We start from the raw sequence: 43,733 nt of genomic DNA, 5'->3' as shown, positions 1-43,733 counted from the left end.
CGAGGACCATGTGAACCGAAGTCCGTCGGCGGGCCCCCTTCGTCATGTCCGGGTCACTCCTTGGGCGGAGCGCTCATGCCCTCCTTGATGAGGTTCATGACCGAGGAGTCGGCCAGCGTCGTCACGTCACCGATCTCGCGGTTTTCGGCGACGTCCTTGAGCAGGCGCCGCATGATCTTGCCCGAGCGCGTCTTGGGCAGCTCGTCGACGACCATGATCGAGCGGGGCTTGGCGATCGGGCCGATCTGCTGGCCGACGTGGTTGCGCAGCTCCTGGACGAGCTCGTCACCCTGGCTGCCCTCGGCGCCGTCCTGGCGCAGGATGACGAAGGCGACGACGGCCTGACCGGTCGTCTCGTCGCTGGCACCGACGACGGCGGCCTCGGCCACCCTCGGGTGGGAGACGAGTGCCGACTCGATCTCGGCGGTCGACAGACGGTGGCCCGAGACGTTCATGACGTCGTCGACTCGACCGAGGATCCAGATGTTGCCCTTGTCGTCGTACTTCGCCCCGTCACCGGCGAAGTAGTACTTCGGGCCGAAGCGGCTCCAGTAGGTGTCCTTGTACCGCTCCGGGTCGCCCCAGATGCCGCGCAACATCGACGGCCACGGCTTGGTGAGGACGAGGTAACCGACCTGCTCGGGCTCGGTGAGGGGCTGCCCCTCGTCGTCGAGGATCTCTGCCGCGATGCCGGGGATCGGGCGCTGCGAGCTGCCGGGCTCGAGGTCGGTGACTCCGGGGAGTGGGGAGTTCATGATCGCTCCCGTCTCGGTCTGCCACCACGTGTCGACGATCGGGGCGGTGCCGCCGCCGATCGTGTCGCGGTACCAGCGCCAGGCCTCGGGGTTGATGGGCTCACCCACAGACCCGAGCAGGCGGATCGAGGAGAGGTCGTACTTCTCCGGGATCTCCTTGCCCCACTTCATGAAGGTGCGGATCGCCGTCGGGGCCGTGTAGAGGATCGTGACCTTGTACTTCGCGACGATCTCCCAGAAGATCCCTCGGTGCGGGCTGTCCGGGGTGCCCTCGAAGAGGACCTGGGTGGCCCCCTTCGCCAGCGGTCCGTAGACGATGTAGCTGTGCCCGGTCACCCAGCCGATGTCGGCGGTGCACCAGTAGACGTCCGTCTCGGGGTGCAGGTCGTGGACCACCGAGCTCGTGTAGGCGCACTGGGTGAGGTAGCCGCCGGTCGTGTGGAGGATGCCCTTGGGCTTACCCGTCGTCCCGGACGTGTAGAGGATGAAGAGCGGGTGCTCACTGTCGTGCGGCTGCGCTTCGTGCTGGTCGGAGGCGGAGTCGACGACGTCGTGCCACCAGACGTCGCGCTCGTCGTCCCACTCGACGTCGATGCCGGTGCGCTGCACGACGAGGACCTTGCCCGCCGTCGTGCCCGGCACGGCCTGGTCGACGGCTGCCTTGAGCGGCATCGCCTTGCCCTTGCGGAACTGCCCGTCGCTCGTCACGACGACCTTTGCCTCGCCGTCCTCGATGCGTGCTCGCAGGGCGTCGGCGGAGAAGCCGCCGAAGACCACGGAGTGCGGGGCACCGATCCGGGCGCAGGCGAGCATGGCGATGACGGCCTCGGGGATCATCGGCATGTAGATGGCGACGCGGTCGCCCTTCGCCACCCCGAGGGACTCGAGGGCATTGGCCGCCTTGGACACCTCGCGCTGGAGGTCGGCGTACGTGATCGTGCGTTCGCTACCGTCGGCGGCGACCGCGTGGAGGGCCACCCGGTCGCCGTTGCCGGCCTCGACGTGGCGGTCGACGCAGTTGTAGGCGGCGTTGAGCTCACCGCCGACGAACCACTTCGCGAAGGGAGCCTCGCTCCAGTCGAGCGTCGTGTCGAAGTCCGTGCTCCAGGTGAGCTGCTCACGGGCGCGCGCGGCCCAGAAGCCCTCGTGGTCGGCGGATGCCTCGTCGTACAGGGCTGCGGTGCCGTTGGCCTGGGCAGCGAACTCCGGGCTCGGGGCGTAGTCCGTCACATGTCCTCCTCATCGAGTGCCAGCGCGACGTCGCGCTGGTGTGCGTTCACCCCCAGCCTCCACCCCGGCGTCACGGAGCACAACGCGGGTTCGCCGACGAGTCGGCGGACGCGGGGGAGCGGGCGACGAACGGTCCGTCGTGGGCACAGTGCACAGCAGCGGACGAAGGGGGCCGGCTCGGGGCTGTGCAGTCTGCTCAGTGGTCTGGCGGTCCGTGGTGCAGATCGACCCGCTCTGCCACGGTGGTGGGACCACAAGGAGGTGGTTGACGTGTTTACCGAGGGACAGTTGTACTCACCCGTGACCGAGCACGAGGACGGCACCGTCGAGGTGCACCTCGCCGACACCCATCCCGGGCGTGGCGACCAGGAGTACCTGCGCCGACGCGGCGAGATCGCCGGCGCGGCGCTCACCTGGGACCGCGGGGCGGAGCCGGTGCCCACGATCGAGTACACCGAGCAGGAGCACGGGGTGTGGAGCCGGGTGAGCCGGGAGCTGGCGCCGCTGCACGAGCGGCTGGCCCACCCCGAGTACCTCGCTGCCAAGAGTGCCCTCGGCCTGCCGACCGACCACGTCCCCCAGCTCGCCGAGGTGACCACACGGCTCGAGCCGATCACCGGGTGGAGCTACGTGTGCGCGCCGGGCCTGGTGCCGTTGCGCGACTTCTACGCCGACCTCGGCAGCCGCACCTTCAACTCCACGCAGTACCTGCGGCACGCCTCCGAGCCGCTCTACACGCCCGAGCCGGACATCATCCACGAGGTCATCGGGCACGCCAACCAGCTCGCCAGCCCGCGCCTGGCGGCCATCACCGAGGCGGCGGGGGCGGCCTCCCTCCGTCTGGAGACGGACGAGGCCATGCAACTCGTGGCCGACGTCTTCTGGTTTTCGATGGAGTTCGGCGTCATGTACGACGGGCCGGACCTCAAGGCCTACGGTGCCGGCATCCTGTCGAGCTTCGGCGAGATCCAGGAGTTCGAGCACATGGAGATCCGTGACCTCGACCTGGCCGACATGGGCACGCTCAACTACGACATCACCGTCTACCAGCCGGTGATCTTCGCAGCGCGATCGGTCGAGCACCTCGAGGACGTCGTCGGCACCTTCTTCGCCCGGGTCGACGACGACGCGGCCGACGCGCTCCGGCGGGAGGCCGCCCAGCGGGGACTGCTCCCCATGGCTGCCGGCTGACGGCAACCTCTACTCTCGTCGCAGACAGGGGACGCTGCGTCCCCGACCACGACGACAAGGGGGAAGACCATGATGACCAGTCGACGTGCCGGCGCCGCCGGCCTCCTCGCCGTCGCCGCCCTCGCGCTCTCGGCGTGCGGTGGCGAGAGCGGTGACGACGTCACCGACTCGGGGAGCCCCTCGAGCTCGGCGAGCACGAGCGAGGCGACCGAGTCGGAGACCTCGACCGATGAGTCGAGCACCGACGCCGAGGACAGCGAGTCGGAGGAGTCCGACGACAGCGAGTCCGACGACGCTGCCGCCTCCGGTGACGTGACCGAGCCCGGCACGGAACTCGCGCTCGGTGACACCGCCACCATCCCCCAGGGGGACGACGGCGCGATGATCACCGTGACGGTCACCGAGATCACCGAGGGCTCCTCGGCAGACCTGGCCGACCTCAAGGACGCCGACAAGTACAAGGGCTACACGCCCATCTACGTCCAGTACACGATGACCGGTACCGACAGCTCGACGGAGCTCGGCGGCGACATCCTCGACGACGTCGACCCGATCCTCGCCGACGGCCGCAAGGCCTCCACCCTCGTGATCATCGGCACCTCTCCCTTCAAGAAGTGCGACAGCAACTCGATCCCCAAGGACTTCGGCCCGGGCGACACCGAGACCACCTGCCAGGTGGCGATGGTCTCCTCCGGCCAGGAGGTCAGCGGTGCGCAGTACTCGCCCTACGAGGGCGACTACGCCGACGACGGGGCGGTCGTCTGGAAGAAGTGAGCCCCGCGCTCACCGCACGACGAGAGACTCGACACCGGTCAGGATGATGTCCAGGCCGGTGTCGAAGTCGCTCTCGGGCCGAGCGTCGGAGGCGATGCCCGACCGTGCCGCCTGCGCGTGGGACTGCTCGTCGTAGGCGTGCCCGTAGACGAAGTGCAGCAGGGTGCGCGCCGCCGTCTTCGCCCCGCGCGCGTCGAGGCCGGTCGCGCCGAGGATCTCGCGCAGCTCGTCGAAGGGCGCCCGGCCGCCCATGCCGAAGGCCCACATGCTCATGACGATGTCAGCGCCGTCCGGGTAGGCGGTGACGGCCGCGTGCAGGTCCCGGCAGCACTGACGCACGACCTCCTGCCAGGGGAGCTCGAGGTCGGTGGTGTCGCGGGTGGGGCGGCGCGCGAGGATGGCGTCGGCCACGGCCCCGAGCAGGGTCTGCTTGTTGGCGACGTGGTGGTAGAGCGCGCTCTGCTGCACGCCGAGCTCGGCGCCGAGCGCGCGCATCGTCAGGTCGGGCAGGCCGACCCGGGAGAGCAGGCCGAGGGCGGTGGTCACGATCCGCTCGTGGGAGAGCGGCCGCTGGTGGGTCCGTCGCGTCGGCGGCACGGGCGCTCCCTTCGAGCGGGTCGAGATCGGGGGTCCAGTTGACCACACGTGATCGAGGGCCCTAACCTGAACGCCGTTCACTTGGATGAACGGCGTTCATGCACATGAGGGGAATCGGCAGCATGACCACAGCACCGGCCGCCCGGGCCGCCACGGCGAGCACCGACCTGGCCCTCGTCTCCTCCCTCGCCGCACTGATCGCGGTCTGCTCCGTCCTACCCGCGGTCAACCTCTCGGTCTTCGCACCGATCACGCTGCAGACCTTCGGGGTCCTCCTCGCCGGCGCGATCCTCGGGGCCCGACGCGGTGCGCTCGCCGTCCTCCTGTGGATCCTCGTCGGGACGATCGGGCTGCCCGTCTTCGCCAACGGCAAGGCCGGGCTGCCGGTCCTCGTCGGCCCGACCGGGGGATACATCCTCGGGTTCGTCGTCGGGGCGGCGATCATCGGGGCCGTCGCCACCGTCGCGGTCCGGCGCGCCGGTCGCGGCATGGTGTGGGTGCTCACCGCAGGAGGGCTGCTCGCGCTCCTGGTCGTCCACGCCGCCGGCATCGTCGGCCTGCACCTGCGGGCGGGGCTCGGGTGGCAGGCCGCAGCCACCGTCGACGGCGCCTTCTGGATCGGTGACTTGGTCAAGCTCGCGGCCACCGTGCTCGTCGCGGCCGCGGTGCACCGCGCCTTCCCCGACCTGCTGCGTCGCCGCGCCTGATGGCCCGCATCCAGCTCGACCACGTCACCGTCCGCCGGCCCACGGCGACCGGCGACCTGCTCGTGCTCGACGAGACGAGCCTGCTCGTCAGCGAGTCCCGCGTGGCGTTCATCGGCCCCAACGGTGCCGGCAAGTCGACCCTGGCCCGTCTCGTCAACGGGCTGGTCACCGCCTCGACAGGGGCCGTGCACGTCGACGGCGTCGACGTGGCACGTCGCGGCCGCGAGGTGCGGCGCCGGGTGGCCTTCACCTTCACCGACCCGCACGCACAGCTCGTCATGCCGACGGTCGCCGAGGACGTGGCCCTGTCGCTGCGCGCCACGCGACCCGACCGACGCGCACGCGACGCCGCCGTGGGTGAGGTGCTCGAGCAGCACGGCCTGGCGGGTCTGGCCGACCGCAGTGTCCACGCCCTCTCCGGTGGGCAGGCCCAGCTGCTCGCCCTGGCGAGCGTCCTGGCCACCGGCCCGGACGTCCTCGTCGCCGACGAGCCGACGACGCTGCTCGACCTGGCGGCCTCCCGGCGCGTCGGGGACCTGCTCATGGGGCTGCCGCAGCAGGTCCTGCTCGTCACCCACGACCTCGAGCTCGCCGGTCGGTGCGACCGGGCACTCCTCGTCGACGGCGGCCGGGTCGTGGCCGACGGACCCGCGGCCGACGTCGTCCACCACTACCGCGCCCGGGTGGCCGCATGCTCCTGATGGTGCACCGTCCCGGCACCTCGCTCGTCCACCGGGCCCCGGCGGGTGCCAAGCTCACCCTGCTCGCCGCCGTGGGTTTCGGGCTGGCCATCGCTGGCGGCTGGCTGTGGGCAGCACTCGCGCTGGGTGCTGCGCTCACCCTCCTCGTCGTTGCTGGCACCACCGTGAGGGTGCTTGCGACCACCCTGCGCGGACTCGTCCTCGTGACGCTCGCCCTCGGTGCCTGGCTCACCTGGCAGGCGGGCTGGCCCCGCGCCGCCGAGACCGTCGGTGACCTCGTGGCACTCGTCCTGCTCGCACACCTCGTCACGGCGACGACCCGGGTCGACGACATGCTCGACACCGTCGAGCGCGCCCTGCGCCCGCTCCGCCGATTCGGCGTGCGCCCCGACCGCGTCGCCCTGGCGATCTCGCTCGTGCTGAGGGCCGTGCCGGCCACCGCCGAGGCGGCCGGGCAGACGCGGGACGCGGCGCGGGCACGCGGGCTGGAGCGCGACCCCAGGGCGACCTTGACCCCCTTCGTCGTGCGGGTCGTGCGTGACGCGCGGTTGCGGGGGGAGGCGCTCCACGCCCGAGGTGTGGGCGATGACCAGACCGGAAGACACGGATGAAGGGAAGACCATGACCACCTACGACGAGATCGTCGCGCGGGTCCTCGCCGGCTCCGAGGCGACGCCGCAGGAGGCACTGACGGTGCTGCGCGCTCCGGACGAGGACGTGCTCGACGCCGTCGCCGCAGTGGCCCGGCTGCGGCGGGCCCACTACGGGATGACCGTCAAGGTCAACTACCTCGTCAACCTCAAGTCCGGGCTGTGCCCTGAGGACTGCGGCTACTGCTCCCAGGCGCTCGGGTCGACCAGCGAGATCCTGCGCTACACCTGGCTCAAGGAGGACCAGGCGCTCGACCAGGCCCGGGCCGGGGTGCGGGGAGGCGCGTCGCGTGTGTGCATGGTCGCCAGCGGTCGCGGCCCCACCGACCGTGACGTGGAGCGGGTCGTGGGGATGGTCGGCGCGATCAAGGAGGAGCACCCCGAGGTCGAGGTCTGTGCCTGCCTCGGGCTGTTGCGCGACGGTCAGGCCGAGCGCCTGCGCGAGGCCGGTGTCGATGCCTACAACCACAACATCAACACCGCGCAGTCGCACCACGACTCCATCGTCACGACGCACACCTACGAGGACCGGGTGCGTACCGTCGCCATGGCCCAAGGAGCCGGGCTGTCGGCGTGCAGCGGCCTCATCGCCGGCCTCGGGGAGAGCGACGAACAGCTCGTCGAGGCACTGGTCGCCCTGCGGGAGATGGGGTCCGACTCCATCCCGGTCAACTTCCTCATCCCCTTCGACGGGACGCCCAAGCAGCAGACGTGGGAGCTGACCCCGCTGCGCTGCCTGCGCATCCTCGCCGCCGCGCGACTGCTCGCGCCGGCCGCCGAGCTGCGGATCGCGGCGGGCCGCGAGATGCACCTGCGCGGCGTGCAGGGGCTGGCGCTGCAGGTGGCCAACTCGATCTTCCTCGGCGACTACCTCACCGCCGAGGGACAGGCGGCGGAGGAGGACCTCGCGCTCATCGCGGACCACGGGTTCACGGTCCTGGGTGCCGACGAGCCGACCGGCGACGGGGCGACCGCGACCGTGCCGGCCATCCGGCGCCGCGGGGCCGGCACGAACGTCCCGGCCAACGCCTGAGGACATGACGAAGGGGGGAGAGCCGTGGCTCTCCCCCCTTCGCCCGTGGGGTGGTGCTGGTGGTCGGTCAGTGGTCGATGACCTCGGCGACGCCGTGACCGGTGAGGCTGCGCACCTCCATCTCGGCGTACTTCGCGCGGTTGAACTCCTTGCTCGTCACCGAGCCGAGCCACCCGAGGAAGAAGCCAAGCGGGATGGAGACCAGACCGGGGTTGGCCAGCGGGAAGATGTCGAAGTCGGCGCTCTTGAGCATGGCGGTCTCCGAGCCCGACACGACCGGCGACAGGGCGATGAGGATCAGCGCCGAGCCGAGGCCGCCGTACATCGACCACAGCGCACCCCGCGTGTTGAAGCGCTTCCAGAAGAGGCTGTAGAGGATGGTCGGCAGGTTGGCGCTCGCCGCGACGGCGAAGGCCAGCGCCACGAGGAAGGCGATGTTCTGGTCCTTGGCGAGCATGCCACCGAGGATCGCCACGACGCCCGTGCCGATCGCCGCGTACCGCGAGACCCTGACCTCTTCCTCCTGCGAGGCCTTGCCCTGCTTGAAGACCTGGTTGTAGAGGTCGTGGGCGAAGCTCGCGCTGGCCGTGATCGTCAGACCCGCCACCACCGCGAGGATCGTCGCGAAGGCGATGCCCGAGACGATGCCGAGCAGCCACGACCCACCGAGCTCGAAGGCGAGCAGCGGGGCCGCCGCGTTGGCCTTGCCCGGTGCGGCGTTGATCGTCTCCGGGCCGACGAGGGCGCCGGCGCCGTAGCCGATGACGAGGGTCAGCAGGTAGAAGCCACCGATGAGCCAGATGGCCCACTCGACGGACTTGCGGGCCTGCTTGCTCGTCGGGACGGTGTAGAAGCGCTGCAGCACGTGGGGCAGGCCGGCGGTGCCGAGCACGAGGGCGAGCGAGAGCGAGATGAAGTCGATCTTCGACGTGAGGTTGACGCCGTACTTCAGCCCCGGCTCGAGCAGCTTTTCACCCGCCGCGGGGTTCTTGTCGACGGCCTCCTGCATGAGCGCCGAGAAGTTCATGCCGAACATCCCGAGGACCCACACGGTCATGATCGCGGTCGCGGCGATGAGGAGCACCGCCTTGATCATCTGCACCCAGGTGGTGCCCTTCATGCCGCCGATCATCACGTAGGCGACCATGACGATGCCGACGATCGCGATGACGACGTTTTGCGCGAAGGCGCCGTCGACGCCCAGGAGCAGCGAGACGAGGCCACCGGCGCCGGCCATCTGCGCCAGCAGGTAGAAGAAGGAGACCGCGAGGACCGAGGTCGCCGTCGCGATGCGCATCGGCCGCTGCTGCAGTCGGTAGGAGAGCACGTCGGCGAGCGTGAAGCGGCCGGTGTTGCGGAAGAGCTCGGCGACGAGCAGCAGCGCGACGAGCCAGGCGACGAGGAAGCCGATCGAGTAGAGGAAGCCGTCGTAGCCCTGGAGGGCGATGGCGCCGGCGATGCCGAGGAAGCTCGCCGCGGACAGGTAGTCACCGGCGATGGCCAGCCCGTTTTGCCGCCCGGAGAAGGCCGCGCCACCGGTGTACATCTGGCTCGCCGTCTTGTTGCCGGCGGCGACCTTGACGACGATCGCCAGCGTCACGACGACGAAGACGACGAAGATCGAGATGTTGAGCGTCGGCGACCCCGTCTGGGTCGCTGCGGGGACGAGGGTGATCATCCGTCCACCTCCGGGGTTTCGTCGGCGCCGACCTGTGCGGCGAGGGCCTCGGCGGCGGGGTCGAAGACCCGCCCGGCCCAGCGGATGTAGATGATCGTGATGGCGAAGGTCGTGACGAACTGCCCGAGCCCGAGGAGCAGGCCGATGTTGATGTTGCCGAGCACCTTGGTCCCCATGAACCCGGGGGCGAACATCGAGAGCAGGACGTAGAGGAAGTACCACGCCAGGAAGAAGGCGGTGACGGGGAAGACGAACCCGCGGAAGGTGCGGCGTAGGTCGCCGAACTCCGTGGACTCCTGGACGGCGATGTAGCGCTCGCCGAGCGGTTGAGCGTCGTTGCTCATGGCTCACCTCCGGTAGTGGGGGCCCGGACGTCGACGGCCGGACCGCACCAGAGTGACGCGGGCCACCTCGCGGCGGGGGCGGTGACGCGGGGTGGCTCGACCGGCGGGAGCAGCCGTCGCCGTGCGGGCCGTTCCGGTGCGACGAGCGGGCGGGAGCGCGCGACGAGCGGTCAGCGGGCCTCGGCGAGGACGTCCTCCGGGGTGTGCAGGCGGGTCATCGTGCGGGCCCAGCGTCGCGGGCGGGAGCCCGGCGTGAGCAGCGAGACGACGATCGCGACGACGACGGCGAGCGGCGTCGCCCAGGCCGTCGGTGCGGCGACGAGCGCACCCGGCCATCCCTCGGGCGCGAGGGCGAGGACGGAGACGATCGCCGCGAGGCTCGTCGTGGTGCCGCCGACGAGGACGCCCGCGGCCGCCCCCTTCGCGGTGAGGCGGGTCCACCAGACGCCGAGGATCAGCAGGGGCGCAAAGGTGGCGGCGGCGATGGCGAAGGCGTGCCCCACCGCGGAGGAGATGCCGATCGGCTCGGCCGTGACGGCCGTGACGAAGGGGGCGAGCACCCCGACCATGGCGGCGAGCCGGAAGGAGGAGGACGGGGTGGCGTCACCCTGGGTGAGGCGGGCGGTGAGCGGCCGCAGCACGTCCTGGTCGATGGCGCCGGCGACGGACATCGCGACACCCGAAGCGGTGGCGAGGAAGGCGGCGAAGGCCCCGGCGGCCACGAGTGCCGTGAGGAGCTGACCGTCGAGCCCGGAGAGCATGGCGCCGGGCAGGGCGAGGACGACGGTGCGGCTGGGGTCGCCGGCGGTGTCGACGGGGTCGAGGTAGGCCCGGCCGAGGTACCCGTAGACCGGCGGGAAGACGTAGAAGATGCTCAGCAGGGCGAGGACGGAGACGGTCGTACGGCGCGCCGCGACCCCGTCCGGGTTGGTGTAGAAGCGCACGGCGATGTGCGGCAGGCCCATCGTGCCGAGGCAGAGCGCGGCGAGGGTGCTGTAGGTCGTGAAGAGGGTGCGGGGCGTGGGTTCGTCGGAGGTGAGCGGTTCCCACCAGGACGCGGGGGCCTGCGGTGTGGGTGAGCCGGAGCGGTGCCAGACGAGCAGCAGGACGAAGGCGGGGACGGCGATCGCCGTGAGCTTGATCCAGTACTGCACGGACTGCACGAGCGTCACCGAGCGCATGCCGCCGGCTGCGACGTTGAGCACGACGATGACGGTGAGGACCGTCGCGCCGACCCAGGTGGGCAGCCCGCTCACGTGGCGCAGCGCCAGGCCGGCACCCTGCATCTGGGGGAGCAGGTAGAGCCAGCCGATGCCGACGACGAGGAGGGCGCACCCGCGGCGCAGGGCCCGGGACTCCAGACGGGCCTCGGCGAAGTCGGGGAGGGTGTAGGCGCCGGATCGCCGCAGGGGTGCGGCGACGAGGATGAGCAGCACGAGGTAGCCGATGGTGTAGCCGATCGGCATCCACAGCATGTCGATGCCCTGGTCGTAGACGAGCCCGGCGACGCCAAGGTAGCTGGCCGCCGAGAGGTACTCGCCGCCGATGGCACTCGCATTGCGCCAGGGGGTGACGGTGCGGCCGGCGACGTAGAAGTCGCTCGTGCCCTTGGCCAGTCGCAGCCCGAGCGCACCGAGCGTCAGCGTCGTCAGGCAGACGATCGCGATCGCCAGGACGCTCAGGGGCTCGGTCACCGGCGCCCCACGACGTCGCCGAAGTCGGCCTCGAGCCGCTCGCTGGCGCGGGTGTACCACCGAGCGGTGAGGACGACGCCCGGGTAGACGAGCACGCCGAGCACCACCCACGGCAGGGGCAGCCCTAAGGCGGTCCAGCGTCGGGCCGCTGGGATGAGGGCGAAGACGAGGGGCAGCGCTCCGAGCGTCACCGCACCGAAGGCGATGGTCGAGAGGGAGAGCTGGAGCTGGGCGCGCATGAGCGAGGTGACGTAGGCCGCCCCGAGCGAGGAGTTGCCGGCGATCTCGTCGCGGACCGTCCGGGGACGTTCGCGGCGGCTGGGGCGGCGGGTCCGCGTGACCCGGACCCGCTGGGGAGGGGTGCTCACCCCTCGTCCGAGCCCTGGCGGGGCCGGAGGAGGGTGCCGCGCAGGTGTCGGGTGTGCCGGCGGCTGACCTGCAGCTCGGTGCCGTCGACGACGACGCTGCAGCGCCCACCGTCCTGGTGGATCTCGCTGATGTGTCGCGTCGAGACGAGGGTCGAGCGGTGGATGCGGACAAATCCTGCCGCGGCCCATTGCTCCTCGAGGGTGGCGAGCGGGATGCGCACGAGGTGAGAGCCGGTGGGGGTGTGCAGCCGCGCGTAGTCACCCTGGGCCTGGACCCAGCGGATGTCGCTGCGGGGGATGAAGCGGGTGACCCCGCCGAGCTCGACCGGGATGGTCTCCGCGTCCTCGGGCGGTGACGGGTGGGCCTCGCGCTTGGCGGCGGTGAGGCAGCGACGCACGGCCTCGCCGATGCGCTCGGGGCGCACGGGCTTCATGAGGTAGTCGACGGCGTCGAGGTCGAAGGCGTCGACCGCGTGCTCGTCGTGGGCGGTGACGAAGACGACCTGTGGGCGCTCGGTGAAGCGCCGGATGACGCGGGCCAGCTGCATGCCGTCGAGCCCGGGCATCGAGATGTCGCTGAAGACGACGTCGACGTGCTCACGCTCGAGGGCGGCCAGGGCAGCGGTCCCGCTCGCGGCCGTGAGCACGCGGGCGACCCGCTCGTCCCGGTCGAGGAGCCAGGCGACCTCGTTGCGTGCCGGTGCCTCGTCGTCGACCACGAGCACGACGAGCCCGTCGGGCTGGGGCGGAGGTGGCATGGCCACCAGACTAGGCCGGTTCTTCGAGTGCAGGGGAGTACTTGGGTACCCGGAAGGAAACCCTCATCCCGGCGCCCGGCGCCGTGTCGACGACGAGGCCGAACTCATCGCCGTAGACCTGACGGAGCCGGGCGTCCACGTTGCCGAGGCCCACGGAGTCGGCGCGCGACTGGCCGTCGAGCACCTTGCGGATCGACTCCGGCTCGGCGCCGACGCCGTCGTCGTCGATGGTGATCTCGGCCTCGGTGCCGTGGTCGGTCGCGCTGAGGGTGACGTGCCCCGGACCCTCCTTGGGTGCCAGGCCGTGGCGCACCGCGTTTTCGACGAGGGGTTGGATCGCGAGGTAGGGGACGCGGACCGGCAGCACCTCCGGGGCGATCTTCAGGGTGATGCCGAGCCGGTCGCCGAAGCGGGCCTGCTCGAGCACGAGGTAGCGCTCGACATTGCGCAGCTCCTCCCGCACCGTCGTGAAGGCGCCGCCGCGCCGCAGTGCGTAACGGGTGAAGTCGGCGAACTCGAGCAGCAGCTCGCGGGCCCGTGCCGGGTCGGTGCGCACGAAGGAGGCGATCGCGGCGAGGGAGTTGTAGATGAAGTGCGGGGAGATCTGGGCGCGCAGGGCGCGCAGCTCGGCCTCCATCGCGCGGGTGCGCTCGAAGGAGAGGTCGGCGAGCTCGACCTGCGTGGCGACCCAGGCGGCGACCTCCTCCGCAGCGCGGGCCAGACCCGCGGAGACGGCCGGGCCGTAGCCGGCGACGGCCCCGATGACCCGACCATCCGCGGTCACCGGAGCGATGACCGCCGCCCGCACGGGGCAGTCGGTCTGCGTGCACGTGACGACGTCGGGGCCGAGGACCACGGTCTGGCCGGACGAGAGGACCGGTGCGGCCTGGTCGACCACGCTCGGCAGGTGGTGCCTCCCTTCGCCCTCCCACACGAGGACGCTCGAGGTGTCGCACACCGCCAGCCCCGGGGTGGCGAGCATGGCGCGCAGGTAGGGCGCCGCGCGCTCGCAGCCATCGTCGGTGAAGCCGTCGGCGAGGTGGCGAGCGGCTTCGGAGGCGGTGTGCAGGGTCTCGTAGGTGGCCTGGTCGGTGACCGAGATGAAGCCCGGGCGGGCGCGTCGCCAGCGGGCGAGGCCGATGACGAGCCACACCGCGAGGAAGGCGCCGGTGACCACCGCCACGGTGGGCAGGTGCAGGCCGGCTTCCATGGCCGCACCCTAGTGCGGCCTACGCTGTGCGGGTGCCTGACTCCAGCCCCCTCGTCACCGCCCTGACCCAGCTCGCCGAGATCCCCGAGGTCGCGCAGGCCTCGGACCGGGCCCGCGAGGTGTGCACCAACCTCCGGTGGCACGAGGCGCTGCGGCGACGGATCCCCGAGGCATCGGCGGAGTCGCGCGTGCGGGGCGCGTGGGCGAGCGCCGAGCTCGACGGGGCGCGCTCGACGGCGTCGATCGTGCGCGAGCTGATGATGGGGGCGCGGGAGCGCACCCCGGACCCGGACCCTGCCGAGCGCGTCATCCACGGCGCCATCGCGGCGACGGCCGAGAGCGAGCACCTGCGTGACCTCGTGACCCGTGCCCCGGGCCAGGCGCTCGCCCGGCTGCACACGGCCGCCGCGGCCGAGCTCGTGGAGGACCGTGACCAGCTGGGGCGTCCGCGGGTCGAGGGGGAGGGGTGCGAGGAGTTCGCCGACCTCGGGCCGGCCCCGACGGGTGCCGAGCTGCGGCAGCGTCTCGACGGGATCATCGAGCTCATGCGGTCGGCGAGCGCCGCGCCGGCGCTCGTCGTCGCCTCGATCGTCCACGCGGAGATCGCGGCGACCCGGCCCTTCGTCGTCGGCAACGGCCTCGTGGCACGCGCGGTGGAGCGCGCGCTCATCGCGGCGACCGGGCTGGACCCCACCGGTGTGGCCGTCCCCGAGGCGGGTCACGGGCACGAAGGGGGGCCCGCCTACCTCGGGTCGCTCAACGGGTACGTCCACGGTGGCGCGCCGGGGGTCAGCCTGTGGCTCACGCACTGCGGGGACTCGCTCGTCGCGGGCGCCGAGGAGGGCTGGCGGGTGGCCGACTCGGTGCGCTCGGGACGACTCGGCTGAGGGCGCCGGAGGTTATCCACCGGTCCGAATTGCATTCGAGCCGATGCGTATTAGAGTTGCTCATCAGCCGCTCCCTTCGGGTTGAGCGGCCAGCGCACGGCTCCCTCCCCCCCGGAGTCCGCGCGTTGACGGCCCCGGCGCTCCCCCGCCGGGGCCGTCCCCTTTTCCCGGGGCGCGTCCCCAGCCCTGCCGAGGCCCTGCCGGGCCCGTGCCGTCTCGTCGTCCACAGGCCAGCGCCGGGGCCGGTGCTCGTCCATAGGTGCGCCGCGATCGTCCCGTGAGCTGCGGGTAGCGGGCACGGTCGAGGCATGCACCCCGTCGTCGTCATCACCGCAGCCTCGGGTGGTCTGGGCGTCTCGACCTTCGCCGCGACCGCCGCCACCGTCCTCGCCCGGGAGGCCTCACCCACGCTGGTGGACGGCGCCTTCGGCGGCGGGGGAGTGGACGCGACGGTGGCGGCCGAGCACCTCGAGGGGCTGCGGTGGGGTGACCTCGCCGACCACGACGGGCGGGTCGACGCGGCTCGGCTGCGCGAGGCACTGCCGCGGGGGCCGGTCCCCGTGCTGGCGGCCCGCGGGCAGCGGCCGTCGGCCGAGGTCGTGCGTGATGTCGTCACGGGGCTGGCGGCGATCGGTCCCGTCGTCGTCGACCTGCCGTGCTCGGGGCGGCTCCCACGGGTGTGGTCGGAGATGGCAGACGTCGCGGTGGTGCTGGTGGGGCTGCGCCCGCGGTGGCTGCGTGACGGTGAGGCGCTCGCCGGGCAGGGCAGTCTGCCGGAGCAGACCCTGCTCGTCACCCGGGGGCCACGCCGCGCCGGCCGGGTCGCCGAGCGTGCGGCCGACCACCTGGGGCTGACCCTGCTCGACCACCTCTGCGACGACCCGGGCGTGGTGCGCGACGAGGCCCATGGGCGGGCGCCACGGCCCAAGGGCCCGGTGGGCGAGGTCGCGCGCGCCCTGGCGGCAGCGCTGCCGGAGGCTCGGCAGCCGCTGTCGGAGCAGGTCCTGGGGCTGGCGTCATGACGTGGTCGAGCGCGATCGACGCGCAGGTGCGGGCCGGTCGCGCGCCGGACGACGCCGTGATCGAGGAGGTGGCCCGCACCGAGGCGGTCCGCCTGGGCAGCGCAGGGGCGCTGCGACGCTCGGGTCAGCTGCGGGCCGACCTCATGGGGCTCGGGACGCTCGAGCCCCTCGTCGAGGACGAGGCCGTGACGGACGTGCTTGTCAACGGCGATGGGTCGGTGTGGGTCGACCGCGGTGCCGGGGTGGTGGCCGCCGGGGTGGAGCTCGACGGGCCCGAGGCGGTGCGTCGGCTCGCGACGCGCCTCTCCGCGGTGGCAGGTCGTCGCCTGGACGATGCCCAACCCTGGGTCGACGGGTTGCTCCCGCGGGGGATCCGGCTGCACGCCGTGCTGCCCCCGCTCGTGGCCGGTGGCGCCCACCTGAGCCTGCGGATCCCGCGTCACCGAGGCGGAGGACTCGATGCGCTCGTCACGCTCGGCATGGCCAGCGCCGGCCAGGCCGCACGGTTGCGCGAGATCGTCCACGACCGGCAGGCCTATGTCGTCACGGGCGGCACGGGCACGGGCAAGACGACCCTGCTCGCGGCCCTGCTCGCCGAGGTGCCGGCGGCCGAGCGGCTCGTCGTCGTCGAGGACGTCGGCGAGATCGACGTCGGCCACCCACACGTCGTGCGCCTGCAGGCCCGGTCGGCCAACACCGAGGGGGCCGGCGAGGTGACGATGGTCGACCTCGTGCGGCAGGCCCTGCGGATGCGCCCGGACCGCCTCGTCGTGGGAGAGGTCCGCGGGGCAGAGGTGAGGGACCTCCTGCTCGCCCTCAACACGGGCCACGAAGGGGGCTGCGGCACCCTCCACGCCAATCGCGCCGAGGACGTGCCGAGCCGGCTCGAGGCGCTGGGAGCGCTCGCCGGGATGAGTCGTGATGCGGTGCGCGCGCAGGTGGCCAGCGCGCTCGAGGTCGTCGTCCACCTCCGTCGTGTCGGCGGCCGACGGGTCGTCGACTCCATCGGTCCATTGCCGGTGCGGTCATGACGCTCGCAGTCGTGGGCCTCGTCCTCGCAGCGGCCCTCGTCTGGCCCGGCCGAGCCGCCGGCGTCGACATGGGCCCTGGCAGCGCCCTCGCCACACCGCGCAGGTGGTGGCGGGGTCGTCACGTGTCGACCGGTCGGGTCGAGGACCTCGAGTCGCTCGCCGGGGTGGCCGATCTGCTCGCGATGGCCCTGCGCTCGGGCGCGGCGCCGGTGTCGGCCCTGCGGGTCGTCGCCGCCCAGGCGCCCCGACCGTGGCGCCGGGTGCTCGAGGAGGTGCGCGACGAGCTGGCAACTGGTGGCGTCGCGGGGGCGGTGTGGCGTCGGCACGCGAGCGAGCGCGAGGAGTTGGCGCCGCTCGCCGGTGCGTGGTCGCTCAGCGAGGACCTGGGTGTCGCGCTCGCCCCGTCGATGGCGACGAGTGCGCAGGTGCTGCGGGCCAGGGTGCAGGCCCGGCGACGTCTGGAGGCCTCGACGGCGGGTGCCCGAGCGACGATGCGGATGCTCACGCTGCTGCCACTGGTGGGGCTGCTGGCGGGGTTCGCCTTCGGCCTGACGCCGTGGGAGGTGTACGGGCACAGCGCGGTGACGATGGCCTGCGCTGTGCTCGGCCTCGTGCTCACGGCGCTCGGCTGGCTCGTCTGCCGGCGGGTGCTCGCCCGTGCTGTCGCGCCCCGGGAGCACACGTGAGCCCGACCGTCGCCTTCCTCGTCGTCGTGGCGGTCCTTGCCTGGCCCGGCCGCAGCGCTCATCTGCGGTGGTGGCGCCGTGACGCGGAGCCCGTGGGGGAGGCGCCGGCCTCCTCGGTCACGGTGGACGAGGTTGCGGACGCGAGCGTCCTGCTCGCACTCGCCCTGCAGTCCGGTCGTGGGCTCGTGCAGTCCCTCGACGAGGTGGCCGGGGTGTCCGCGGCCGGCGCGGCGGAGGACCTGCGCCGGGTGGCCGCCGCCCTGCGCTGGGGGCGATCCATGAGCCAGGCGTGGACCTACGCCCGTGGGGTGTGGGGGCCGACGGCGACGGCCTTCGTCGTCGCGGACGCCGTCGGAGCTCCGTCGGCGACCGTGCTCCTCGACGCCGCGAGCAACCTGCGTGAGACCGAGGCGAGACGTCTCGAGGAAGCGGGAGGTCGGGCGGCGGTCATGCTCGTGCTGCCCCTCGGCCTGTGCTTCCTGCCGGCCTTCATCGCGACGGCCGTGGTGCCCACGGTCGCCGTGCTCGTGGGGACCCAGCTGTCCTGAGGAGTGGGTGACCCATGAGCGGGGTCCTGACGATCACCGCAGCCAGACGGCCGGCGGTGCCTCGCTGATCGCCGTGCACCACGCTGGCTGCCTCCTTCCGATATCGACCGGTCGACGGTTGCGCGAGGACCGTCGGGGATCCACAGGTGCTGGGTGCGGGGTGGGGTCGTGCACAGATGGCCCGGGCCGCGGTCAGGAGAACCGCTCAGGGCGAAGGGTGGACCTCACCGCGGCACATCGGGTGCCGCCGAAGGGAGGAGCGTCCCATGAAGAAGTCCATCGTCCGGTGGAGCCACCGGGCCCGGTTGGCCTGCGAGGCCGGCATGACGACCGCCGAGTACGCCGTCGGCACCTTGGCCGCCTGCACGTTCGCGATCGTCCTGCTGGCGGTCGTGAAGTCGGGGACCATCAAGTCGGGCCTGTCCGATGTCATCCTCGAGGCGCTCGGCATCCGCTAGGGCGGGCGACGAGTCGGGGATGGTGACGGCGGAGCTCGCCCTCACCCTCCCCGCCGTCGTCCTCGTCCTGACGATCTGTCTCGGCGCCCTTGCCTGGGGCGTCGACCGGGTCCGTTGCGTCGATGCCGCGCGCGTGGCCGTTCGCGAGATCGCCCGCGGTGAGGACCCGGGGCGCGCCCTCGACGACGCCCGAGCCCTCGCCCCCGAGGGTGCGAGTCTCGAGGTCGCCCGAGGCGGTCGCGACGTCACGGTGACGGTGACGAGCTCACCGCCGGAGGTCCTCGCCTTCGCGACGGGGGAGACCTCGTGCTTCTCAACGGCGCGCGTGGAGCCGACTCATGACCCGGCGTGACCTGCACGCCGAAGCAGGGTCCTCGACGATCATGTCGCTCGCCCTCATCGCCGTGCTGCTCACTGTCACGGTCGCGGCGCTCGCGGTGCTCTCGGCTGTCCGTGCCGCGCACATCGCGCGGTCGGCTGCCGACCTGTCGGCACTCGCGGGGGCGATCGAGTACCAAGCCTCTCTCGACGCCTCCGCGGCGTGCGCGGAGTCCTACCGTCTGGCGCAGCGGCACGACGTCCGGCTCCTCGACTGCCGGGTCACCGGCGACGGGGACGTGACGGTCACGGTCGCGGCGAGGATCCCCCTTCGTCTCGGCGGTGTCGGGCCGGAGCAGGCCGAAGGGAGGGCCCGCGCGGGGCCGCAGCCCGACCAGACGGCCGTGGGCGGCCTCCTCGACGGACCCTGACCGGCGGCGTCAGAGGGCAAGTCCGGCGACGAGCAGCGCGATCGCCAGCGCGGGCAGGACCCCTTGGTTGACGGCGGCGCGGGCCTTGTCCGGGCTGGAGAGGAGCAGGACGAGGCTCGCGGCGAGCATCGAGCCGACACCGGTGAGCACGAGCGTCAGGCCGACCGCCTCGTGCCCGACCGCGTGCACGACGATGCCCAGCGCGACGGCGATGGCGAGGAAGAGGTTGTAGAACCCCTGGTTGAAGGCGAGCTCGCGGGTGACCTGGGCCTCTTCCACCGAGGTGCCGAAGACGCCCCGGGCGCGGGTCGTCCACGCGAAGGACTCGAGGTAGAAGATGAAGACGTGCAAGGCGGCCGCGCACCCGGCGACGGCCAGACCGACCCAGATCACGGCCGGCCCGTCAGGCGCGCGGGTCGCGGCGGATCGGGCGGGTGGCGTCGTCGGCCGGCGCGGCCCCGCGCGTGTCGATCCGCTGGGTGGCCGCGCTGGTCGTGGGGTCGTGGCTCTCGGCGACCTCGGCCCGCTCGCGAGCGATCTGCGTCGAGACCCGCTGCTCCTCCAGGTCGCGCTCGCGCTGTGCGAGCTCTTCCTGGTGGGCCGCCTCCTGCTCGGCCAGCCGGCGGCGCGACTCCGCCTCCTGCTCCTTGCGCAGGCGACGTGCCTTCGCCTTGCGGGTCAGCGCCCACTTGATCGTGACCAGGCCCAGCCACAGCAGCAGCATCGTCAGCATGCCCGCGATGACGAGGGTCAGCGGGTTGAGGTTGATCGTCACCGCGTCGAGGAGACGGATGTCGACCTCCTGGCCCGACACCTCCGGCGCCTGGGTCCCGAGGATCAGCGCCGCCCCGATGAGGAGGGCGACGAGCACGAGGATGATGCCGAGGATGACCATGAGGGGTTCCTTTCGGTGGCGTCAGCCCGCCGTCTGCGGCAACGGGTCCTCGCTCACTGTAGGACCGAGCGTGCCCAGGAGCAGGTCAAGCAGGGCCACCGCGCCGCGCGCGTCGAGCGGCTCGTTGCCGTTGCCGCACTTCGGCGAGACGACGCACGCCGGGCAGCCGTCCCCGGCGCACGCACACCCGGCGATCGTCTCGCGGGTCATCGTCAGCCACTCGGTGATCCGCTCGTGCGCCCGCGCCGCGAATCCGGCCCCGCCCGGGTGCCCGTCGTAGACCATGATCGTCGGTAACCCCGTGCCCGGGTGCAGGTCGGTCGAGACCCCACCGATGTCCCACCGGTCGCAGGTCGCGAGCAGCGGGAGCATCCCGATCGCCGCGTGCTCGGCGGCGTGCGCGGCACCCGGCACGTCGGCCTCGGCGACTCCGGCGGCGGCGAGTGCCTCCGGCGTCATCGTCCACCACACGGCTCGCGTCGACAGGGTGCGCTCGGGCAGGTCGAGGTCGTGGCGCCCGATGACCTCGCCGCTCGGCAGCCGCCGGAGGAACCCGGTCACCTGGCGCCGCACGTCGACCCGCCCGAAGGAGACCCGCACCGGCCCGTGGTCGACCCCCGCCTCCTCGGCGACGATGTCGAAGGAGGAGACCGACTGGGCGTGCGTCGTCCACCCCGGGTCGCCGGCGACGACCGTGGCCGTCGCCTGATCGAGATCGAGCTCGGTGACGACGAAGGTGCGCCCCTGGTGCACGTGCACCGCACCCGTGTGCGCCTGGGCGTGCGCCGATGACTCGTCGATCGTGCCGACGACGCGGCCGGACCTCCCTTCGACGATGCTCACCACCTCACCGATGCCGCGCAGGGAGACGTGCTCACCCGGCCGGTCCGGCCGGGTCCAGTACCAGCCACCCGGCCGACGGCGCAGGATGCCGCGGTCGACGAGGACCTCGAGCACCCCTGCCAGGCCGTCGCCGAACCACCCCTCGTCGTCGAGCGTCACCGGGATCTCGGCGGCCGCGCACGCGACGTGCGGTACGAGCACGTGGACATTGGCCGGGTCGAGCACGCTCGCCTCGACCGGCGCGTCGAAGATCGCCTCCGGGTGGTCGACGACCCACGTGTCGAGCGGGTCGTCGGCCGCGAGCAGCACGGCGAGGGCGTCCTGCCCGTCACGGCCGGCGCGGCCTGCCTGCTGCCACGCCGACGCCAGCCGCCCCGGCCAGCCGGCCATGAGCACGACGTCGAGCCCGGCGATGTCGATGCCGAGCTCGAGGGCATTGGTCGCGGCGAGCCCGAGCAGGTCACGCTCGCGCAGCCGACGCTCGATGACGCGGCGCTCCTCGGGCAGGTAGCCGCCGCGGTAGGCGGCGATCCGCCCCTCGTCGGCGGCGCTCACCTGCCGCGCCGCGGAGGTGGCCAGGGCCTCGACCCCGGCGCGGGAGCGCGCGAAGGCCAGCGTCTGCACGTCGCGACCCACGAGGTGGGCCATGAGGTCGGCGGCCTCCGTCGTGGGGGAGCGGCGGCTCCCTTCGTCGTCCTCGGGCGGCTGCCACAGCGCGAAGGTCATCGCGCCGCGCGGCGACCCGTCGTGGGTGACGGCGAGGACGTCGTCGCCGACGAGGCGGGTGGCGTGCCCGCCGGGGTCGCCGACGGTCGCGGAGGCCAGGACGAAGACCGGGTCGGCGCCGTACCGACGCGCCACCCGCCGCAGGCGACGGATGAGCAGCGCGACGTGCGAGCCGAAGACCCCGCGGTAGACGTGGCACTCGTCGATGACGACATAGCGCAGTCGTCGCAGGACGTGCGCCCAGTGCTCGTGGCCGGGCAGGAGGGAGTGGTGGACGAGGTCGGGGTTGGTGAGGATGACGTCGGCGTGGTCACGGATCCACCGGCGCTCGTCGGTCGGGGTGTCGCCGTCGTAGGTGGCGGCGCGGATCCCCGGGATCGCCCACGACTGGATGCGGGCGAGCTGGTCGGCGGCCAGCGCCTTGGTGGGGGAGAGGTAGAGGGCGGTGGCACCGCGACCGTTGGCCGCGGCCCTCCCTTCGAGCACTGCTGTGAGCGAAGGGAGGAGATAGCCCAGTGACTTGCCCGAGGCCGTCCCCGTGGCGAGCACGACGTGCCGCCCTTCGCGGGCGGCCTGCGCGGCGGTCGCCTGGTGCGACCACAGTCGCGCGATGCCTGCCCCGGCCAGAGCCTGCCGCAGGGGAGGGGCGACCCACGTGGGGACGTCGGCGTGCTCCGGCTCGCGGGCGGGGAGCGACTCGACGTGCCGGACGAGCTCCTCGCGCCCGCGCGCCAGGTCGGCGAGCAGGTCGCGGGCCTGCGGGCGGGTGTGGGACATGTGTTCTACGGTAGGCGGATGCCGATCTCCGTCACGACCAGCGCAGCCGGAGAGGTCAATATCGTCCACGTCACCGGGGAGATCGATGTGGCCTCCGCCGCGGTGCTGCGCGATGCCCTCGAGGCCCTCATCGCCGACGGGCGACGCCGCCTGACGCTCGACCTCGGAGGGGTCACCTTCCTCGACTCGACCGGTCTCGGGATCGTCGTCGGCCGCCTCAAGAAGCTCGCCCGCCACGGCGGGACGCTCACCGTCGCGGCCTCGCACGAGAGGGTGCTGCGCGTCTTCGCCATCACCGGCCTCGACCAGCTCCTCGACATCCACCCCGATCTCGAGGGCGCGGTCCGGGCAGCGGGGGCGCCCCGGCAGTAGGGTGACAGCGCGGCTGACCCGCCTGATGACGGACCGGCCGTGACCCGCGCCCATCAAGGAGGATGGCATGGCTGTCACGCTCGCGACCCTGTCCACCGCATCGTCGATCGACCTCGACGGCACCAACCTGGGTCTGGTCGGGGGTGTCGCCGTCATCGGCCTGCTGGCCCTCGTGCTCGGCGTCGTCCTCAGAGGCCAGGTGCTCACCGCCGGCGCGGGCACGCCCCGCATGCAGGAGATCGCCGGGGCGGTCGAGGAGGGCGCGCACGCCTACCTGCGCCGCCAGTTCAGGACCCTGCTCGTCTTCGTCGCGCTCGTCTTCGTCCTCCTGCTCTTCCTGCCCGCGGACTCCTCGGGCGTGCGGTGGGGTCGCTCGGGGTTCTTCGTCCTCGGCGCCGGCTTCTCCGCCGCCATCGGGTATCTCGGGATGTCGCTCGCGGTCAAGGCCAACGTCCGCGTCGCCGAGGCGGCCCGCTCCACCGGCCGCGACGACGGCATGCGCATCGCCTTCCGCACCGGCGGCACCGTCGGCATGTTCACCGTGGGCCTCGGTCTGCTCGGCGCGGCCGTCGTCGTCCTCGTCTACCGGGGTGATGCGCCCAAGGTGCTCGAGGGCTTCGGCTTCGGCGCCGCGCTCCTCGCGATGTTCATGCGGGTCGGCGGCGGCATCTTCACCAAGGCCGCTGACGTCGGCGCCGACCTCGTCGGCAAGGTCGAGGCGGGCATCCCCGAGGACGACCCCCGCAATGCGGCGACGATCGCGGACAACGTGGGCGACAACGTCGGCGACTGCGCGGGCATGGCCGCCGACCTCTTCGAGTCCTACGCCGTGATGCTCGTCGCCGCGCTCATCCTCGGCTCGGCGGCCTTCGGCGCCCACGGGCTCGTCTTCCCCCTGCTCATCCCGGCCATCGGTGCGGTCACGGCGATGATCGGCATCTTCATCACCCGGGCGCGCTCGGGCGAGTCGGCGCTCGATGCCATCAACCGGGGCTTCTTCATCTCCGCGGCGATCTCGGCCGTGCTGTGCGCCGCCGCGGCCTACCTCTACCTGCCCGGCACCTACGCCGAGCTCGGCTCCTCCGACGAGACGGTCGCCCAGCTGGTCGGTGACCCGCGGCGCGCCGCCCTGCTCGCGGTCGTCCTCGGCATCGTCCTCGCCGCGGTGATCCTGCGGATGACCGGCTACTACACCGGCACCGACAAGCGCCCGACGATGGACGTCGCCCGCACGACCGAGACCGGCGCCGCCACCGTGATCCTGTCGGGGATCAGCCTGGGCCTCGAGTCGGCGGTCTACAAGGTCGTGACCATCGCCGTGTGCATCTACCTCGCCTTCCTGCTCGGCGGCTCCTCCGTCGTCCTCGGCCTCTTCTTCATCGCGCTCGCCGGCTGCGGACTGCTGACGACCGTCGGGGTCATCGTCGCCATGGACACCTTCGGCCCGGTCTCGGACAACGCGCAGGGCATCGCCGAGATGTCCGGTGACGTCTATGGTGAGGCGGCTCAGGTGCTCACCGAGCTCGACGCGGTCGGCAACACGACCAAGGCGATCACCAAGGGCATCGCCATCGCGACCGCCGTGCTCGCCGCGACCGCCCTCTTCGGCAGCTACACCGATGCCTGGCGCGGTGCCCTGTCGACCGTCGACGAAGGGAGCGTCACGGCCCAGCAGGTCGCCGACCTCGAGCTCATGGTCAACACCCAGATCGTCACGCCGAGCGTGCTCGTCGGGCTCCTGCTCGGGGCTGCGGTCGTCTTCCTGTTTTCGGGCCTGGCGGTCAACGCGGTCACCGTGGCCGCGGGCTCGATCGTCCACGAGGTGCGTCGTCAGTTCCGCGAGCACCCCGGGATCATGGAGGGCACCGAAAAGCCCGAGTACGCGCGGGTCGTCGACATCTGCACGCGCGACTCGCTCGCCAAGCTCGCCACCCCGGGCCTGCTCGCCGCCCTGACCCCGATCGTCGTCGGATTCGGCCTGGGCATCGGGGCGCTCGCGGGTTTCCTCGCCGGGGCGATCGCCTGCGGTGCCCTCATGGCCGTCTTCCTCGCCAACTCCGGTGGCGCGTGGGACAACGCGAAGAAGATCGTCGAGGACGGGCACCACGGCGGCAAGGGGTCGCCGGCTCACGAGGCGGCGGTCATCGGCGACACCGTCGGTGACCCCTTCAAGGACACCGCCGGGCCCGCGATCAACCCGCTCATCAAGGTGATGAACCTCGTCGCCGTGCTCATCGCGCCCGCCGTCATCACCCTCTACCTCGGTGACGGCGCCGACCAGCTCGTCCGGTGGGCCATCGCCCTGGTCGCCCTGCTCGTCGTCGCCGCCGCGCTCGTGATCACCAAGCGCGACGACGTCGCCGTCGGCGACGGCGACGGCGAGGGGGTGCCGGCGGTCGACCGGACGTAGGTGGCCGCCCCACTAGGCTCGGCCGGGTGACCGCCAGCACCACGCCCCGCACCCACCCCGAGCTGATCGCCGCGCTGCGCGCCGACCTGGGGGAGGCCCCCTTCGCCGTCGACGCCGTCAGGGAGCGGCTCGGCGACCTCGCCGCCAACGCGCTGGGGCGCGAGCAGTCTCTGCCCGCCCGCCGCGCGGTGGCCGGGGCCAGCGACCCGCTCGGCATCCTCATCGGCTGCTTCGGCCTCGGGCTGCCCACCGCCGCCGACGACCTCGCCCGGGCGCTGCCCCGCACCGGCGTCACCGGCGCGGTCACCCTCGGGATCGTCGAGCCGCAGGGCGCACACGTCGTCGCCACGTGCGACCTGCGGCCCTACGGCGACGACGCGGGAGGCGCCTGGTGGGTCGCCTCCGACCCGACCGAGCACGCCCGCAGCGGCCCGCTGCCCGTCGACCACGTGCTCGGCATCGGGGGCGCCTCGTCGACCCTCGCGTCGTGGACACCCCGCCCCCGGGTCGCCCGCGCCCTCGACGTCGGGACCGGCTGCGGCGTGCAGGCGCTGCACCTCTCCGGCCACGCCGACGCGGTCGTCGCCACCGACCTCTCTCGTCGGGCCCTCGGCTACGCGGCCTTCAACGCGGCGCTCAACGAGCAGGACTGGGACCTGCGCGAGGGCTCCTTCCTCGAGCCGGTCGCGGGGGAGGCCTTCGACCTGATCGTGAGCAATCCTCCCTTCGTCATCACGCCGCGCACCGCCGACGTGCCGCTCTACGAGTACCGCGACGGCGGGGCCGCGGGCGACGCCGTCGTCGCGGCGCTCACCCAGCAGGTCGGCGCGCACCTCGCGCCGGGCGGCATCGCCCAGCTCCTCGGCAACTGGGAGTCGGTGGCGGGCCAGGACTGGCGCGAGCGCGTCGGGGAGTGGGTCGCGGCGAGCGGTCTCGACGCGTGGGTCGTCCAGCGCGACGTGCAGGACCCCGCGGAGTACGCGGCGCTGTGGTCCCGCGACGGTGGGCACCTGCCCGGCACGAGCGAGCACGAGGCGCTCGTCGGTGCCTGGCTCGACGACTTCGAGCAGCGGGGTGTCGAGCAGATCGGCTTCGGCGTCATCACGCTGCACCGCCCGACGTCGCGGCGGGCTCCCTTCGTCGACCTCGTCGAGGCGACCGGGGCGGTCGCCTCGCCGATGGGCCCGGCCATCGCGGCGGGGCTCGTCGCCCGCGACCGGCTCGCCGGACTCGACGACGACGCCCTGCTCGACACCGCGTGGCGCTGCGCCGACGACGTGACGACGGAGACCCACGCGGCGCCCGGCGCCAGCGACCCCCATGTCATCGTCCTGCGCCAGGGCGGGGGCCTGGCCCGCTCGATCCGCCTCGACACCCTCGACGCCGCGCTCGTGTCGGTGTGCGACGGCGAGCTGACCGCCCGCCAGTCGCTCACGGCGATCTCGGCACTGCTCGACCTGCCCACCGGTGAGGCCCTCGGCGCCGGAGCAGGCCTGGTGCGCCGGCTCGCCGCCGACGGGCTGCTGCTGCCCGGCTGAGTCCCCTTCGAGACGGCCGCAGGCGGCCTCCTCAGGGGGCGGGTCGGGTAGCGGCCGTAGGCGGCCTCCGGGTCCTGAGGTGGGAGTCTGCGCAGCGGGCGACCGTCTCGAAGGGCAGGGGGCGCGGGGAGTCCGCGCAGCGGGCGGACTCTGAGGGAACGGCGCGGGTGCCTGGACACGGAAGAACCCTCCCTCCGCAGGAGCGTGAGCTCGTGCGGAGGGAGGGTTCGACGGGTTGCCCGAGGTCAGGCGCCCATCGTGATCTTCCACTCGTCGTCGACCTTCTTGAGCTTGACGTCGTTTTCCTCGCCCTTGGCGTTCTTCACCTTGACAGTGGCGGTCTTCTCGTCATCGGAGACGGTGGAGGAGAGGATCTCGATGTCGTCGGCGTTGGCCTCCTCGGCCATCTCGTCGCCGCCCTCCTCCATGCCCTCGGCGCACTTCATGCCGCCCTGCTCCATCGTCTTGACCATCTCGGGGTCGATGGCGTCGCAGACCTTTTCGTAGTCCTTGTCCTCGAAGGCCTGGGCGAAGTCGGTCACGGCCTTCTCGGCGTCCTCCTCCGGGCTGCTGCCGCAAGCGCTCAGGCCGAGGGCCAGCGCGCTGGCGGCGAAGACGGTGGCGAGCTTCTTCATGGGTGGGTCCTCCCCTTCGTGGGCCGGCCGTGGCGCCGGACGCTCTGCCGACGAGCCTAGCGACGGGCGGCCGGCAGCACGACGGGGAGCCCTCCCCGGTCAGCTGAACTGCCAGGAGCGCTTCGACAGGCCGTACCAGAAGCCCTCGACGGTCGTCCGCCGCTCGCTGGCGCCCGACGCCTCGGCCGCACCCATCGCGATGTAGAGCGGGGCCCAGTGCTCGGTGCGCGGGTGCGCCTCGTGGCCGGCGGGGGCGAGCTCGAACATCCGCGCGAGGGAGTCGACGTCGCCTGCGGCGACGGTCTCGGCGGCCCAGTGGTCGAACTCGCTCGACGCGGTCGGCGGCGTGGAGTCGGCACCGGCCCGCGGGTTGAACCAGCGCAGGTTGTGCGTCGTGAAGCCGGAGCCGACGATGAGCGTGCCCTGGTCGCGCAGCGGGGCGAGGGCGCGGCCGAGCTCGAGCAGCTCGTGCGGGTCGAGCGTCGGCATCGACATCTGCAGCACGGGCACGTCGGCGTCGGGGTACATCTCGACGAGGGGCACGTAGGCGCCGTGGTCGAGCCCGCGGGTCTCGTCGCGCTGGACGTCGACCCCCTTCGGCTTGAGGAGGGCGGAGACCTCGTCGGCGAGGTCGGGAGCCAGGGGCGCGTCGTACTGCACCCGGTAGTACCGCTCGGGGAAGCCCCGGAAGTCGTAGGTCAGCGGCACCTTGCGCTGGCTGGGGCTGACGGTGACGGGGGCGTCCTCCCAGTGGGCGGACACCATGAGGATGTCCTTGGGGCGCTCGATCTCGGCGGACCAGCGGGCCAGCTCGGCGGTCCAGCGCGCGTCGTCGGCGAGCGGGGGAGCGCCGTGCGAGAGGAAGAGGACGGGCGGGGTCGAGGTCATGGCCACGACATTACTTGTATCTTTAACTAACTGTCAAGCGGACCGTCGGCCCGCCCCCCGGGGTGCGAAGGGAGTCCCCAGCTCGGTGTACGGTCGGCGCCAGAAGAGCCCGACGTCGAAGCAGCGACGAATCCGCTGCACGTGGGATCAGGAAACGAGGCACACATGGCCAGCAAGCTCGTCATCGTGGAGTCACCCGCCAAGGCCAAGACGATCGCCGGGTACCTTGGCGCCGACTTCGCCGTCGAGGCATCGGTGGGTCACATCCGCGACATCCCGACCCCCTCGGAGATGCCCGCCGAGATGAAGAAGGGCCCCTTCGGGCGCTTCGGGATCAACATCGAGGAGGGCTTCGAGCCCTTCTACGTCGTCGACCCGGACAAGAAGAAGAAGGTCGCCGAGCTCAAGCGCCTGCTCAAGGACGCCGACACCCTCTACCTCGCCACCGATGAGGACCGCGAGGGTGAGGCCATCGCCTGGCACCTCCTCGAGACGCTCAAGCCCAAGGTCCCCGTCAAGCGGATGGTCTTCCACGAGATCACCAAGGAGGCCATCCAGCGGGCCGTCGAGGACACCCGCGAGCTCGACATCAACCTCGTCAACGCGCAGGAGTCACGCCGCATCCTCGACCGTCTCTACGGGTACGAGGTCTCGCCGGTCCTGTGGCGCAAGGTCAAGGCCGGCCTGTCCGCCGGTCGCGTGCAGTCCGTCGCCACCCGCATCGTCGTCGAGCGGGAGCGCGAGCGGATGGCCTTCAAGGTCGCCTCCTACTGGAGCGTGGAGGGCAGCTTCTCCTCGACCTCCGCCCCCTTCGCCGCCCGCCTGGCCTCCCTCGACGGGACGAAGGTGGCGACCGGCTCCGACTTCGACGACACCGGCGCGCTCAAGGGCTCTGCCCGCCAGCTCGACGAGCGGGCCGCCACGGCCGTCGCCGAGGCGACGATCGCCGCCGACGTCACCGTCGCCTCCGTCACGGAGAAGCCCTACACCCGACGGCCGTACGCCCCCTTCACCACCTCGACCCTCCAGCAGGAGGCCGGCCGCAAGCTCGGCCTCGGGTCCAAGGCGGCCATGGGCGTGGCCCAGAAGCTGTACGAGAACGGCTACATCACCTACATGCGTACCGACAGCACCAACCTGTCGGGCTCGGCGATCTCCGCGGCACGTGGGCAGGCCCGGGACATGTACGGCGCCGACTTCGTGCCGGAGCAGCCGCGCGTCTACGGCAAGAAGGCCAAGAACGCCCAGGAGGCGCACGAGGCGATCCGCCCCGCCGGTGACCGCTTCCGCACCCCGGCCCAGGTGGCCGGTGAGCTGCGCGGCGACGAGTTCAAGCTCTACGAGCTGATCTGGAAGCGGACGATCGCCTCGCAGATGGCCGACGCCAAGGGTTCCACCGCCACGATCAAGCTCGCCGCCGACCTCGGTGGCTGCGAGGTCGCCTCTGCCGCTGAGTACTCCGCCTCGGGCACGGTCATCACCTTCAAGGGCTTCCTCGCCGCCTACGAGGAGGGCACGGACGAGCCCCGCGAGGCGAAGAAGGACGGCGAGGCCCGCCTGCCGAAGCTCGCCGAGGGCGCGACCGTCGACGTCGTCGACGCGACCCCCTCCGGCCACGAGACGTCGCCGCCGGCCCGCTACACCGAGGCCTCCCTCGTGAAGAAGATGGAGGAGCTCGGCATCGGCCGCCCCTCCACCTACGCCTCGACGATCAGCACCATCCAGGACCGCGGCTACGTCCGCAAGAAGGGCAGCGCGCTCGTCCCGACATGGCTCGCCTTCGCGGTGACCCGCCTCATGGAGGTGCACTTCGGTCGCCTGGTCGACTACCGCTTCACGGCGTCGATGGAGGAGGACCTCGACGAGATCGCCTCCGGCTCCGCCGAGCGCGTGGCCTGGCTGCAGCGCTTCTACTACGGCAGCGAAGGGGGCAACGAGGGCCTGCAGAGCCTCGTCGCCGACCTCGGTGACATCGACGCACGGGCGATCTCGACCATCGACATCGGCGACGGCATCGTCGTGCGGGTCGGTCGCTACGGCCCGTACGTCGAGGAGGTCGTGCCGAAGGGGGTCGACCCCGCCACCGGCGAGGTGACCGACGAGACGAACACGACGCCGGCGCCCAAGCGGGCGACGATCACCGACGATGTGGCGCCCGACGAGCTCACGCCAGCGATGGCGCGCGAGTTCCTCGCCGCTGCCGCCGACGACGGTCGGGTCCTGGGCCAGGACCCCGAGACCGGCCGCGACGTCGTCGTCAAGAACGGTCGCTACGGACCCTACGTCACCGAGGTGCTCGAGGAGTCGGCCGACGACAAGCCCAAGCGCGGCAAGGCCAAGGTCAAGCCGCGCACGGCCTCGCTCTTCAAGAGCATGGACCCCTCGACGGTCGACCTCGAGCAGGCGCTGAAGCTCCTCTCGCTGCCGCGCACCATCGGCACGGTCACCGAGACCACCACCGGTGAGGACGGCACGGAGAAGTCCGTCGAGGTGCCGATCACCGCGCAGAACGGCCGCTACGGCCCGTACCTGAAGAAGGGCACCGACTCGCGCTCCATCGAGACCGAGGAGCAGCTCTTCACGATGACCCTCGAGGAAGCGCTCGCGATCTACGCCCAGCCCAATCAGCGGGGCCGCGCCGCGGCCAAGCCGCCGCTCGCGGAGTTCGGCGAGGACCCGGTGAGCGGCAAGAAGGTCGTCGTCAAGGACGGTCGCTTCGGCCCCTACGTCACCGACGGTGAGACGAATGCCACGCTCCGTCGCGGTGACGAGCCGGAGACGCTGACCGCGGAGCGAGCCTACGAGCTCATCGCCGAGAAGCGGGCCAAGGGCCCCACGACCCGCAAGAAGTCGGCGAAGAAGACCGCGAAGAAGGCGACCAAGAAGACGGCCAAGAAGGCGACGGCGAAGAAGACCGCGGCGAAGAAGGCGAGCGCCAAGAAGTCCTGAAGGGCGTCCGGCCCCTGGTCGCACCCGTTGCCGCCTTCGTTACTCGTGGGTATGGTCCGGGAAACCGCACCGAAGGAGCTGCCCGCATGGACCTGGACCCGTCGACCTTTGCGTCGATGACGCCCGAAGAGTTTGCCCAGACCGCCAAGCAGATGTCCGACAAGGAGGTCTCGGAGGTCATGAGCGGCGAGCTGCGCACGCCGATCCTCGACGCGATCTTCGAGCGTTTCCCGGAGCTCTTCCGCCCGGAGCGGGCCGCAGGCGTGAGCAGCACGATCCAGTTCCGTATCACCGGCGGGCCGGACGACCACCCGCACGACACCTACGAGATCGTCGTCGACGACGGCACGTGTGCGGTCTCGCCCGAGCCGGGTGAGCGGTACGACACCTCGCTCATGATGGCGCCGCCGGAGTTCCTCAAGATGGTCACCGGCCGAGGCAACCCGACGATGCTCGTCATGCGCGGCAAGATCAAGGTCAAGGGCGACATCGCCACGGCCGCCAAGTTCCCCACCCTCTTCGACATCCCGAAGGCCTGATACCGATGAACCCCCTGATCGTCGCCAAGACCATGGCCAAGCGCGGGATGCTCACCCCCGGGCCGCCGGCCGCCCAGGTCAAGCAGCTCACCGCCCTGAAGAAGTGGGGCTTCGGCCTCGCGGGCGAGTTGCGCCAGGCCGCCAACCGCTCGCCGAAGACCGTCGCGGTCATCGACGAGACCCGGGGCGCCACGACCTACGCCGAGCTGCTCGCCAACTCCGAGAAGATCTCGACGATCCTCACCGAGATGGGCTTCGGCCCCGGTGACCGGATCGGCCTGCTCGCCCGCAACCACGTGCAGGCCATCGAGGTCATGACGGCGACCTCCGCGATCGGGGTCGACCTCGTCCTGGGCAACACCGGGCTGGCCGGGCCGCAGTTCGCCGTCGTCGCCGAGCAGCAGGGCATCAAGGCACTCATCCACGACGACGAGTTCGCCGAGGTGGTCTCGCACCTGCCGCAGGAGATGCCTCGCATCACCGAGACCGAGCTGGCTCGGCGGGTCGAGCAGGCGCCCCGCCCCCAGGCGCTGCCGGTGCCGACCAAGGGCGGCCGCACGATCATCCTCACCTCCGGCACGACCGGGACGCCGAAGGGAGCGGCCCGCAAGACTCCCGGTGGTTTCGGCCCGCTCATCTCGATCATCGACCGGATCCCCCTGCGCGCCCACGACCGGATCCTCATCTCCGCGCCGATCTTCCACACCTGGGGCTACGCGGCGATGCAGCTGTCGATGGCGCTGCGCGCGACGATCATCCTGCAGCGGCGCTTCAAGCCCGAGGCGGCGCGGGCGGCGCTCGAGGAGCTGCAGCCCGACGCCATGTTTGCCATCCCGGTCATGCTCCAGCGGATGATGGAGCTGCCGAGCGACCCCGCGGCCCGCTCCCGGCGCAGGCTGCGCGTCGTCGCGACCTCCGGGTCGGCCTACCCCTCGGGCTTCACGACGAAGTTCATGGACGAGTACGGCGACGTGCTCTACAACCTCTACGGGTCCACCGAGGCGTCCTGGGTGTGCATCGCGACGCCCGCCGACATGCGCCGCCACCCCAACACGGCGGGTACACCGCCCCTGGGGACGGTCGTGCGGATCCTCGACGAGGACGGTCGCGAGGTGCCGGCGGGGGAGAAGGGTCGGATCTTCTGCGGCAACGAGCTCGTGTTCGACGGCTACACCAACGGCAACACCAAGGACTTCATCGACGGGCTCGTCTCGACGGGGGACATGGGGCACCTCGAGGGCGACCTCTACTTCGTCGATGGTCGCGACGACGACATGATCGTCAGCGGTGGCGAAAACGTCTACCCGATCGAGGTCGAGGGGCTGCTCGCCGAGCACCCCGCGGTGCGTGAGGTCTCCGCCATCGGCGTCCCCGACGACGACTTCGGCCAGCGGCTCGCGGTCTTCGTCGCGCTCAACGACGGGCACACCCTCACCGGTGACGAGGTCAGGGAGCACGTGCGGGCCCACCGCGCCCGGCACTGCATCCCCCGCGAGGTCGTCTTCATGGACGAGCTGCCGCGCAATGCCACCGGCAAGATCCTCAACCGGGAGCTGCGCAAGCACTTCGCCTGACGCCCCCGTCGCCTGCTCGCTCTGGCCGACCCCTCCACTGCGCATTTCCCTAGGGAAATGCGCAGTCGGGGGCGGTCAGAGCCACTGGCCGAAGGCCAGGGGCTCGCGGGTGAAGCGGTAGGTGGCCCAGTTGAGGTGGGTGACGGTGCCGGAGGCATCGCGGGTGACCCGCAGCAGCTCGCCGCGCTCGCGGCCCGACACCGTGCGGTAGCGGTCGGTGGCCTCGGCCTCGAAGACCGAGGGCGGCATCTCCTTGGGCTGGCCGGCCACCCGCGCTTCGAGCCGGCCCTCGCGCACCGACAGCACGAAGTGGGTCCCCTCGGAGTACCAGTGCCCGAGCAGCGGGACGAGCTCGTCGGGCAGCTCGGTCCCGGGCTGCCAGGGCTCGGGCTGCACCGGCTCGCGCTCGATCGCGATCGTCCCGAGCTCGATGGCGGCGGCCGCAGGAGGGACGGGGGCGGAGTTGTTCATGAGGATCAGTCCCGTTGTGGCAGTGGGACGCTCGGTGAAGACGCCGGTGATCGAGCCGGGCCAGCCGCCGGTGTGCCCCACCCAGGTGCGCCCTTCGTGCCGCACGAGCTGGAAGCCCAGCCCCCACGCGGAGGTCCACCCCGTCACGTCGGCCATGACCTGCGGCTGGCACATCTCCTCCAGCGTGTCGGGGGAGAGCACCTCGTCGACCGGGTCGGCCACGAAGCCGCCCCAGCGCGCCATGTCGGTGGCGGTCGACCGCAGACCGCCGGCCGGGTCCATCGCGGCCGCGTCGAAGACCGGCTCCTCGACCGGGACGTCTGCGAAGGGCGGGACGTAGTACCCCTTCGCCCGGCGGCCGGAGGGGACGGTGCCGGTGCGGGTCATCTCGAGCGGGTCGAGGATGCGCCGCCGGATCGACTCCTCCCAGGTGCACCCGTCGAGGCGCCCGATGATCTCGCCGAGGACGGCGTAGGCGAGGTTGGAGTAGTGCCAGCGGTCGTGCGGCCGCCCGACGCGCTCGGCCTGCGACCAGCCGGCGAGCATCTCCTCGCGGGAGGGCATGACCATGGTGTCGAAGACGTCGCCGACGGGTTCGCGCTGCATGCCGGAGGTGTGCGAGAGCAGCTGGCGGATCGTCACGCGGGCGTGGGCGGAGTCCGCGAGGTGCTGCTCGACCGTGTCGTCGAGGTCGAGCCGGCCCTCGTCGCGCAGCGCCATGATCGCGACGGCCGTGAAGGTCTTGGAGTTGCTCGCCACGGGGTACTGCGTGTCCGCGTCGGGTGCCTCGCCCGGGGTCGCGAGGTCGATCGTGCCGATGCCCGTGGACCACTCCAGCCGGCCGTCACGCGCGACGCCGGCGACGAGCCCCGGGACGCGGCCGTCGGTCTGCGCGGTCAGCGCGCGGGTGGTCAGGGCTCGTGCGGTCTCGTCGCTGAAGGTCATGCGCCCGACGATAGGCCCACCGGGTGGGGACGGCCGCAGGACCGTGTCGGGGCGGTGCCATAGGGTCGACGGCGTGACGGACAGTGGGTACTTCATCGCCTTCGAAGGGGGCGACGGCGCGGGCAAGTCGACGCAGGTGCGGCACCTCGTCGCGGCCCTCGAGGCCGCGGGGCGCGAGGTCGTCGTGACCCGCCAGCCAGGCGGGACGGCGCTGGGCGCCGCCCTGCGCGACCTCGTGCTGCACGGGGAGGCGATCACGCCGCGCGCAGAGGCGCTGGTCTTCGCGGCCGACAAGGCGCAGCACGTGGCGGAGGTGGTCCTCCCTTCGCTCGCCCGCGGAGCGGTCGTCGTCACCGACCGCTACGTCGACTCGTCGGTGGCCTACCAGGGGGCCGGGCGCACGCTGGGGGTCGACGAGGTGGCGCAGCTGCAGGGCTGGGCGGTCGGTGGGCTCACCCCGGACCTCACGGTCGTCGTGGACGTCGACCCGGCCGAAGGGCGGCGCCGTCGCGGTGGCAGCCACGACCGGATGGAGTCGGAGGCCGACGCCTTCCACACGGCGGTGCGGGAGCGCTTCCTCGCGCTGGCCGATGCGGCACCAGACCGCTACCTCGTCGTCGACGGCACCGCAGCGCCGGAGGCCGTCGCGGATCAGGTGCGGGCCCGCCTCGTCGCGGACGGCCTGCTGTGACCGCGGCTCCGGCAGGCGCAGCGGCACCGATCTGGCGTGACGTGGTCGGCCAGAGCGAGACGATCGCGACGCTCACCCGGGCCGTGTCGGACCCGTCCGCGATGACGCACGCCTGGCTCTTCACCGGGCCGCCGGGGTCGGGCCGCTCGACGGCGGCGCGCGCCTTCGCCGGTGCCCTGCTCTGCCCGAGCGGTGGGTGCGGCGAGTGCCGCGAGTGCCGCACGGCGGTCGACGGCACGCACGCGGACGTCGACGTGCTCGCGACGGAGGCGCTGTCGATCGGTGTCGCGGCCACGCGCGACCTCGTCCAGCTCGCCGGTCGCTCGCCGAGCGTGGGCCGCTACCGGATCATCCTCGTCGAGGACGCCGACCGGTTGACCGAGCAGTCGGGCAATGCCCTGCTCAAGGCACTCGAGGAGCCGACGCCGCGCACGGTGTGGCTGCTGTGCGCCCCGAGCCTGGAGGACGTGCTCATCACCGTGCGCTCCCGCTCGCGGCACGTCCGGCTGCGCACCCCTCCGGTCGCCGAGGTCTCGGCCCTGCTGCAGCGTCGCGACGGCATCGACCCCGGCATGGCGACCTACGCCGCCCGCGCCGCGCAGAGCCACATCGGGCTGGCCAAGCGGCTGGCGACCGACGAGGGTGCGCGCATCCGACGTCGCGACACGATCGCCATGGCGGCGCGGATCCGGGGGGTCTCCGACGCCGTGGGCGCGGCCGCCGACCTGCTGCACATCGCCGAGGAGGAGCGTGACCGCACGCTCGACTCGCGTGCCGCGGCCGAGAAGCAGCGCCTCCTCGAGACCCTCGGGGCCGACCCGAGCGCGCGGACGCAGCCACCGCACATCCGCGCGCAGGTGACGGCGCTGGACAAGGAGCACAAGACGCGGGCGACCCGCTTCACCCGCGACATGGTCGACCGGGCGCTCGTCGACCTGCTCTCGGTCTACCGCGACGCCCTCGTCGTCCGCTCCGGCTCGCCGGTCGCCCTCGTCAACGAGGACGCGCGCCCGGTCGTCGAGGAGGTCGCGCACGCCTTCACCAGCGAAGGCCTGCTCGGGGCGATGGAGGCGATCGCCACGGCGCGTGAGCGGATCGCCGCCAACGTCGCGCCGCTGCTCGCGCTCGAGGCGATGGCGGTCTCCGTGCAGCTGCCCACCCGCAGGTAGCGTCGGGGCATGAGCTCTCGCCGGTCACGCCCCCTCCGCGTCGTCGCCGCCGTGTCGGCACTGATGCTGCCGCTGGCCGGCTGCTCCCTGCTCGACCCCGGCCCGGAGCCGAGCGGGCTGACGCCGGGGGACCGGCAGCCGCCCGCCGGTACGACGGGCCTGGAGCGGTACTACGAGCAGGACCTGCAGTGGGGCGAGTGCGAGCGTGGTGACGGCGAGTGCGCCGAGCTCGAGGTGCCGATGGACTACGACGACCCCGACGGCGAGACGATCAAGATCGCCGTCCTGCGGATCAAGGCGAAGGGGAAGGCCGCGGGCTCCCTCGTCGTCAACCCCGGTGGCCCGGGCGGCTCCGGCGTCGAGTACGCCGCCGCGGCGGACTTCGTCGTGAGCGACCAGATCCGCAAGAGCTTCGACGTCGTCGGCTTCGACCCGCGCGGCGTGGCCCGCTCCCACCCGGTCGACTGCCTCGACGACGCCGGCATGGACCGCTACCTGGCCAAGGACCCCACGCCCGACACCGACGACGAGCGGACCGCGGACGACGAGGCGCAGAAGGAGTTTGCCGACGGCTGCGAGGACAAGACCGGTGAGCTGCTCGGCCACGTCTCCACGGCCGATGCGGCCCGGGACATGGACGTGCTGCGTGCCGCGCTCGGCGACGGCAAGCTGACCTACCTCGGCAAGTCCTACGGCACCTATCTCGGGGCCACCTACGCCGAGCTCTTCCCCGACCGCTCCGGCCGGCTCGTGCTCGACGGCGTCATCCCGCCGGACGCCTCGTCCGAGGAGGTCGTCATCGGCCAGGCCAAGGGCTTCGACACCGCGACCAAGGCGTGGGCGCAGGACTGCGTCGACGACGACTGCCCGCTCGGGTCGAGCGTCGACGCCGTCGTGACGAGCGTGCAGGACCTGCTCGAAGAGCTCGACGAGCAGCCCCTACCGGCCTCGGCGGGCATCGAGCTCACCGAGGGGTGGGCGACGTGGGGCATCGCGCAGGCCCTCTACGACCAGGGCATGTGGTCGCAGCTGACCGACGCGCTCGAGGCTGCGCAGGACGGTGACGGGGGGCCGCTCAGCGAGCTCGGCCGCACCTACGCCGGGCGCGACTCGGGCGGCGAGTACGCCTCCAACCTCCTCGAGGCGCTGCCTGCAGTTAACTGCCTCGACCGTCCCGAAAAGGACGTCGACCAGGACGCGCTCGTCGACAAGGCGGTCGAGGCCGCCCCGATCTGGGGGCGTGAGCTGTCGTCGGAGTCGCCGTGCTCGCAGTGGCCGGTCGACGCGACCAACACGCCCCACAAGGTCGACGCGAAGGGGGCCGACCCGATCCTCGTCGTCGGCACCACCCGCGACCCGGCGACGCCGTACGAGTGGGCGCAGCGCCTGCATGAGCAGCTCGCCGACTCCGCGCTCATCACCCACGAGGGCGACGGGCACACCGCCTACATGCGGCAGAACTCCTGCGTCGACACGGCGGTGGACCAGTACTGGCTCACCGGCGTGACGCCGGACGGCGACGAGCTGACCTGCGCGGAGTGACCATGCGGCCACGGATCTCGCCCCGCCAGCACGTGAAGAATGCCGTCGGCTTCGCGCTGGTGTGGCTCGTGGCCAAGGTCGCGCACCGTGTTCGCTTTCGCACGGCGGGTTCGGTGCCTCGTCGAGGGCCGGTGATCCTCGTGGCCAACCACCTGACGCTGACCGACCCGCTGGCGGTCGCCCGGGTGGCGATCGGGCACAGGCGCTTCCCGCACTTCCTCGCGATGCAGGAAGTCTTCGGCTGGCCGGTCGTCGGGGCGCTGGCCCGGGCGACCGGGCAGATCCCGGTGGCCCGCGGCTCGGCCGCGGCTGCCGGTGCGCTCGACGCGGCCTCGGAGCGCCTCGAGCAGGGTCAGCTCGTCGCGCTGTACCCGGAGGGGAAGCTGACGACCGAGCCCGACCGGATGCCGGGGCCGGCCCGTACGGGGGCGGCGCGTCTCGCCCTTCGTCATCCGCAGGCGCCGGTCATACCCGTGGGGACCTGGGGCCCGCAGCAGGGGCATCACCACATCTGGCACCGCCACACCGCCTGCCTGTCGGTCGGCGAGCCGATCGACCTGTCGGCGTGGGCCGGTCGCACGGACGATGCGGCCGCCCGCGAGGTGACCGACGTGATCATGACTGCGATCCGCACCGAGATCGGGTACGCGCAGCAGATGTGGCGCGAGCGCTGGGACGGCTGATCCTCTGGCCCGTGCGGGTCTCTGCAGCCGGACCACCCGAGGAGTCAGGCCGACCCGACGCGCTGCCAGTGACCGTCGACGTACTCGAGCAGACCCAGATCCGCGAAGCCTTGGAGCCAGGTCGTCATCGGCCACTCGCCCCACCGTCGGTGGAAGATCGCGGCGTTGCTCAGGATGGCGTCCAGGTGCCTGACCGGTGGCGACTCGACGTCCATCCAGGAAGACCAGGACGTTGGCGCCCAGCTCACGGGCTCGGACGGCACCCAGGTTGCGGGCAGCGGCCAACGGCAGCCCGTCAGGGTCGCGCCCGAGCTGCACCACGTGGCTACCGGCGCCTCGTGAGCCGGGTCGTCCATGGCGACGACGACCCGGCGATCGGGCCACTGGTGCCCTGCTGCAGGGTGCGCCCTTGGTTGAGCAGGTGTCGGCCTCGACCGTGGGCGATCGTGATCGTGGTGATACTGCTCATGCTGCACCTGCCTCCAGCAGGACTGTGACGAACCGCTCGGCGGCATGCCCGTCGCACCACCCCTGCCAGCTGTGGCCGTCGAGCCGACGCGCTCGCTCGAGCAGGGTCAGCCAGCTGTCCTGCGGCAGTGAGTGGCACACGATGGCCGGCCACCGGTCGTCGTCCAGGGCCTGCCCCATCGCCAGCTGCTCGTCGAAGGGGCGCGCCTGCGGGAGCACGATCGCGGGACGGCGCGCGGCGGCGGTCTCTGCGACCGCGTTCTGACCGCCGTGGGTGATCACCACATCGGAGTTGAGCAGGACGTCGAAGGGATCGGCCACCCACTGGTCCCCTCCGAGCACGGTCCACGTCCAGCCACGAGTCCGGCGGCGGGCCGTGGCGAGCTCGTGCTCCGGGGGGCCGTCACCACCGCGCCCCCACAAGACGGCCACGTGAGCCTCTCCGGCACGTCGCGGCCGGGGTTCGCTGGGGGCGAAGCGCGAGAGCCCACCCACGCACCGCAGACGGGCCACGAGATCCGGGGGCAGGCCGGTGTGAACCCGGGCGGTGGCGGGCCACATCGCCACGAGAGCCTCGCACACGCCGTACCCGAGCAGATGCGCCGGATCGGAACGGTCACCGGGCAGCACGACAGCGACCACCCGCACTCCGTGCAGACGGGCGAGCAGGGTGATCTCGACTGAGTGGTCGCTCACGAGCAGGCTCGGACGGGCGGCCTCCAGCCAGGACGAGATTCGGGCCATCCGGCTCGAGAGTCCGGTGTGACCCACCGGAGCCCAGTGCAGGTTCCCGTCGGCTGTGACGTCGGGGTGGCCGGCCGCGGGCGCGTCGTCGTCCAGCTGGATCCAGTCGCCGCTCCACCCCGGCGGCCGCGGCAGGGTCGACAACCCCGTCACCTCACCAGGCCACGCGGCCGCGACGGACTGGGCCCGGTGGAGGTGCCCCGAGCCGTGGTGGTGCACGTAGTAGCCGATCACGCGGCTGCAGCCTCCAGAGCCCGGCTGTAGACCCCTTCGTAGCCGTCGACCATCGCACGGTGGGACAGGCGCTCCTCGGCCTGGCGCCGGACCTGTCGCCGGTCGAGCGTCAGCGCGGCACGCACCGCGCTCGCCAGACCCGGCACGTCACCCGGGTCCGCCAGAACCCCGGTCTCGGCGGTGACCAGATCCGCGAGCCCGCCGCGGGATAACGCGGCGACCGGCGTCCCGCACGCCATGGCCTCAGCGGCCACGAGACCGAAGGGCTCGTCCCAGGCCGGAGTGACGAGGGCGACGCTCGCACCGCCGACCAGGTCAGCCAGCTCGCGGTGGGTCACGTGCCCGAGGTACTCGGCGTCCTCGCCGAGCAGGGGCGCGACCTCGCGCTCGTAGTAGGTCTGGTCGAGGACCTCGCCGGCCAGGCGCAGCGGCACCCCCGCTCGGCGCGCTGCCGCGATCGCGAGATGAGGTGCCTTCTCCGGCACGATCCGGCCCGACCAGATGGCCGGGCCCCCGCCCGGACCCAGCCGCCAGTGGTCGAGGTCGACCCCGTTGGGCACGGCGATGCTCGGGACGACGTTCGCCCAGGCCCGAGCAGTGGCGTCGCTCACCGCGACGAAGTAACAGTTCGGTCCGGCGAACTGCGCGGCGGACGTCAGCCACGGCAGGGGCGGCGTGTGGAGGGTAGTGACCACGGGCATGTCGAGGGCCCGCGACATCGCGACCGGCAGGTGGTGGAGGCTGTTGTTGTGCACGAGATCGTAACGGGCCTGGCCGGCGTGCATCAGGTCCAGCATGAGTCCCAAGTAGGCGTGGTGCTCCTCCATCCAGACCTCCGGTGGGGCGGCGATGTCCTGGCGGGCCGTGTCGTCAGGGGTGTAGACGGCCAGCGGCAGCTCGTGCACGTCCAGGTCGGGATCGGAGCCGGACCGGGCGAAGAGCGTGACGTGGTGGCCGCGACGACGCAGCTCCTTGGCCAGCGCGTGCGTGTGCGCCTCAAGACCGCCGGCGAAAGGCTCACGCACGGGGAACCGGCTGGACGCGATCAGGCAGATGCGCAGGCCGCTGCGGCAGTGACTCATGAGAGCAGCCGTCGGTAAAGGTCCTCGTGCGCGGTCGCGACCTCCAGGCGTTGACGGCGACGCTCATCGACGGTGGGTGAGGGGAGCGGACCATGTGCGTAGGCGCTGCGGACGGCCGCTGCGAGACTCTCGGGGTCGAAGCTCCCTTCGTCCATCTCGTAGGTCAGGACCGGACCCTGCTCGGCGTAGTAGCCGCACGTCGGCGCCACGACCGTCGTCCCGAGGTCCCGGCACGCCTCCAGCCACCCCGAGTGGGTGCCGAACCGGTAGGGCAGCACCGAGACGTCGAGCGAACCGAGGAGGTCCCACAGGGCCGCATCGTCGAGGTAGTCGTGCACCCGCAGGTCCACCAGGCCACGGTGCGTGGCCGTCTCGAGGTGGTCGGTCAGGGCGGCGTCGCGTCGTGCACCGTCGGGGGAGAGCACGTCGCGGTGCCCGTTGACCTGCAGCACCCCGCCCGGCAGGTCGGCGACGGTCTCCTCGAGGACGGGGAGGACGGCCAGCGGGTCCATGTTGGCCCGCAGGCTCTTGACGTGCACCCCGACGCGGAACTCACCACGAGCTTTGCGGGAGCGCGCGTCGCTGGTGCGGTGGGCCCGCATGGTCGGCAGGTCGACGACGTGCGGGTGGGGCAGGACGATGGCGTCTCGCGCCCACCGACGACGGATCTCATCGGCTGCCCCGGGAGTGAGGGTGATGACGGCGTCCGCGTGCTGCATGAGCACGTCCAGCTGGCGTGCATGCGTCGTGCTGTCCACGTGGTGTGGGTTGCGCAGGTCATGGGCGGTGTAGACGATCGGCGCTCCTCGCCGACGAGCGACGGACAGCGCCTCGTCCAGCTGGGCTGGGTCACGCGCGTCGAAGCCAAAATGCACGTGCAGCAAGTCGTAGTCGGCGTCGGCCAACCACGCAGGGTCCAGCATGACGGGTGGCCACCACTGCTGCTGCGTGGAGCGCTCAGGGGCCTGCGGATCCGGGTCCTCGAGCCGCCGCACGCCCGAGGGCTTCCCCTCGTGGGCGATGTGTCGGACGTAGACGTGCGATCCGGGGACGGAAGCCACCGTGATGGGTCGGTCGTCGCCCGCATCCGGGCGGGTGTCCGCCCCCGTTGACGCTTCCTGTGTCATCTTTCTCCTCTAGGCATGCGGGAGACCTGCTGTGGTGTGTACGGCCCCCCAGGGGGAGCACCCGCAGTGCGTCGACCCATGCCGATGGGCCTCACCGCGTGAACCTTAGGGCAATACGTGTGAAGAGAGGGACGACGAAGCCCCCGGCCACTGGGGGCCGGGGGCTTCAGGTGAGCCGCCTGTCGGAATCGAACCGACGACCTTCTCATTACGAGCACGACCGCAGTCGTCAGACGCCCGGTTGCAGCGGGTGCAGGGGCTGCGCTTGGTGCCGGGGGAGGGGCTTCGTGCGCGAAGGGGGTACCACGGGGGTACCAAACACCAGGGAGGTCCATCGCCCCGATAGCGGAGCAGAGAAGAGCTCGGCGAGGTTCGGTCAAGGTCGCCGTCCTCGAGCACTTGGATCCCGCATGTCCGGGAGGACATACCTGGACCACGTGACCAGTCCGGCCTTGACCGGTTCTCGACGAGCTCGGATCGTTGCCCGCCCGGGGTGATGGTCCGGGCTCGTCCTATGGCAGGGCGCCGTCGCCAAGGGCGTGGAGGTGGGGGTGCGCGGAGGGCGAGGAACGAGCCCGGAGCGCGGGGGTCCCTACCGGAGCGCCCGCCGGCGGCGGGCGCGCGGGCCGAAGGCCCGCTTGAGTCAGTAGGGAAAGTCATCACACGGTCCAGCGCTCTTGACCGGAGGGCGGCGAGCCGCCATTGGGATCAAGTGTTCTCCTTCCTTCCTAGCCAAGCAATTTTCCGGTACTCGTCAGGGGTTCCAAAGGTGTCCGCGGGGAGGAGGATGTGGGCTTCATGCACTGGCTTGCGCCCGGGGATTGGTTTCAGACGAAGTCCTTGTACAGCCGTGGTGGCGGGGCGGCCGCCGGCTGTTCCAACCTGGGGGCGCATCCTGCTGATCATGTCCGGAAGCCACTCGGGCTCTTCTTCGGCGAGCTCTGCGGGCCGTAGCAGTCCAGCGGGCAAGTCATGTACGAACCAGCGGACCTTGTCTGAAGGGTAGAGCGCGAGCACTGCCAGCCGCTTCGGTGGAGCGCCACCGGATGGCCACAGTCTGTTGTCGAGGCGCCGGCACGCGGCGAATACCTCGGAATAGCCGGAACGGAGCACGTCCGTCGCCTTCGACAGTCCCACGCGCCAGTCGGGGTGATCCGGCACCGCCGGAAGTTCATCGAGGAGGGCTCGCCACCAGACGATGCCTTCGTGGAAGGCCAGTGGGGCTAGTTGGAGATCCATGCCGAGTCTGTGGGTGACCTGTCCGGACTTGTCTCGTCGCGTACCGAAGAGCGCCCCTGCGCTTCCATGCATGACTCCGGACAGGATGCGGTAACTGTCATTGAACCGCACTGGGTCTGAT

The 43,733-nt window shown here is 72.0% G+C and carries 43 protein-coding genes; 24 read left to right on the top strand and 19 right to left on the bottom strand.

The genetic code is table 11. The annotated features are described in order from the left end of the window. Window positions 1–53: 53 nt before the first annotated feature. Window positions 54–1,985, bottom strand: coding sequence for an acetate--CoA ligase (gene acs, locus CWN80_RS12230; RefSeq protein WP_007926702.1), 1,932 nt, complete (start codon window positions 1,983–1,985; stop codon window positions 54–56). Between the two features lie 270 nt (window positions 1,986–2,255). Between acs and CWN80_RS12225 the strand changes: the two genes are divergently transcribed. Then, window positions 2,256–3,176, top strand: coding sequence for a phenylalanine 4-monooxygenase (locus CWN80_RS12225; protein WP_040881094.1), 921 nt, complete (start codon window positions 2,256–2,258; stop codon window positions 3,174–3,176). Window positions 3,177–3,245: 69 nt separating this feature from the next. Next, complete coding sequence (locus CWN80_RS12220) at window positions 3,246–3,950, top strand: hypothetical protein (RefSeq protein ID WP_007926710.1); 705 nt, start codon at window positions 3,246–3,248, stop codon at window positions 3,948–3,950. A gap of 9 nt (window positions 3,951–3,959) precedes the next feature. Here the strand turns inward: CWN80_RS12220 and CWN80_RS12215 are convergent, their stop codons facing one another. After that, window positions 3,960–4,547: a TetR/AcrR family transcriptional regulator C-terminal domain-containing protein gene (locus tag CWN80_RS12215; RefSeq protein WP_007926713.1), complete on the bottom strand. Its 588-nt coding sequence runs from the start codon at window positions 4,545–4,547 to the stop codon at window positions 3,960–3,962. Window positions 4,548–4,669: 122 nt separating this feature from the next. On the opposite strand from CWN80_RS12215, the gene CWN80_RS12210 reads away from it, so the two are divergent. From CWN80_RS12210 to bioB, 4 genes are read left to right on the top strand one after another with little or no spacing between them, the layout of a single operon-like run. Beyond that, entirely contained in the window at window positions 4,670–5,254 is a 585-nt protein-coding gene (locus CWN80_RS12210; RefSeq protein ID WP_007926715.1) for a biotin transporter BioY, read from the top strand. Next, the gene (locus CWN80_RS12205) at window positions 5,254–5,955 is read left to right on the top strand and encodes an energy-coupling factor ABC transporter ATP-binding protein (RefSeq protein WP_007926718.1); all 702 of its coding nucleotides are present in this window, start codon (window positions 5,254–5,256) and stop codon (window positions 5,953–5,955) included. The genes CWN80_RS12210 and CWN80_RS12205 overlap by 1 nt, the downstream gene beginning before the upstream one ends. After that, window positions 5,946–6,566, top strand: a complete 621-nt coding sequence (locus tag CWN80_RS12200) for a CbiQ family ECF transporter T component (RefSeq protein WP_128277362.1) — start codon at window positions 5,946–5,948, stop codon at window positions 6,564–6,566. Before CWN80_RS12205 ends, CWN80_RS12200 begins: the two co-directional genes overlap by 10 nt. Window positions 6,567–6,576: 10 nt before the next feature. Further along, the gene (gene bioB / locus CWN80_RS12195; RefSeq protein ID WP_007926727.1) at window positions 6,577–7,638 is read left to right on the top strand and encodes a biotin synthase BioB; all 1,062 of its coding nucleotides are present in this window, start codon (window positions 6,577–6,579) and stop codon (window positions 7,636–7,638) included. 67 nt (window positions 7,639–7,705) lie between these two features. On the opposite strand, the gene CWN80_RS12190 is transcribed toward bioB, so the two are convergent. The 6 genes from CWN80_RS12190 to CWN80_RS12165 all read right to left on the bottom strand — a co-directional run bounded on the left by CWN80_RS12190 (window position 7,706) and on the right by CWN80_RS12165 (window position 13,690). Further along, a complete protein-coding gene (locus tag CWN80_RS12190; RefSeq protein ID WP_007926729.1) occupies window positions 7,706–9,316 on the bottom strand; it encodes a solute symporter family protein in 1,611 nt (536 codons plus the stop codon). Next, window positions 9,313–9,660 (bottom strand): DUF485 domain-containing protein, encoded by a 348-nt coding sequence (locus CWN80_RS12185; protein ID WP_007926731.1) that lies wholly within the window; start codon window positions 9,658–9,660, stop codon window positions 9,313–9,315. The genes CWN80_RS12190 and CWN80_RS12185 overlap by 4 nt, the downstream gene beginning before the upstream one ends. 170 nt (window positions 9,661–9,830) lie before the next feature. Further along, window positions 9,831–11,354 carry a sodium/solute symporter gene (locus CWN80_RS12180; RefSeq protein WP_128277361.1) on the bottom strand — a complete coding sequence of 508 codons (1,524 nt, stop codon included), beginning with the start codon at window positions 11,352–11,354 and terminating at the stop codon, window positions 9,831–9,833. Beyond that, the gene (locus CWN80_RS12175) at window positions 11,351–11,722 is read right to left on the bottom strand and encodes a hypothetical protein (RefSeq protein ID WP_007925695.1); all 372 of its coding nucleotides are present in this window, start codon (window positions 11,720–11,722) and stop codon (window positions 11,351–11,353) included. Before CWN80_RS12175 ends, CWN80_RS12180 begins: the two co-directional genes overlap by 4 nt. Next, window positions 11,719–12,480 carry a LytR/AlgR family response regulator transcription factor gene (locus CWN80_RS12170; RefSeq protein WP_128277360.1) on the bottom strand — a complete coding sequence of 254 codons (762 nt, stop codon included), beginning with the start codon at window positions 12,478–12,480 and terminating at the stop codon, window positions 11,719–11,721. Before CWN80_RS12170 ends, CWN80_RS12175 begins: the two co-directional genes overlap by 4 nt. A gap of 10 nt (window positions 12,481–12,490) precedes the next feature. Continuing rightward, the gene (locus CWN80_RS12165) at window positions 12,491–13,690 is read right to left on the bottom strand and encodes a sensor histidine kinase (protein ID WP_007925703.1); all 1,200 of its coding nucleotides are present in this window, start codon (window positions 13,688–13,690) and stop codon (window positions 12,491–12,493) included. A 32-nt stretch (window positions 13,691–13,722) separates the two neighbouring features. Here CWN80_RS12165 and CWN80_RS12160 point away from each other — a divergent pair, with 32 nt between their 5' ends. The 8 genes from CWN80_RS12160 (at window position 13,723) to CWN80_RS12125 (ending at window position 19,071) form a co-directional block, all read left to right on the top strand. Continuing rightward, window positions 13,723–14,577, top strand: coding sequence for a Fic family protein (locus CWN80_RS12160; protein WP_128277359.1), 855 nt, complete (start codon window positions 13,723–13,725; stop codon window positions 14,575–14,577). Window positions 14,578–14,885: 308 nt separating this feature from the next. Continuing rightward, on the top strand, window positions 14,886–15,599 hold the full coding sequence (locus tag CWN80_RS12155) for a CpaE-like family protein (protein WP_128277358.1): 714 nt from the start codon (window positions 14,886–14,888) through the stop codon (window positions 15,597–15,599). After that, complete coding sequence (locus tag CWN80_RS12150; RefSeq protein ID WP_083853639.1) at window positions 15,596–16,630, top strand: TadA family conjugal transfer-associated ATPase; 1,035 nt, start codon at window positions 15,596–15,598, stop codon at window positions 16,628–16,630. Before CWN80_RS12155 ends, CWN80_RS12150 begins: the two co-directional genes overlap by 4 nt. Further along, on the top strand, window positions 16,627–17,316 hold the full coding sequence (locus CWN80_RS12145) for a type II secretion system F family protein (RefSeq protein WP_051987873.1): 690 nt from the start codon (window positions 16,627–16,629) through the stop codon (window positions 17,314–17,316). Before CWN80_RS12150 ends, CWN80_RS12145 begins: the two co-directional genes overlap by 4 nt. After that, complete coding sequence (locus CWN80_RS12140) at window positions 17,313–17,864, top strand: type II secretion system F family protein (RefSeq protein WP_007925710.1); 552 nt, start codon at window positions 17,313–17,315, stop codon at window positions 17,862–17,864. Before CWN80_RS12145 ends, CWN80_RS12140 begins: the two co-directional genes overlap by 4 nt. Before the next feature lie 266 nt (window positions 17,865–18,130). Further along, on the top strand, window positions 18,131–18,322 hold the full coding sequence (locus tag CWN80_RS12135; RefSeq protein WP_007925712.1) for a DUF4244 domain-containing protein: 192 nt from the start codon (window positions 18,131–18,133) through the stop codon (window positions 18,320–18,322). 19 nt (window positions 18,323–18,341) lie between these two features. Then, window positions 18,342–18,674, top strand: a complete 333-nt coding sequence (locus tag CWN80_RS12130) for a TadE family type IV pilus minor pilin (RefSeq protein WP_007925713.1) — start codon at window positions 18,342–18,344, stop codon at window positions 18,672–18,674. Beyond that, window positions 18,661–19,071 (top strand): Rv3654c family TadE-like protein, encoded by a 411-nt coding sequence (locus tag CWN80_RS12125; RefSeq protein ID WP_007925714.1) that lies wholly within the window; start codon window positions 18,661–18,663, stop codon window positions 19,069–19,071. Before CWN80_RS12130 ends, CWN80_RS12125 begins: the two co-directional genes overlap by 14 nt. Window positions 19,072–19,080: 9 nt before the next feature. Here the strand turns inward: CWN80_RS12125 and CWN80_RS12120 are convergent, their stop codons facing one another. From CWN80_RS12120 to CWN80_RS12110, 3 genes are read right to left on the bottom strand one after another with little or no spacing between them, the layout of a single operon-like run. Then, on the bottom strand, window positions 19,081–19,464 hold the full coding sequence (locus tag CWN80_RS12120; protein WP_007925715.1) for a DUF1304 domain-containing protein: 384 nt from the start codon (window positions 19,462–19,464) through the stop codon (window positions 19,081–19,083). Window positions 19,465–19,474: 10 nt separating this feature from the next. Continuing rightward, window positions 19,475–19,966 carry a hypothetical protein gene (locus CWN80_RS12115; protein ID WP_007925716.1) on the bottom strand — a complete coding sequence of 164 codons (492 nt, stop codon included), beginning with the start codon at window positions 19,964–19,966 and terminating at the stop codon, window positions 19,475–19,477. Between the two features lie 21 nt (window positions 19,967–19,987). Then, on the bottom strand, window positions 19,988–22,312 hold the full coding sequence (locus tag CWN80_RS12110) for a DEAD/DEAH box helicase (protein WP_007925717.1): 2,325 nt from the start codon (window positions 22,310–22,312) through the stop codon (window positions 19,988–19,990). A gap of 18 nt (window positions 22,313–22,330) precedes the next feature. Here CWN80_RS12110 and CWN80_RS12105 point away from each other — a divergent pair, with 18 nt between their 5' ends. From CWN80_RS12105 to CWN80_RS12095, 3 genes are all read left to right on the top strand, one after another. After that, window positions 22,331–22,684 (top strand): STAS domain-containing protein, encoded by a 354-nt coding sequence (locus tag CWN80_RS12105; RefSeq protein WP_007925719.1) that lies wholly within the window; start codon window positions 22,331–22,333, stop codon window positions 22,682–22,684. 67 nt (window positions 22,685–22,751) lie between these two features. Then, window positions 22,752–25,094, top strand: coding sequence for a sodium-translocating pyrophosphatase (locus CWN80_RS12100; RefSeq protein WP_128277357.1), 2,343 nt, complete (start codon window positions 22,752–22,754; stop codon window positions 25,092–25,094). Window positions 25,095–25,120: 26 nt separating this feature from the next. Further along, the gene (locus CWN80_RS12095; protein ID WP_007925725.1) at window positions 25,121–26,632 is read left to right on the top strand and encodes a DUF7059 domain-containing protein; all 1,512 of its coding nucleotides are present in this window, start codon (window positions 25,121–25,123) and stop codon (window positions 26,630–26,632) included. Window positions 26,633–26,877: 245 nt separating this feature from the next. Here the strand turns inward: CWN80_RS12095 and CWN80_RS12090 are convergent, their stop codons facing one another. Both CWN80_RS12090 and CWN80_RS12085 read right to left on the bottom strand, forming a co-directional pair. Next, window positions 26,878–27,267: a DUF4878 domain-containing protein gene (locus CWN80_RS12090; protein ID WP_007925726.1), complete on the bottom strand. Its 390-nt coding sequence runs from the start codon at window positions 27,265–27,267 to the stop codon at window positions 26,878–26,880. A gap of 99 nt (window positions 27,268–27,366) precedes the next feature. Further along, window positions 27,367–28,155 carry a dioxygenase family protein gene (locus CWN80_RS12085; protein ID WP_040881629.1) on the bottom strand — a complete coding sequence of 263 codons (789 nt, stop codon included), beginning with the start codon at window positions 28,153–28,155 and terminating at the stop codon, window positions 27,367–27,369. A 165-nt stretch (window positions 28,156–28,320) separates the two neighbouring features. Here CWN80_RS12085 and topA point away from each other — a divergent pair, with 165 nt between their 5' ends. The 3 genes from topA (at window position 28,321) to CWN80_RS12070 (ending at window position 33,217) form a co-directional block, all read left to right on the top strand. Further along, complete coding sequence (topA, locus tag CWN80_RS12080; RefSeq protein ID WP_128277356.1) at window positions 28,321–31,104, top strand: type I DNA topoisomerase; 2,784 nt, start codon at window positions 28,321–28,323, stop codon at window positions 31,102–31,104. 86 nt (window positions 31,105–31,190) lie between these two features. Next, entirely contained in the window at window positions 31,191–31,643 is a 453-nt protein-coding gene (locus CWN80_RS12075; RefSeq protein ID WP_007929680.1) for an SCP2 sterol-binding domain-containing protein, read from the top strand. Window positions 31,644–31,648: 5 nt separating this feature from the next. Next, window positions 31,649–33,217 (top strand): AMP-binding protein, encoded by a 1,569-nt coding sequence (locus CWN80_RS12070; RefSeq protein WP_128277355.1) that lies wholly within the window; start codon window positions 31,649–31,651, stop codon window positions 33,215–33,217. 75 nt (window positions 33,218–33,292) lie between these two features. Here the strand turns inward: CWN80_RS12070 and CWN80_RS12065 are convergent, their stop codons facing one another. Further along, entirely contained in the window at window positions 33,293–34,633 is a 1,341-nt protein-coding gene (locus CWN80_RS12065) for a serine hydrolase domain-containing protein (protein WP_007929677.1), read from the bottom strand. A 73-nt stretch (window positions 34,634–34,706) separates the two neighbouring features. On the opposite strand from CWN80_RS12065, the gene tmk reads away from it, so the two are divergent. The 4 genes from tmk to CWN80_RS12045 are packed head-to-tail and all read left to right on the top strand — an operon-like array spanning window position 34,707 to window position 38,718. Next, window positions 34,707–35,324, top strand: coding sequence for a dTMP kinase (tmk, locus tag CWN80_RS12060; RefSeq protein ID WP_007929676.1), 618 nt, complete (start codon window positions 34,707–34,709; stop codon window positions 35,322–35,324). Then, complete coding sequence (locus CWN80_RS12055) at window positions 35,321–36,493, top strand: DNA polymerase III subunit delta' (protein WP_007929675.1); 1,173 nt, start codon at window positions 35,321–35,323, stop codon at window positions 36,491–36,493. Before tmk ends, CWN80_RS12055 begins: the two co-directional genes overlap by 4 nt. A gap of 9 nt (window positions 36,494–36,502) precedes the next feature. Further along, a complete protein-coding gene (locus CWN80_RS12050) occupies window positions 36,503–38,035 on the top strand; it encodes an alpha/beta hydrolase (RefSeq protein ID WP_128277353.1) in 1,533 nt (510 codons plus the stop codon). A gap of 2 nt (window positions 38,036–38,037) precedes the next feature. Beyond that, window positions 38,038–38,718, top strand: a complete 681-nt coding sequence (locus CWN80_RS12045) for a lysophospholipid acyltransferase family protein (RefSeq protein WP_040881740.1) — start codon at window positions 38,038–38,040, stop codon at window positions 38,716–38,718. A 44-nt stretch (window positions 38,719–38,762) separates the two neighbouring features. On the opposite strand, the gene CWN80_RS12040 is transcribed toward CWN80_RS12045, so the two are convergent. From CWN80_RS12040 to CWN80_RS12020, 5 genes are all read right to left on the bottom strand, one after another. Then, on the bottom strand, window positions 38,763–38,933 hold the full coding sequence (locus tag CWN80_RS12040) for a hypothetical protein (protein WP_007929667.1): 171 nt from the start codon (window positions 38,931–38,933) through the stop codon (window positions 38,763–38,765). Window positions 38,934–39,183: 250 nt separating this feature from the next. Further along, window positions 39,184–40,164: a glycosyltransferase gene (locus CWN80_RS12035; protein ID WP_007929665.1), complete on the bottom strand. Its 981-nt coding sequence runs from the start codon at window positions 40,162–40,164 to the stop codon at window positions 39,184–39,186. Next, a complete protein-coding gene (locus CWN80_RS12030; RefSeq protein WP_007929664.1) occupies window positions 40,161–41,246 on the bottom strand; it encodes a glycosyltransferase family 4 protein in 1,086 nt (361 codons plus the stop codon). The genes CWN80_RS12035 and CWN80_RS12030 overlap by 4 nt, the downstream gene beginning before the upstream one ends. Further along, on the bottom strand, window positions 41,243–42,307 hold the full coding sequence (locus CWN80_RS12025) for a glycosyltransferase (protein WP_007929662.1): 1,065 nt from the start codon (window positions 42,305–42,307) through the stop codon (window positions 41,243–41,245). Before CWN80_RS12025 ends, CWN80_RS12030 begins: the two co-directional genes overlap by 4 nt. A gap of 774 nt (window positions 42,308–43,081) precedes the next feature. Next, the coding region (locus CWN80_RS12020; protein WP_238148224.1) for a hypothetical protein at window positions 43,082–43,733 on the bottom strand (652 nt) is incomplete at its 5' end.

Source organism: Janibacter hoylei PVAS-1, assembly GCF_004025845.1.
Lineage (GTDB): Bacteria > Actinomycetota > Actinomycetes > Actinomycetales > Dermatophilaceae > Janibacter > Janibacter hoylei.
The sequence above is the reverse complement of the archived record's forward strand: the minus strand, read 5'-3'. Positions and strand labels throughout refer to the sequence as shown.

Bases quoted from the DNA above. Each gene is read 5' to 3' on its own strand.
- CWN80_RS12220 (WP_007926710.1), top strand. From the start codon at position 3,246: ATGATGACCAGTCGACGTGCCGGCGCCGCCGGCCTCCTCGCCGTCGCC.
- CWN80_RS12210 (WP_007926715.1), top strand. From the start codon at position 4,670: ATGACCACAGCACCGGCCGCCCGGGCCGCCACGGCGAGCACCGACCTG.
- CWN80_RS12205 (WP_007926718.1), top strand. From the start codon at position 5,254: ATGGCCCGCATCCAGCTCGACCACGTCACCGTCCGCCGGCCCACGGCG.
- CWN80_RS12200 (WP_128277362.1), top strand. From the start codon at position 5,946: ATGCTCCTGATGGTGCACCGTCCCGGCACCTCGCTCGTCCACCGGGCC.
- bioB (WP_007926727.1), top strand. From the start codon at position 6,577: ATGACCACCTACGACGAGATCGTCGCGCGGGTCCTCGCCGGCTCCGAG.
- CWN80_RS12190 (WP_007926729.1), bottom strand. From the start codon at position 9,316: ATGATCACCCTCGTCCCCGCAGCGACCCAGACGGGGTCGCCGACGCTC.
- CWN80_RS12185 (WP_007926731.1), bottom strand. From the start codon at position 9,660: ATGAGCAACGACGCTCAACCGCTCGGCGAGCGCTACATCGCCGTCCAG.
- CWN80_RS12170 (WP_128277360.1), bottom strand. From the start codon at position 12,480: ATGCCACCTCCGCCCCAGCCCGACGGGCTCGTCGTGCTCGTGGTCGAC.
- CWN80_RS12165 (WP_007925703.1), bottom strand. From the start codon at position 13,690: ATGGAAGCCGGCCTGCACCTGCCCACCGTGGCGGTGGTCACCGGCGCC.
- CWN80_RS12155 (WP_128277358.1), top strand. From the start codon at position 14,886: ATGCACCCCGTCGTCGTCATCACCGCAGCCTCGGGTGGTCTGGGCGTC.
- CWN80_RS12150 (WP_083853639.1), top strand. From the start codon at position 15,596: ATGACGTGGTCGAGCGCGATCGACGCGCAGGTGCGGGCCGGTCGCGCG.
- CWN80_RS12145 (WP_051987873.1), top strand. From the start codon at position 16,627: ATGACGCTCGCAGTCGTGGGCCTCGTCCTCGCAGCGGCCCTCGTCTGG.
- CWN80_RS12135 (WP_007925712.1), top strand. From the start codon at position 18,131: ATGAAGAAGTCCATCGTCCGGTGGAGCCACCGGGCCCGGTTGGCCTGC.
- CWN80_RS12130 (WP_007925713.1), top strand. From the start codon at position 18,342: ATGGTGACGGCGGAGCTCGCCCTCACCCTCCCCGCCGTCGTCCTCGTC.
- CWN80_RS12125 (WP_007925714.1), top strand. From the start codon at position 18,661: ATGACCCGGCGTGACCTGCACGCCGAAGCAGGGTCCTCGACGATCATG.
- CWN80_RS12115 (WP_007925716.1), bottom strand. From the start codon at position 19,966: ATGGTCATCCTCGGCATCATCCTCGTGCTCGTCGCCCTCCTCATCGGG.
- CWN80_RS12110 (WP_007925717.1), bottom strand. From the start codon at position 22,312: ATGTCCCACACCCGCCCGCAGGCCCGCGACCTGCTCGCCGACCTGGCG.
- CWN80_RS12105 (WP_007925719.1), top strand. From the start codon at position 22,331: ATGCCGATCTCCGTCACGACCAGCGCAGCCGGAGAGGTCAATATCGTC.
- CWN80_RS12100 (WP_128277357.1), top strand. From the start codon at position 22,752: ATGGCTGTCACGCTCGCGACCCTGTCCACCGCATCGTCGATCGACCTC.
- CWN80_RS12090 (WP_007925726.1), bottom strand. From the start codon at position 27,267: ATGAAGAAGCTCGCCACCGTCTTCGCCGCCAGCGCGCTGGCCCTCGGC.
- CWN80_RS12085 (WP_040881629.1), bottom strand. From the start codon at position 28,155: ATGACCTCGACCCCGCCCGTCCTCTTCCTCTCGCACGGCGCTCCCCCG.
- topA (WP_128277356.1), top strand. From the start codon at position 28,321: ATGGCCAGCAAGCTCGTCATCGTGGAGTCACCCGCCAAGGCCAAGACG.
- CWN80_RS12075 (WP_007929680.1), top strand. From the start codon at position 31,191: ATGGACCTGGACCCGTCGACCTTTGCGTCGATGACGCCCGAAGAGTTT.
- CWN80_RS12070 (WP_128277355.1), top strand. From the start codon at position 31,649: ATGAACCCCCTGATCGTCGCCAAGACCATGGCCAAGCGCGGGATGCTC.
- CWN80_RS12065 (WP_007929677.1), bottom strand. From the start codon at position 34,633: ATGACCTTCAGCGACGAGACCGCACGAGCCCTGACCACCCGCGCGCTG.
- CWN80_RS12050 (WP_128277353.1), top strand. From the start codon at position 36,503: ATGAGCTCTCGCCGGTCACGCCCCCTCCGCGTCGTCGCCGCCGTGTCG.
- CWN80_RS12045 (WP_040881740.1), top strand. From the start codon at position 38,038: ATGCGGCCACGGATCTCGCCCCGCCAGCACGTGAAGAATGCCGTCGGC.
- CWN80_RS12040 (WP_007929667.1), bottom strand. From the start codon at position 38,933: ATGGACGTCGAGTCGCCACCGGTCAGGCACCTGGACGCCATCCTGAGC.
- CWN80_RS12030 (WP_007929664.1), bottom strand. From the start codon at position 41,246: ATGAGTCACTGCCGCAGCGGCCTGCGCATCTGCCTGATCGCGTCCAGC.